The 45,609-nt window shown below is 73.0% G+C and carries 27 protein-coding genes; 17 read left to right on the top strand and 10 right to left on the bottom strand.

The window, feature by feature from the left end; translation table 11 throughout:
• Positions 1 to 1,207 (top strand): GAF domain-containing protein (locus ACSDR0_RS39215; protein WP_435294021.1); only part of this gene is annotated, 1,207 nt, incomplete at its 5' end.
• A 24-nt stretch (positions 1,208 to 1,231) separates the two neighbouring features.
• Here ACSDR0_RS39215 and ACSDR0_RS39210 read toward each other — a convergent pair.
• From ACSDR0_RS39210 to ACSDR0_RS39200, 3 genes are all read right to left on the bottom strand, one after another.
• Positions 1,232 to 1,873 carry a response regulator gene (locus ACSDR0_RS39210; protein ID WP_435294020.1) on the bottom strand — a complete coding sequence of 214 codons (642 nt, stop codon included), beginning with the start codon at positions 1,871 to 1,873 and terminating at the stop codon, positions 1,232 to 1,234.
• 94 nt (positions 1,874 to 1,967) lie between these two features.
• Positions 1,968 to 2,642: a pyridoxamine 5'-phosphate oxidase family protein gene (locus ACSDR0_RS39205; protein ID WP_435294019.1), complete on the bottom strand. Its 675-nt coding sequence runs from the start codon at positions 2,640 to 2,642 to the stop codon at positions 1,968 to 1,970.
• Positions 2,643 to 2,765: 123 nt separating this feature from the next.
• Positions 2,766 to 3,230 carry a DUF1348 family protein gene (locus tag ACSDR0_RS39200; RefSeq protein WP_435294018.1) on the bottom strand — a complete coding sequence of 155 codons (465 nt, stop codon included), beginning with the start codon at positions 3,228 to 3,230 and terminating at the stop codon, positions 2,766 to 2,768.
• 407 nt (positions 3,231 to 3,637) lie between these two features.
• On the opposite strand from ACSDR0_RS39200, the gene ACSDR0_RS39195 reads away from it, so the two are divergent.
• The 5 genes from ACSDR0_RS39195 to ACSDR0_RS39175 all read left to right on the top strand — a co-directional run bounded on the left by ACSDR0_RS39195 (position 3,638) and on the right by ACSDR0_RS39175 (position 15,929).
• Complete coding sequence (locus tag ACSDR0_RS39195) at positions 3,638 to 4,657, top strand: FecCD family ABC transporter permease (RefSeq protein WP_435294017.1); 1,020 nt, start codon at positions 3,638 to 3,640, stop codon at positions 4,655 to 4,657.
• Positions 4,658 to 4,659: 2 nt separating this feature from the next.
• On the top strand, positions 4,660 to 5,682 hold the full coding sequence (locus ACSDR0_RS39190) for a FecCD family ABC transporter permease (protein WP_435294022.1): 1,023 nt from the start codon (positions 4,660 to 4,662) through the stop codon (positions 5,680 to 5,682).
• 100 nt (positions 5,683 to 5,782) lie between these two features.
• Complete coding sequence (locus tag ACSDR0_RS39185; RefSeq protein ID WP_435294016.1) at positions 5,783 to 9,325, top strand: amino acid adenylation domain-containing protein; 3,543 nt, start codon at positions 5,783 to 5,785, stop codon at positions 9,323 to 9,325.
• 319 nt (positions 9,326 to 9,644) lie between these two features.
• Entirely contained in the window at positions 9,645 to 10,598 is a 954-nt protein-coding gene (locus tag ACSDR0_RS39180) for a hypothetical protein (RefSeq protein WP_435294015.1), read from the top strand.
• A 72-nt stretch (positions 10,599 to 10,670) separates the two neighbouring features.
• The gene (locus ACSDR0_RS39175) at positions 10,671 to 15,929 is read left to right on the top strand and encodes a DNRLRE domain-containing protein (RefSeq protein ID WP_435294014.1); all 5,259 of its coding nucleotides are present in this window, start codon (positions 10,671 to 10,673) and stop codon (positions 15,927 to 15,929) included.
• Between the two features lie 180 nt (positions 15,930 to 16,109).
• On the opposite strand, the gene ACSDR0_RS39170 is transcribed toward ACSDR0_RS39175, so the two are convergent.
• Both ACSDR0_RS39170 and entS read right to left on the bottom strand, forming a co-directional pair.
• Entirely contained in the window at positions 16,110 to 16,538 is a 429-nt protein-coding gene (locus ACSDR0_RS39170) for a hypothetical protein (RefSeq protein ID WP_435294013.1), read from the bottom strand.
• A gap of 206 nt (positions 16,539 to 16,744) precedes the next feature.
• Positions 16,745 to 18,001 (bottom strand): enterobactin transporter EntS, encoded by a 1,257-nt coding sequence (gene entS / locus ACSDR0_RS39165; protein ID WP_435294012.1) that lies wholly within the window; start codon positions 17,999 to 18,001, stop codon positions 16,745 to 16,747.
• A 78-nt stretch (positions 18,002 to 18,079) separates the two neighbouring features.
• Between entS and panD the strand changes: the two genes are divergently transcribed.
• Both panD and ACSDR0_RS39155 read left to right on the top strand, forming a co-directional pair.
• Positions 18,080 to 18,487 carry an aspartate 1-decarboxylase gene (gene panD, locus ACSDR0_RS39160; RefSeq protein WP_435294011.1) on the top strand — a complete coding sequence of 136 codons (408 nt, stop codon included), beginning with the start codon at positions 18,080 to 18,082 and terminating at the stop codon, positions 18,485 to 18,487.
• 3 nt (positions 18,488 to 18,490) lie between these two features.
• Positions 18,491 to 20,170 carry a (2,3-dihydroxybenzoyl)adenylate synthase gene (locus tag ACSDR0_RS39155; protein WP_435294010.1) on the top strand — a complete coding sequence of 560 codons (1,680 nt, stop codon included), beginning with the start codon at positions 18,491 to 18,493 and terminating at the stop codon, positions 20,168 to 20,170.
• Positions 20,171 to 20,429: 259 nt separating this feature from the next.
• Here the strand turns inward: ACSDR0_RS39155 and ACSDR0_RS39150 are convergent, their stop codons facing one another.
• Positions 20,430 to 21,812, bottom strand: coding sequence for a salicylate synthase (locus ACSDR0_RS39150; RefSeq protein WP_435294009.1), 1,383 nt, complete (start codon positions 21,810 to 21,812; stop codon positions 20,430 to 20,432).
• 167 nt (positions 21,813 to 21,979) lie between these two features.
• Between ACSDR0_RS39150 and ACSDR0_RS39145 the strand changes: the two genes are divergently transcribed.
• The 3 genes from ACSDR0_RS39145 to ACSDR0_RS39135 all read left to right on the top strand — a co-directional run bounded on the left by ACSDR0_RS39145 (position 21,980) and on the right by ACSDR0_RS39135 (position 36,704).
• Positions 21,980 to 34,219: an amino acid adenylation domain-containing protein gene (locus ACSDR0_RS39145; protein ID WP_435294008.1), complete on the top strand. Its 12,240-nt coding sequence runs from the start codon at positions 21,980 to 21,982 to the stop codon at positions 34,217 to 34,219.
• Positions 34,220 to 34,311: 92 nt separating this feature from the next.
• Positions 34,312 to 35,343, top strand: coding sequence for an iron-siderophore ABC transporter substrate-binding protein (locus tag ACSDR0_RS39140; RefSeq protein WP_435294007.1), 1,032 nt, complete (start codon positions 34,312 to 34,314; stop codon positions 35,341 to 35,343).
• Between the two features lie 86 nt (positions 35,344 to 35,429).
• Entirely contained in the window at positions 35,430 to 36,704 is a 1,275-nt protein-coding gene (locus ACSDR0_RS39135; protein ID WP_435294006.1) for a lysine N(6)-hydroxylase/L-ornithine N(5)-oxygenase family protein, read from the top strand.
• A 103-nt stretch (positions 36,705 to 36,807) separates the two neighbouring features.
• Here the strand turns inward: ACSDR0_RS39135 and trpA are convergent, their stop codons facing one another.
• From trpA to trpM, 3 genes are all read right to left on the bottom strand, one after another.
• Complete coding sequence (trpA, locus tag ACSDR0_RS39130) at positions 36,808 to 37,623, bottom strand: tryptophan synthase subunit alpha (protein ID WP_435294005.1); 816 nt, start codon at positions 37,621 to 37,623, stop codon at positions 36,808 to 36,810.
• A complete protein-coding gene (trpB, locus tag ACSDR0_RS39125) occupies positions 37,620 to 38,861 on the bottom strand; it encodes a tryptophan synthase subunit beta (RefSeq protein WP_435294004.1) in 1,242 nt (413 codons plus the stop codon). The genes trpA and trpB overlap by 4 nt, the downstream gene beginning before the upstream one ends.
• Positions 38,862 to 39,064: 203 nt before the next feature.
• Complete coding sequence (gene trpM, locus ACSDR0_RS39120) at positions 39,065 to 39,229, bottom strand: tryptophan biosynthesis modulator TrpM (protein ID WP_386324324.1); 165 nt, start codon at positions 39,227 to 39,229, stop codon at positions 39,065 to 39,067.
• Positions 39,230 to 39,536: 307 nt separating this feature from the next.
• Between trpM and ACSDR0_RS39115 the strand changes: the two genes are divergently transcribed.
• From ACSDR0_RS39115 to ACSDR0_RS39090, 6 genes are all read left to right on the top strand, one after another.
• Complete coding sequence (locus ACSDR0_RS39115) at positions 39,537 to 40,694, top strand: alkaline phosphatase PhoX (protein WP_435294003.1); 1,158 nt, start codon at positions 39,537 to 39,539, stop codon at positions 40,692 to 40,694.
• 83 nt (positions 40,695 to 40,777) lie between these two features.
• Positions 40,778 to 41,668, top strand: a complete 891-nt coding sequence (locus ACSDR0_RS39110) for a sulfotransferase family protein (RefSeq protein ID WP_435294002.1) — start codon at positions 40,778 to 40,780, stop codon at positions 41,666 to 41,668.
• Positions 41,669 to 41,824: 156 nt separating this feature from the next.
• Complete coding sequence (locus tag ACSDR0_RS39105; protein WP_435294001.1) at positions 41,825 to 42,979, top strand: anion permease; 1,155 nt, start codon at positions 41,825 to 41,827, stop codon at positions 42,977 to 42,979.
• Positions 42,976 to 43,179, top strand: coding sequence for a hypothetical protein (locus ACSDR0_RS39100; RefSeq protein ID WP_435294000.1), 204 nt, complete (start codon positions 42,976 to 42,978; stop codon positions 43,177 to 43,179). The genes ACSDR0_RS39105 and ACSDR0_RS39100 overlap by 4 nt, the downstream gene beginning before the upstream one ends.
• Before the next feature lie 53 nt (positions 43,180 to 43,232).
• Positions 43,233 to 44,018, top strand: coding sequence for an SDR family NAD(P)-dependent oxidoreductase (locus tag ACSDR0_RS39095; protein WP_435293999.1), 786 nt, complete (start codon positions 43,233 to 43,235; stop codon positions 44,016 to 44,018).
• A complete protein-coding gene (locus ACSDR0_RS39090) occupies positions 44,008 to 44,694 on the top strand; it encodes a TetR/AcrR family transcriptional regulator (RefSeq protein ID WP_435293998.1) in 687 nt (228 codons plus the stop codon). The genes ACSDR0_RS39095 and ACSDR0_RS39090 overlap by 11 nt, the downstream gene beginning before the upstream one ends.
• Positions 44,695 to 44,841: 147 nt before the next feature.
• Here ACSDR0_RS39090 and ACSDR0_RS39085 read toward each other — a convergent pair.
• The coding region (locus ACSDR0_RS39085; protein WP_435293997.1) for a fibronectin type III domain-containing protein at positions 44,842 to 45,609 on the bottom strand (768 nt) is incomplete at its 5' end.

Below are 45,609 nucleotides of genomic sequence, written 5' to 3'. Positions count from 1 at the left end.
CGAGGCGATCGTGACCGCGCTGGCCACCGCGGCCGGCGTCGCCATCGAGAACGCCCGCCTGTACGAGGAGACCCGCCACAGGGAGATGTGGCTGCAGGCCTCGGCGGAGGTCACCACCAGCCTGCTGTCGGGCGCCGAATCCGGCCGGGTGCTCAGGCTGATCGCGCGGCGGGCACGGCAGATGGCCGGGGCCGACATCGCCGCGGTCCTGCTGCCGGACGAGACCAGGCGGGTGCTGCGGGCGGTCGTCGCCGACGGGACGAGCCACGAGCGAGTGGTGGACGAGGAGGCCTCGATCACCGGGTCCCTGGCGGGCCTGGCGTTCACCGGCGGTGAGCCGCTCATGGTCACCGACGCGGCCGAGAGCGAGGTCCCGATCCTGATCGCCGAGTACGTCCCGCTCGGCCCGGTGGCCGCGGTGCCGATCGGCGCGGCGGGAGGCGTGCGGGGCGTGCTGTCGCTGGGCAAGCGCCAGGGCCGCGTCCCGTTCAACCAGGCGGAGCTGCGCACCCTGAACTCCTTCGCCGGGCAGGCCGCGATAGCCCTCGAGCTGGCGGAGAGGCGGATGGACGCCGAGCGGCTGGGACTGCTGGAAGACCGCGACCGGATCGCCAAGGACCTGCACGACGTGGTGATCCAGCGGCTGTTCGCGGTGGCCATGACGCTGATGAGCACGGTACGGCTCGTCGAGCGGCCCGAGGCCTCGGGCCGGCTGCGCAACGCGATCGACGAGCTGGACGGCACCATCCGGCAGATCCGCTCGACCATCTTCGCCCTGCAGACTCCGGACGAGGACGACGGCCTGCGTGCCCAGATCGTGGCCCTGGTGGAGGGAGCGCGCGGTCACCTCGGCTTCATGCCGGGCCTGACCATGGAGGGGCGGCTGGACACCGGGGTACCGCCGCGGATCGCCGAGCACCTGCCCGCGGTGCTGCGCGAGGCGCTGTCCAACGTGGTGCGACACGCCAGGGCCTCCAGGGCGGACGTGTCGGTGGAACTCGGCGAGGAGCGGCTCGTCCTCGCCGTCACGGACGACGGCGTCGGCCTCCCCGCCGACGGCAGGCGCAGCGGGCTGCGCAACCTCCAGGAGCGGGCCGAGGACCTCGGCGGTTCCTTCACCGCCGAGTCGCCGGAGCGGGGCGGCACCCGGCTGGTGTGGAGCGTCCCGCTCGACCGGGACGGTGACGGTTCGCGGGACGCGGGGTGACCCCGGCCGGGGACGGAGGTCCCGTCAGCCCCTCCGGTGGGCCTTCAACCGTGCGGACAGGGCGGCCGCCTGGGTGCGGCGCTCCATGCTGAGCTTGGACAGCAGGTTGGAGACGTAGTTCTTGACGGTCTTCTCGGCGAGGTGCATCCGCTCGCCGATCTGCCGGTTGGTCAGGCCCTCTCCGATCAGCTCCAGGATGTGCCGCTCCTGGTCCGTCAGCGTCTCCAGGGGATCCTTGCGGGTGGCCTGCTCGCGCAGCCGCGCCAGCATGGCCGAGGTCGTCTGCGGATCCAGCAGCGACTGGCCGCCCGCCACCGTACGCACGGCGCCGACCAGGTCCGAGCCGTGGATCTGCTTGAGCACGTAGCCGGACGCGCCCGCCATCACCGCGTTGAACAGGGCGTCGTCGTCGGCGAAGGAGGTCAGCATCAGGCAGGCCAGCTCCGGCATCCTGGAGCGGACCTCCCGGCACACGTCCACCCCGCTGCCGTCCGGCAGGCGTACGTCCAGGACTGCGACGTCCGGCCGCAGCGCCGGGATGCGGGCCACCGCCGACTCCGCGGTCCCCGCCTCGCCGACCACCTCGATGTCGCCTTCGGACTCCAGCAGCGCGGCCACGCCCCGCCGTACCACTTCGTGATCGTCGACCAGGAACACGCGAATCATGTCTCGAACGCTAGTCCCCTCACGGCCTCGCAGGTAGGGCCCAAGGTCCCTCGTGTCGCCTCCGTACGGCCGTAGGGCTGTAGGGCCGTCCGGGTCAAGGGGCGTGCCGGATGCGGCGGCCGGTGATCTCGGCGGGGGTGATCGTGACGAACAGCTCGCGATCGCCGCCCGCCCACGCCTGGACACCGGAGGCCTCCGCGGCGGCCTGCTCCTCGGGAGAGGAGACGTGGTGCGCGCCGCCCCTGACGAGCACGCTCCAGCCCTCGCGACCGGCCTCGTCGATCCGGTCCACCTCGAAGGCGACCTTGAACTCGACGCCCTCGACGCCCGTGCGCAGGGGGGCGTCGAGCGGCCCGCCGAAGGCGGTGCGGAAGATCACCGAACCCTCGCGCAGGACGTAGTTGACCGGCAGGATCAACGGTCCTCCGGGATCGTCGAAGGCCACCCGGCCCACCCCGCCGGGGGAGAGCAGCCGCAGGCACTCCTTCTCCGTCAGCTTCTCCAGCACGGCCCCGGCGGCGGGACGGCCACGGCCGGGCGGCAGGTCCGCCGTCGCGCCCAGCAGCTCCTCGACGCCGACCCCCAGGGCCGACGCCAGACGGCTCACGGTCTCCGCCGACGGCGAGGCCGCGCTCTCCTCCAGGTAGCCCACGTATCCGATGTCGATCCCGGCCCTGCCGGCCAGCCGCTCGCGGCTCAGGCCCAGGGACTCGCGCAGCCGGGCCACCCTTCTGCCCAGGTCACCGGGGGTCGCTATGCGTTCGTTCATGACATCTCCCAACGAGACGGTGAGGACGTTCCCACTCCATCGCGACGGCGGGCCCCCGGGCAGGGGCCGAGGTCCCTGGAGTGCGGGTCTTTCGTCCGCCATGAGGAGCGCGGAAGCGTTCCCTCACAAGCCCAGGTCGCTCAGTCCCGGATGGTCGTCCGGGCGGCGTCCCAGGGGCCAGTGATACCTGCGGTCCGCCTCCCGGATCGGCAGGTCGTTGATGGACGCGTGCCTCGCGCGCATCAGCCCCCGCTCGTCGAACTCCCAGTTCTCGTTGCCGTAGGAGCGGAACCAGTTGCCGGAGTCGTCGTGGCACTCGTAGGCGAAGCGCACGGCGATGCGGTTCCCGTCGAACGCCCACAGTTCCTTGATGAGCCGGTACTCCAGCTCCCTGGCCCATTTGCGCCGGAGGAACGCGATGATCGCGTCCCTCCCATCGAGGAACTCCGCGCGGTTCCTCCAGTGGGAGTCCTCCGTGTAGGCCCCGGCCACCTTTTCCGGGTCGCGGGTGTTCCAGCCGTCCTCCGCCAGCCGGACCTTCCGGACGGCGGTTTCCAGAGTGAAGGGCGGGACCGGCGGACGTGTCATGTCACCATCTCCGTGGTCGTGCTTCGCGCGATGGAGGCATGTGAGGAGACGCGTGCTTCCATCTCGGGGCAGGCCGCCACGCCGGGTCGTTCCGGACGCGGGTGTCGCCGTCCGGTCCGGCGTGGTCGACTCGGTGCACGGTACGGAACCGGCGGGCCGCGTACGGATTCCGGCGCGCGCGCCTGATGGTTTCCTGGTCTCGCGGTGCCCTTTCCCGGACCGTCGGGGGCCGGAGATGACCGCGCGTCGCGGGCCGGAGATGATCGTGGGTCGCGGGCCGGACGCGACCGCGTGCCCTGGCCGGACATGACCGCGTGCCCTGGCCGAAGAGGCCGCGGGAGGGGATTCGTCCGCGTCGTCCGGGCCGTCCGTCGCCACCTCGGTTAGGTTAGGCTAACTTGAAGCGCGTGCCACCTCCCGTAAAGAGCGCGTATCTCCCCAAACGGCTGGCCGGTCTGTGCCTGCTCGGCGGACTGCTGCTGCTCGCCGTGCTGGCGAGCGTCGTGATCGGTGCCAAGCAGATCCCGCTCGACCAGGCCCTCTCCGGAGTGTTCTCCCCGGACGGCTCGGAGAACGCGCTGATCATCCAGGAGCTGCGGCTGCCGCGCACGCTGCTGGGGGTGGCCGTCGGGGCGGCGCTCGGGCTGGCGGGCGCGCTCATGCAGGCGCTGACCCGCAACCCCCTGGCCGAACCCGGCCTGCTCGGCGTCAACGGCGGCGCCGCGGTGGCGGTCGTGACGGTGATCGGCCTGTTCCGGGTGGACGACGTCCTCGTCTACGTGTGGGCGGCCTTCCTCGGGGCCGCCGGGGCCGCGCTGCTGGTCTACCTGATCGGGTCGCGTGGCCGTTCCGGCGCCACCCCTGCGCGGCTGGTCCTGGCGGGCGCTGGGATCAACGCGGTGTTCAGCTCTCTGACGGCGGGGATGATGCTGCTCAGCCCGCGCAGTTTCAACAGCTTCCGTTTCTGGCAGGTGGGCTCGCTGTCCGGGCGCGACCTCGCCGTCTTCGTCCAGATCGGACCGTTCCTGCTGGCGGGGACGGTGCTGGCGCTCTGCCTGGCGCGCCCGCTCAACGCCCTGGCCCTGGGCGAGGACACGGGCAGGGCGCTGGGTGCCCGGCCAGGCCGGACCCGCGCGCTGGGGGCGCTGGCGGTCGTGGTGCTGTGCGGTGCCGCCACGGCGGCGGTGGGGCCGATCGCGTTCATCGGGCTGGCGGTGCCCTTCGTGGTCCGAGCGCTGGTCGGGCCTGACCAGCGCTGGGTGCTGCCGTACTCGCTGCTGCTGGCGCCGGTGCTGATGCTCGCCGCCGACGTGATGGGGCGTGTGGTCGCGGCGCCCGGCGAGCTGGAGACGGGCATCGTCACCGCGTTCCTGGGCGCTCCCCTCCTGGCACTGATGGTCCGTCGCGGAAGGGTTCCCCAGCTGTGAGCATGAGTCGTGTCCTGCGCGTCGGGACGATGTCCCTGCGCTGGGAGCCGCGCGTCGTCGCGGTGTGCGTCCTGCTGGTGGCCGTCACCCTGGGGGCGGCCGTGTCCGTGGTCGGCAGCGGCGACTTCCCCATCTCGGTCACCGAGGTGGTGGGGGCGCTGACCGGGCAGGGAGACCGGGCCACGGAGTTCATCGTGCTCACGTTGCGCCTGCCCAGGGCGCTCACCGGCCTGCTCGCCGGTGCGGCGCTGGGCCTGAGCGGGGCGATCTTCCAGAGCATCACGCGTAACCCGCTGGGCAGCCCCGACATCATCGGGTTCACCACGGGGTCGGCCACCGGCGCGCTGCTGCAGATCCTGGTCATCGGCGGCGGCACCGCCGCGATCGCGGCCAGTTCCGTCCTGGGCGCGGTGCTGACCGCGCTCGCGGTGTATCTGGTCGCCTACCGGGGCGGGGTGCACGGCTACCGGCTGGTCCTGGTCGGGGTCGCCGCGGCCGCGATGCTCGAGGCGTTCAACGCCTACCTCGTCACCCGCGCCGAGTTGCGCGAGGCGTACGAGGCGGCGTTCTGGCTCACCGGCAGCCTGAACGGCAGGGGGTGGCAGCACGCGTGGCCGCTGGCCCTGGCCATGGCCGTGCTCGTACCGGTCGCGCTGGCCTTCGGGGGGCGGCTGCGCATGGGGGAGCTCGGGGACGACGCGGCCCAGGCGCTCGGCGTGCCGGTCCAGCGGACGCGGGCCGCGCTCGTGGTGGTCGGGGTGGGGCTGGTGGCGGTGGCGACCGCGGCGGTGGGACCGGTCCCGTTCGTCGCGCTGGCCGCGCCGCAGCTGGCGCGCGGGCTCACCCGCAAGCCCGGTACGCAGCTCGTACCGGCCGCGCTGATGGGCGCGGCGCTGCTCGTGTTCAGTGACCTGGTGACGCTGCACCTGCCGGTCGCGGTGCCGGTCGGCGTGGTCACCGGGGTGCTCGGTGGCGTCTACCTGGTCTGGCTGCTGTCGACCGAGGGGATGAGAGGGCGGGCGTGAGGGATCGCGCATCCGGGATCGCGCGAGGTGTCACGAGACGCGCGTTGACGCGTGAACTCTCCTAAATTAGGTTAGCCTTACCTGACTTAAGGGGAGCTCTGTGCTGACCAGGGAAGAACTGCACCGTTCGCTGACAGAACTGCTTGGAGAGCAGGTAGAGGCGCACGACAACCTCATCGAGCTGGGCATGGACTCGATCCAGCTGATGGGACTGACCGGCCGCCTGCGCCGCCTCGGCGTCGAGATCGGCTTCGCCGAACTCGCGCGGCGGCCCACGCTGGCCGAGTGGTGGGATCTGCTCACCGAGCGCGGTGCCATCGCGCCACACCCGGAGCAGAGCCCGAGCACCGCCTCCGGCTCCGCTTTCGCCTCCGACACCGACTCCGCTCCCGTTCCCGCCCCCGACACCGGCCCCGTTCTCGGTGTCGGTGTCGACTCCGTCCCCGGCGCCGACCTCGGCCCGGAGCGGGAATCCGCGGAGCCGGACGGGCCGTTCCCTCTCGCGCTCATGCAGCACGCCTACTGGATCGGCCGTGACTCCGGTCAGTCGCTCGGCTCCGTCGCCGCGCACCTCTACGTGGAACTCGACGGCTGCGAGATCGACCCCGTCCGGCTGGAGGCGGCCGTCGTGGCGCTCGTCGAGCGGCATCCTATGCTGCGGGCCGCGATCTCCGACGACGGGACCCAGCGCATCCTGCCGGAGCGGCCCGGACCCGCCGTCACGGTGCACGACCTGCGTGCGGTGCCGGATCCCGACGAGGAGCTGGAACGGCTGCGCGCCGAGATGTCCACCCAGCGGCTCCCCATCGAGACGGGCCGGGTCTTCGACGCGAGGCTGAGCCTGCTGCCGTCCGGCGAGGCGCGGCTGCACCTGGACGTCGACATGGTCGCCGCCGACGCGATGAGCTACCGCACGATGCTGGCCGACCTTGCGGCGCTGTACGAGGGAGAGAGCCTGCCGCCGATCGGCTACAGCTACGCGCGCTACCTCGCCGCCGACCCGCGAGCCGAGGCCCGCGCCCGTGACCGGCGCTGGTGGGGCGAGCGGCTCGGCGAGCTCTCCGGGCCGCCCGAGCTGCCCGTCGTGCCGCAGCCGGGCGACCGGGTCGTCCGCAAACACCACTGGCTGCCTCCCGAGGACAGGCAGAGACTGATCGCCCGTGCCCACCGCGAGGGTGTCACTCCCGCGATGGCGCTCGCCGCCGTCTTCGCCGAGGTGATGGGCGCCTGGTCGGCGACCCCGCGCTTCCTGCTGAACCTGCCGCTGTTCCACCGCGAGCCGATCCACCCCGACGTGGACGCCCTGGTCGGCGACTTCACCGGCTCCATCCTGCTGGAGGCCGACCTGTCGCGGGAGCTGCCGTTCACCGAGCGCGCCCGCGAGCTGCAGACACTGCTGCACACGGCCGGTGAGCACAGCGACTACTCCGGCCTGGAGGTGCTGCGGGACCTGTCGCGGTCGCGGGGCGAGCAGGTGCTCGCGCCGATCGTCTACACCAGCGCGCTCAACCTCGGCGAGCTGTTCGGCGACCGGGCGCGGCGCAGCTTCGGAGAGCCGGAGTGGATCATCTCCCAGGGCCCGCAGGTGCTGCTCGACGCCCAGGTCACCGAGGTCTCCGGCGGGCTGCTGCTGAACTGGGACGTACGCGATCCCGCCTTCCCCGAAGGCGTCGCCGACGCGATGTTCGCCGCGTACACGGGCGCGATCACCCGCCTGGGCGCGCCGGACGCCGACTGGGGCGAGCCGCTGCGGATCGGCGCCTCGCCGCACCAGCTGCGCCTGCGGCACGAGCTCAACGCCCAGCCCCCGCTGCCCGCGCGGACGCTGCACGAGGAGTTCTTCGCGCGAGCGCGGCGCACCCCCGGCCTCCCGGCGCTCCACTGGGGCACCGGCGGCGCAGGCGGCACCGACAACACCGACGGCAGTGGCGGCACTGGCGGCACGCTCACGTACGGCGAGCTGGCCGACCGCGCCCTGCGCGTCGCCGCCCATCTCGCGGAGCGGGGGGTACGGCCGGGAGACCGGGTCTCGGTCGAGCTGCCCAAGGGGCCCGACCAGGCCGTGGCGGTGCTCGGCGTGCTGGCGGCCGGGGCCGTGTACGTGCCCGTCGGGGCGGGGCAGCCCGCCGCCCGGCGGGAGAGGATTCTCAAGACGGCCGGGGTCGCGGTCTCGCTCACCTCGGCCGTGACGCATCCCGCGCCGCTGGGCGGGCCGCTGCCCGTCCCGCCCGACCAGGTCGGCTACGTGCTGTTCACCTCGGGCTCCACCGGGGAGCCCAAGGGTGTCGAGGTCTCGCACCGGGCCGCGATGAACACGATCGGCGACCTGGTCGAGCGGTTCTCGATCGGTGAGACGGACGTGTCGCTCGCCGTGTCGGCCCTCGACTTCGACCTGTCGGTCTTCGACCTGTTCGCCCTCTGGTCCAGCGGGGGCGCCGTGGCGATCCCCCTGGAGGACGATCGCCGCGACGCCACCCGCTGGGCCGAGCTGGTCGAGCGGTGGTCGGTGACCGTGCTCAACTGCGTGCCGTCGGTGCTGGAGATGTTGTTGCAGACCGGCCCCGCGCCCGGCCTGCGGCTGGTCCTGCTCGGCGGCGACTGGGTCGGCACGCACCTGCCCGCGCTGCTGCGGGAACGCTCGCCGGGAGCCAGGTTCGTCGCGCTCGGCGGTACGACGGAGACCGCCATCCACTCGACCGTGATCGAGGTCGGCGGCGAGGTGCCCGCCGACTGGACGGCGGTCCCGTACGGCGTGCCGCTGCGCGGGGTGGCCTGCCGGGTCGTGGACGAGGCCGGGCGCGACCGCCCCGACTGGGCGCAGGGCGAGCTGTGGATCGGCGGCGCGGGTGTCGCGGACGGCTACAGCGGCGACGCCGAGCGCACCGCCGACCGTTTCGTCGTCCACGAGGGCACCCGCTGGTACCGGACCGGCGACATGGCCCGCTACCGGCCCGACGGCACGCTGGAGTTCCTCGGGCGGCGCGACCACCAGGTGAAGGTGCGCGGATTCCGGATCGAGCTCGGCGAGGTCGAGACCGCGCTGGAGAACCACCCCCGGGTGCGCCGCGCCGTCGGCCTGCTCGCCGACTCGCGGCTGGCCGCCGCGGTCGTGCCGGCCGATGATGCCGAGGAGATCGGGACGGAGGAGCTGCTCGCCCACGTACGGGAGCTGCTCCCCCCGCACATGGTCCCCGACCTGCTGGTTCCCCTGGCCGAGCTGCCGCTCACCGCGAACAACAAGGTGGACCGCAAGGCGCTCGCCGCGCTTGTCGCCGCGGCGGCGGGGGAGACGGGCACGCCCTACACCGCCCCGGGTTCGGCGCTGGAGCGGGTGCTCGCCCGGGTCATCGGCCAGGTGCTCGGCGTGCCGAGGGTCGGCGCGCACGACGACATCTTCGCGCTCGGCGGCGACTCGGTGCTGGCCACCACCGTCATCGCGCGGCTGCGCGAGGCGCTCGACGCCTCCTCGCTCCCGCTGCGGGCGCTGTTCACCGAGCGGACCGTGTCGCGCGTCGCCCACCGGTTCACCGAGGTGGAGGAGACCCCCGGCAGGCTGGAGGCGGTCGCCGAGATCTGGCTCATGGTCGAGGGCATGTCCGAGGACGAGCTCACCGAACGCCTGGGCGCCGGAGAGCCCGGTTAACGGCGCGCCGGGCGGCCCGTGACCGTCCGGCGGTCCTGGCGGGATGTGACCGCCGGGACGGCCGGACGGTCACGGTCACCGGCGCGGGTCGCCCGGGACCGCGAGCGCCTCCGGTCCGGGATCCCCCTCCGCCCCGCGGCCGGGTCGAGGTCCGGAGCGCAGGCCGGGAGCTGGAAACGCCCGTCGGTGGCACGTACGAAATCCTGGATGACGGTGAACGTTTACCGCCCGGCCATTCAAGATCATCCAGATGGCTGCGGGTGATCTTTACGTTTACGGAGTTTGTGCCATGCCCCCCACAGCACGTGGAAGGACATCCATGCGCATCTCCGCTCGGGCGTTTGTCGTCACCCTGGCGACGGCCGTGGCATTCAGTGGCGTGTACTCGGCCGGCACCCCGGCCTTCGCGGCGGAGGACCCCGCCCTGGCAGCCCTCACCCAGGTGGTCCCCGAGATCGTCGAAGAGGCCAGGACCGCCCCGCCCACCGAGATCCCCGACGGTGACGTCCAGCGGCCCTTCGCCATCGCGACGGATCCCGACCGCACCCTGGTCGCGACCGTCAGCGAGACCGACATCGGCATCGGCATGCCGGAGGCCGCGGGCAACGGCGACCAGCCACTGCCCGGCCTGGTCACCTACGCGGCCAAGCAGTCCAGCGTCGCGTACGCCCACCAGCGCACCGGCCAGATCGCCCGGGCGTTGACCATCATCAAAGACTCCTCGGCGCCGACCGAGTACCGATTCCCGATCTCCGCCCCCGAGGGCAGCATGCTGGAGGTCGAGGAGGACGACGGCACCGTCCTGATCTACAACAACGACTTCTACCTCGCCGAGATCGACCTGCCCTGGGCCAAGGACGCCAACGGCAACGCGGTGCCGACCTCGTACCGGGTGGAGGGCATGACGCTCATCCAGACGGTCGACCACGCGGGCGCCGCCTACCCCGTGGTCGCCGACCCCGCGCTCAAGCTGCAGTGCGAGTGGTGGAAGGCCATGTGCCGGCTCATCTTCTCGAAGAAGCTCACCAAGAAGATCTACGGCGTCTGGCTCGTCGCCGGCGTCGCCGGCGCCATCGAGGCGATGAAGAGCGCCTGCGACAAGCTCAAGGGCAAGGCCAAGCTGATCTGCAAGATCGCCTACACGGCGGGCGGCGCCTCGGCCATCTACAAGGTCAGGGAAGCCGCCAACAAGAACCAGTGCTTCGCGATCCGGTTCCAGGCTCCGGGCATCGTCTGGTACGAGGTCCGCAAGAAGAGCTGCCAGAGCAAGTAACCCCGCACCATCCCGACGCCCCCGCCGGCCCGGCGGGGGCGTCGCTCTACGCGCACACCCCCCGGAGCTCCCATGCCTGCCCTCACGCTACGGGCCCTCGCCGGTGGCCTCGCCCTCCTGCTTCTCCCGCTGGCCGCACCCCCGTCGTACGCCGCCGAACCGCCGGCACCCCCGTCGCCCGCCACCGAAGCGCCCGCCGCCGGGTCGGAGTCCCCGGCCGCCGTCCCCAACGCGCCGAAGCCGGGGGACGACCCCAGCGCCCCCGCCAGTCTCGCGGCCGAGCCGAGCGCGCCCGACGAGGCCTCCGCCCGGCTGTCCGCCCGGCTGACCGGCCGGCGGGTCGAGGCCGCGGACGCCCGTACCGAGACCACCACCACCTACGCCAATCCGGACGGCACGCTGACGGTCGACTCGTTCGCCGGCCCGGTCAGGTTCCGGCGCGACGGCGAGTGGGCCCCGGTGGACATCTCGCTGACCAAGGCGCCGTCGGGCGAGATCGTGACACGAGGCCACGGCCGCGCGCTCAAGCTCGGCGCCGGACGTACCGGCCTGACCGCCCGGCGGGCCGGCGCGTCCGGGCCGACCGATCTGATCACGATCGGCGAGGGTGCCGCCAAGGTGACCATGCAGTGGACAGGCGCGCTGCCCGTGCCGCGCCTGTCCGGCGAGACGGCCACGTACCCGGACGTCAGGCCGGGCGCCGACCTGGTCGTCACCGCCACCAGGACGGGTGCCGAGCAGTTCCTGCTGCTCAAGTCCCGCCCGGCCGCCCCGCTGACGTATACGCTGCGGCTGAAGGCGCCGGGCCTCGAACCGCGCCGGTCGGCCGACGGCGGCGTGGAGCTGGTCGATGCCAAGGGCAGGACCGCTGTCACCATTCCCGCGCCGGTCATGTGGGACGCCGGCACCCACCCGCTCTCCGGCGAGCACCTCCGCCGCGCCCCCGTGGACATGAAGATCTCCGGTCAGGACCTCGTCCTGACCCCGGATCCGGCTTTCCTGAACGACCCGGCCACGACGTATCCCGTCACCGTGGACCCGTCGCTCAACCTGGGCCAGGTCTTCGACACGTTCGTGCAGGAGGGCTACGGCACCGACCAGTCGGGCGCCACCGAACTCAAGCTCGGCAACAACGGCGGCGGCCAGGTCGCCCGGTCGTTCATCACGTGGAAGACCCCCGGCATCGCGGGCAAGAAGATCCTCTCGGCCACGCTGAAGCTCTGGAACCACCATTCGTGGTCCTGCGACGCCCGCTCGTGGGAGGTCTGGTCGGCCGATCGCGCGTCGACGTCGACGCGCTGGCCGGGCCCGCACTCGGCCGCCAGGTACGCCTCCTCCAGCGAGACGAAGGGCTACGGGAGCGGCTGCGCCGACGGCTGGGTCGCCGCCAACGTCACCTCGCTGGTGCAGCACTACGCCACCCAGGGCTGGAAGGAGTCCGGCATGGGCCTGCGAGCCGCCAACGAGTCGGATGAGTACGCCTGGAAGCGGTTCCACTCGGGCAACGCCTCGTCGAAGGTGCCGGTCATCTCGGTGACGTACAACTCCTACCCGAGCACCCCGGTATCGGCCTGGCTCTCGCCGCACAGTGCCTACGACGGCATCCACTGGACCAACACGCTGACCCCGCAGCTGCGCAACCACGTGCGCGACCCCGACGGCGGGAACGTGCGCGGCCTGTTCGACGTGTACGCGGACTCGACGCTGCTGATCGACAACCTCTACGGCGCGTACGTGGCCAGCAACGGCTTCTCCGGCGCGAACGTGCCCGCGGGCAAGCTCGCCCACGGCAAGACGTACACGACCCGGACGTGGGCCAACGACGGCTCCCTGACCTCGAAGGCGTACCTGGCGAGGACGTTCTCCGTCGACACGGCCAAGCCGTCCGCGCCCAAGGTGACCTCGGCGGACTACCCGAACAACGGCGGCTGGCACGGCGACGCCGGCGAGGCGGGCACGTTCACCCTCACTCCGGCGAGCACCGACACCGGCTGGATCGCCTACAAGCTCGGCAGCGGCGCCACCACGAAGGTGCTCACCACCGGCGCGGCCGTCACCGCCAAGCTGACGCCGGCCACGACCGGCGCGCACACGCTCAGCGTCCACACCATCGACAAGGCCGGCAACGCCTCGCCGGTCACCGCGTACACCTTCAACGTGGGGTCCGGCGCGGCCGTGGCCTCGCTCGCCGCTCCCGCGGACGGCCTGCGCAGCGCCGGCAAGGTGCCGCTCGCGGTGACGGGCACGGCCTTCACCCAGGCCAGGTTCCAGTACCGGCGGTCCGAGACCGACGCCTGGGCGGACCTGCCGGTGGCGAACGTCACGGGCGCGGACGGCAAACCGCTGACCGCCTGGCCCGTGGCGGCGCCCAACGGGGTGTCCGGCCTGACCTGGGACGCCGGGACACTTCTCGGCGACGCCGCGGTCCAGGTGCGTGCGCTCGTCTCGGGCTCGTCCGGGGCCACCGCGGAGTCCCACCCGGCCGAGGTCGTCGTGGACCGCCGGGCCACCCGGGCCGCCACCGGCCAGGTCGGCCCCGGCGTGCTGAACCTGCTCACCGGCGACTACCGCCTCCAGGCCGTGACGGGCGGCCCCTTCGGTCTGACGCTCACCCGTACGGCCTCCTCCCGCGACCCCGGCGCCGCGTGGTCGCCCGCGCTGGCGCTGCTCAAGGAGACCTCGCCCACCTCCGTCGAGCTGACCCGGGCCGACGGCACGCCGGTGCAGTTCACCAGGACCGACAACGGCTGGAAGCCGGAGCCCGGCGCCGAGGACCTGACCCTCACCGGCACGTACACGCTCACCGACGCCCGCGGCGAGGTCACCTCCTTCACCAAGCAGGGAGACGTTTATCTGCCGACCGGTCACACCTACGAGCAGGCCGGCGACCGGCTCCGTCCCAGGTCGGTCACCCGGTCGGGGCACACGCTGGAGTTCGGCTACGACGCCGCCGGTCGCCTGGCCACCGTCTCGCTGAAGGGAGCGACGATCGCCCAGTACGGCTACGACGGCGCCGGCCGGCTCGCCGAGGCGTGGGACCCGCGGATCGGCCCGCCGCTGAAGACGCTCTACGGGTACGACTCCGCCGGCCGCGTCGCCACGCTCACCCCGCCCGGCGAGCTGCCGTGGTCCTTCGGCTACGAGGCCGACGGCCGTCTGCGCTCCGTCACCCGCGCCACGCTCAAGCCCGGCACCGCCGACCAGGTCGCCGGCGAGGCGAGGACCACGGTGGTCTACGACGTGCCGCTCACCACGGCGGGCGGCGGCCCGGTGGACGTGACGGCCCCGCGCGTCGCCGCCTGGGGCCAGGCCGTGGCGCCCGTGACGGCCACGGCGGTCCACCCGCCGGGCTCCACCACCCGCCCCACCGTGACGTACCTGGACGGGTCGGGCCGGGCCACCAACGTGCTGACTCCGGGCGGGCACCTGTCCGCCACCGACTACGACCGGTTCGGCCACGCGGTGCGGGTGCTCACCGCCGCGAACAGGGAGCTGTCGCAGCGTCCTGGGACCGACTACCGGCTCGTCGAGCTGGCCATCACCGGCTACGGCCCGGACGAGCGCGCCGAGCTGCTGTCCACCCGCTCCGTCTACGACGCCTCCGGCCGCCGCAAGCTGGAGGAGCTGAGCCCCGTCCACATCATCAACCTCGAGTCCGACGTGGACGACCTGCCGGCCGGGTACGGCATCGGCGCCAGGACCCGCACGGTCAGCACGTACGACGAGGGACGGCCGGCCTCCGCCGTGGCCCGTGATCTGCCGACCACCGTCAAAACCGGCGCCGTGATCGTCGGCCGCGAGTCCAAGCCCGACGTGGACGTCAGGACCACGGCCATCGCCTACGACTGGGCCACCGGCCGGCAGCTCAGAACGGTCCGCGACCCCGGCGGCCGGACGGTCACCGCAGAGACCGCCGGGCCTGTCCTCTACGCGGCGACCGGCGGCGGCCCGTGCGACGGGCGACCCGAGTGGGCGGGCCTGGTGTGCCAGGACGGCGGGCGGACGTACACCTACACCGCCTCCGGCCTGCCGCACACGGTGACCGAGGCGGGCACGGTCACCACGATCAAGCACGACCAGGCCGGCCGGCCCATCACGACCCAGGTCGGTGGGGAGGCCGAGATCGGCATCGCCTACAGCCCGGTCACCGGCCGGCCCGCCGAGCGGTGGCGCGGCACGGAGAAGATCGTGACGGCCTACGACCGGCTGGGCCGGGTCGGCTCCCACACCGACGCGGACGGCGGCCAGACCCGCACCGAGTACGACGAGCTCGACCGCCCGGCCAAGGTCGTGGACTCGGCCCCGTCCACCAGGGTCTACGCCTACGACCACGTGGCCGAGCCGCGCGGCCTGCCTACCTCGGTCACCGACTCGGTCGCGGGCACCTTCACCGCCCGCTACGACGCCGACGGCCGCCAGATCGAGGGCGACCTGCCGGGCGGGCTGCACGTGCAGTCCCCGTACGACGAGCGTGGGCAGAACTACGCCCGGATCTACACCCGGGACGGGCTGGAGGGCCCGCTGATGATCGACCAGGTCGGCCGGAACGCGCACGGGCAGGAGCAGCTGCGCATGCGCACCGACACCATGTCCGAGTGGCAGTTCGGCTACGACAAGGCGGGGCAGCTCGCCTCGGTGCTGGAGATGGCGTTCCCGCTGTGCACGCTGCGCCGCCACGGCCACGACGGCGCGGGCAACCGGGTCCGGCTGGCCGTGCAGGCGTCGGACGAGGACTGCCCGGTGGCCGACGACTCCGCCGCGAGCGTCACGACGTACGCCTACACCTCCGACGGCAGGCTGACCGGCGACGGCTACGGCTACGACCCGGCGGGCCGCACCACCTCGCTGCCGGGAGGGCGGACCATCGGCTACTTCGCCGACGGCCTGCCGGCCAAGCAGACCTCCGGCCGGCGGAGCCTGACGTGGAAGCGCGACCCGGCGGGCCGGATCAGGTCGGAGACCACCGAGGCGGGCGCGGTCACCGTCCACCACTACGGCTCCGACGGCGACCGCCCCTCCTGGACGGCCGAGAACGGCGCGGTCGTCCGTCATGTGGCCGGCGCCGACGGAGACCTGGCCGCGCTCACGGGCGCGACCGGGTCGGTTCGCGTCCAGCTGCTCACTGTCGACGGGAACGTGGGGACCGAGCTGGAGCTCGACAGCGGCCTGGCCACCGTGATCGGGTACGACGAGTTCGGCGTGGCCTCCCAGCCGCGCCGCTTCGGCTGGCTGGGCGGCGCGCTCCACCCGACCACGCTGGACGGGACGGTCCTGGTGTCGGGCCGCCTGTACGACCCGTCGCTCGGCCGCTTCCTCCAGCGGCCGTACTGAGCCGGCGCGACCCCGCCTGGTTCTCCCAGGCGGGGTACGTCACGCCCGCTCCTGAGCTCCGGCCGGCGTCTTCGCCGAAGGCGACGTCTCGCACGCGATGCGACCGGGTCTCCACGCTCCAGCGCGAGCGGATGGTGCGGCGCCCGCCGCGGCCGCGGGCGGGAGCCCGCGCCGGGGGAGTCAGCGTATGGGGGAGAGCCTCAGCACCACCTTGCCTCGCGAGAGCGACACCACCCGCACGCCGATGCCGTTGACCGACCCCCTGGAGCGGGCGCCGAGCACCGCCTGCGAGGTCACACCGGGTCCGGTGGCCCGCACCCGCACGAAGTTCCGGCCGAAGGAGATGGACAGCCGGGTGACGCCGAACCGGGGGCTGACCCGGAACCGCACCGCCTTCGAGAGGGTGAGCTTGCACCTTCCGTCGTAGCACGCGCGGAGGTTCGGGCCGGCCGCCTTCTCCCGCGCGGCGGTGCTCGTCGCCGTCGCGGCGGCCGAAACCGGGGCGAGGGCGGCCGTCCGCGTTTCCGCCGGTGTCAGGCCGGACTGTGCCGGTGACGTGCCGCCGGTCAGGGCGGCGAGCAGCAGGAGGGCAACGGTCGTCTGGACCATGATCTTCCTCTCGTCGTTCCTCCGGACTCCTCCCGGGGCCGGGCGACGGTTCGCCGGCCGGGTGTCGTCGGTGGTCGTACGTCGGCATGGGACATGACGGGTTTGCTGTCACTCCTCACCATCTGACAAAGTCAGTCCTTTTTCCAGCCGTTCCGTCGCGCTGTCTCCGCCGGGGGTGCCCACAGGTGTGACCGGACATCCCGGGATCAGGCCTCCTGTGGCTCGGCGTCCCGCGGCTCGGCCTCCAGGGTGGCGCCGCGCAGGCCGGTGAGCGTGAGGGCCAGGGCCAGGGCCAGGGCGGCGCTGGCCGCGCCGTACACGACGATCGCGGTGCCGGGTGCCAGGTAGCGGCCGAGCGCGCCCGCGCCGAGCGCGCCGACGGCCTCGCCGCCGGTCTCCTGGGCGGCCCACAGGGCGTTCACCCGTCCGAGGTAGCCGTCGGGGGTGTGCGCCTGGATGAGGCCGTAGCGGAGGATCTCCTCGATGGACGCGACGAGGCCGTACCCGAAGAGGATCGCGACGGCGAGCGCGGGATGGCTCGCCAGCCCGAGGCAGGCGAGGAGCGTGAAGCCGCAGACCGACGCGACGAGCAGCGCCCTGCCCGGCGCGCGCGACCGACCGGCCCAGCCGCTGGTGACCGAGCCGAGCACCGCGCCGCAGGCGGGCGCGGCGTAGAGCAGGCCGATCGTGGCCGGGCCGCCGCCCAGCTGCAGGGTCGCGAACGCGGGCATGAGCACCGGGATGCCGCCCGCCACCATGAACAGCAGGCCGAGCAGCATGAGCGAGCCGACCACGCGGTGCGAGGCCACGAACCGCAGCCCCGAGCCGATCGCCCGCAGCGGGTTCTCGGTGACCTCGGCGGCCGGTTCCAGGGCGGGCAGTCTCGTCAGCAGGCCGAGGGTGGCCAGCGTTCCCACGGCGGCGGCCGCGTAGTTCCATCCGACACCGAACGCCGACACGGTCAGGCCGCCGAGCGCGGGGGAGAGCATCGAGCCGAGCCGTACGGTCAGCGCGTTGATCGCGCCCGCCGCGACCAGCTTGTCAGGGGGGACCAGGGCGGGGGTCGCGGCCAGCAGCGCGGTGACGCTGACGCCGGTCGCCAGCCCGTCCCAGGCGGCGAGCACGTAGATCGCCGCAAGCGAGGGGGAGGGCAGGAAGGCGTTCAGCGTCAGCAGCGCGAAGCCGATGCCGGCCGCGGTGCGCGCGACCAGCATCAACCGGCGCCGGTCGTGCCGGTCGGCCAGCACGCCGCCCCACAGGAATCCCGCGAGCAGCGCGAAGCCCTCGGCCGACGAGACCGCGCCGACGTGCACGGTCGATCCGGTCATCGCGTAGACCTGCACGGGCACCGCGACCATGAGCATGCCGATGCCGAAAACCGACACGGTGCGCGCCACGAACACGTCACGGAAGGCTCTGCTGGTCCGGAGCGGGCTGATGTCCATGGCCAGACGGCGCAGCATCTTCGGGGTTCTCCTTGACGAGCAGAGTGGATAAGGTGAGCCTAACCTTAGTTGACCTTAAGGAAAGAGGACAGACCAGTGCAGCGGGTCCTTATGAACGGAAAAATCCACCGTGCCACCGTGACCCAGGCGGATTTGCACTATGTGGGTTCCCTGACGATCGACGCCGAGCTGATGGCCGCCGCCGACATCGTCGAGGGCGAGCAGGTCCACGTCGTCGACATCGACAACGGCGCCCGCCTGGTCACCTACGCGATCACCGGCGAGGCCGGCAGCGGGGTCATCGGCGTCAACGGCGCGGCGGCTCACCTGATCCACCCCGGGCATCTGGTCATCATCATCTCGTACGGGAACTTCGACGACGCGGAGGTGGGGGCGCACCGGCCCAGTGTGGTCCACGTGGACGGTGCCAACCGTGTCGTCGCGCTCGGTGCCGACCCGGCCGAGCCGGTCGCGGGCGCGATGGCCCAGATCGCGGGGCGGTGACCCGTGGAGGGATTCACCCCCTGGCCCGACGAGTTCGCGGCGCGCTACCTGGCCGAGGGTTACTGGAGCGATCGGTTGCTCGGCGACGTGCTGAGCGGCGGCGACCCCGAGCGGACCGCTCTCGTGGCCGGGGACGAGCGGCTGACCTACGCCGAGCTGGACCGCCGCGCCGAGCGCACCGCCGCCGGTTTCGCGCGGCTGGGCATCCGGCGCGGTGACCGCGTCGTGGTGCAGCTGCCCAACACGACCTCCTTCGTCGTCGTCTTCCTCGCCCTGGTCCGGATCGGCGCCGCCCCGGTGCTCGCCCTGCCCGCGCACCGCAGCAGCGAGATCGGCTACCTGTGCGAGCTGAGCGAGGCCAGGGCGTACGTCATCCCCGACGTGCACGGCGGGTTCGACTACCGCGACCTGGCCCGCTCGCTGGCCGTCGAGCACGTCGTGGTGGACGGGGACGCCCAGGAGTTCCTCGCCCTGGCGGACCTCGACCCCGGCTCCGTCCCCGGCTCGGGCCTGACCCCTGTCTCCGGCGCCGGCGTGGCCTCTGCCCCCGGCTCCGGTCTCGGCCCCGCCTTCGGTTCCGGCCTCGGCCTCGGTGTCGACGCCGGTCCGGTGGCGTACGAGCGGCCCGATCCGGCCGATGTGGGGGTGTTCCTGCTCTCCGGAGGCACCACCGGGCTTCCGAAGCTGATCCCGCGCACCCACCGCGACTACGTCTACAACCTGGAGGCCAGCGCCGAGGTCTGCGGCTTCACCCGCGAGACCGTCTACCTCGTGGTGCTCCCGGTCGCGCACAACTTCGCGCTCGCCTGCCCGGGTGTGCTCGGGGTGTTCGCCAACGGCGGCACCGTCGTCCTGGCACCCTCCGGGTCGCCCGACGAGGCGTTCCCCCTCATCGAGCGGGAGCGGGCGACGGTGTGCGCGGTGGTGCCCCCCATCGCGCTGCTCTGGCTGGAGGCGGCGTCCTGGTCGACGGAGGACCTGTCGTCGCTCCAGCTGCTGCAGGTAGGCGGTGCCAAGTTCGCCGCCGAGCGGGCCGCGCAGGTTCCCGGCGTGCTGGGCTGCGCGGTGCAGCAGGTGCTGGGAATGGCCGAGGGGCTGCTCAACTACACCCGGCTGGACGATCCCCGCGAGCTGGTCGACACCACGCAGGGCAGGCCGCTGTCCCCGGCCGACGAGATCCTCGTGGTCGACTCCGACGGTGCCGAGGTCGCCCCCGGCGAGGTCGGCGAGCTGCTCACCCGCGGCCCGTACACCCTGCGCGGTTACTACCGCGCGCCGGAGCACAACGCGCGTTCCTTCACCTCCGACGGCTTCTACCGGACCGGAGACCTGGTGCGGGCGCTCCCCTCCGGCCACCTCGTCGTCGAGGGCCGTGACAAGGACCAGATCAACCGGGGCGGTGACAAGATCTCGGCCGAGGAGCTGGAGAACCACCTGCTGGCCCATCCGGCGGTGCACGACGCCGCCGTGGTCGGCACCCCGGACCCGGTGATGGGGGAGCGGACCTGCGCCTTCCTGATCGTGCGGGGCCAGGCCCCGACCCTCCGGGAGATCAAGCGGTTCCTGAAGGAGCGCGGCGTGGCGGGATACAAGTGGCCCGACCGCATCGAGCTGGTCGAGGCCTTCCCCCGCACCCCGGTCGGCAAGATCAGCAAGAAGGAACTCGCCGCGGGCCTGCGCTGAGCTCCGCCGCACGGGAGGCTCGTGGGGGCGACGGCGAAGTAACCGGGCGTCCCCACGAGAGAGGCCGCACGGGAGGTGCCGGTGGCGCCCGGCGCCCTCACGCGGGAGGCGCACGCGATCGCGGGTGCCGCGTGTCCTCCGCGAGCGGGGGTTGTGCGGATGGTGCCGGGCGCTCTCACGCGCGGAAGGCGCGCGGGGCGGCGCGGGATACCGGCGCCCTCACGCGCGGGGAAGGCGCGTGAGGGCGGGCGGTCTTTCCTCAGGCGCGCGGGACCACGTACGGGGCGATGCTGGAGAGCTTCTCGCAGGTCTCCTCGTACTCCCGCTCGGGCGTCGAACCGGACACGATGCCGGCGCCGGCCCGCAGCCAGGCCCGGCCGTTCTCGCTGTAGACGGCGCGCAGCACCAGGGCGGCATCCATCGCCCCGTCCTGGGAGACGGCCAGGACGGCTCCGGCGTAGAGACCCCGGGGCTCCTCCAGCCGGGCGATCGCGTCGATGGCCCCCGCCTTGGGGATGCCGGAGGCGGTCACGCCGGGAAACAGCACGTCGAGCGCGTCCCAGCCGGTGCGGCCGGGGGTCAGCTCGCCGCTGACGCTTGAGCCCAGGTGCTGCACGCTGCCGCGTTCCTTCACCGCCATGAAGTCGGTGACCCGGACCGTGCCGGGCGCGCACACCCGGTACAGCTCGTCCTGCGAGGCGCGTACGGAGACCGCGTGCTCGAAGATCTCCTTGGGGTCGTTCTCCAGCTCGCGACGGGTCTCGGAGTCCAGGTCCTCGCCCCGGCCGAAGGCCCGCGTGCCGGCCAGCGGCTGGGTCGTCACCGTGCCGTGCCCGTCGACGCCCACCAGCACCTCGGGACTGAACCCGGCGGCCTGGAAGCCGTCCAGGTCGAGGAGGAACGAGCGGGCCGGGGTGTTGGCGGCACGGCCGCACGCGTACGTCGCGACGACGTCGACGGGGAACGGGATCGGCAGCCGCCGGGAGACGATGACCTTCTCGTAGAGCCCGGCGTCGATCTCCGAGATCGCCCGGGCGACCCGCGACCGGTAGAGGTCGCCGCCGGGGCGCACGTCGACCGGTGACGGCGACGGCGTCCTGGGCGCGCCCTGGCCGGACAGCAGCGCGGCGACCCGCTCGGCCTCCTCGGCGTCCGCGCTCACCACCAGCGCGCGTCCCGCCTCGACGCGCACCTCGGTACGCGGCACGACCAGGTGGGCGAGCCTGCCCGCCGGGGTGAGGGCGGCGAACTCGAACGCGATCCAGCCGTAGGCGTTCCAGACCGGCCACGGGGCGGCCTGCAACGCCGCCTCCAGCGCCGCGGCCGGACGGCCGGACCACGGCTCGTCGACCCAGTCCACCGAGCCGACCGCGTCCAGAGAGTCGAGCGAGTTGAGCGAGTTGAGCGAGTTCAGTGAGTTCAGTGAGTTCAGCGAGGTCGCGGAGGCCGGGGAGGACCCGTCCAGCCAGCGGCTGCGCACGACTCCGGGTTCGAGGATCACCTCGCCCGCCACCCCGCCCGCGAAGGTCCACAGGCCCGGCCGCTCGTACACGGTGTAGTCGTCGAACAGCCCGGACCCGGCCAGGCGGGTGACCAGACGCAACGGGTCGGCTGCGCTCTCGACAACTACCTCTGTGCGCATCTCATCCGTGCGGACACCAAAGGACAACGAACCCACCCCTCTGCGAAACCGGACAACTACGATCAATTTAGGTAAGGCTAACCTTGTGTGGATTTAAGAGGCAAGGCTAACCTAAGTCTCGATGCGGGACAGCGTGCCCGACACCGGCCCCGAAGAAAGAGTTGAGCGTGCGGGAACAGCAGCAGGACGTTGCACGGCGGCGCGAACTGATGCGGCGGATGATGGCCGAGGCGGGGCTCGGCCCCGGCAAGGACCGGATCACTCCACGCCGCTCCGGCGGACCCGCCCCGCTGTCCTACGCGCAGCAGAGCATGTGGCTGCACCACCGGACGTTCCCCTCCAGCCCCGCCTACAACGTGTGCCTGCTGGTGCGCATGTCGGGCGCGCTCGACCCCGAGGCGCTCCGCGAGGCGCTGCGCGCACTCCTGCGCAGGCACGCGGTGCTGCGCACCGTCTACGACGAGAACGACGAGGGGACGCCGGTGCAGTACGTCGTCGCCGACGACTCCCTCGACCTGCCGGTGCGCGACTGCGCGGAGGACGACGCCGAGGCGTACGCCGCGCGGATCGCGGCGCTCCCCTTCGACCTGCGCGCCGACCGGCCGATCCGGCTCGAACTGCTCCGGCTCGGCACCGACGGGTACGCCCTGGTCCTGGTCGTGCACCACATCGCCTGGGACGGCATGACCTGGGGGTCGCTGTCGCACGACCTGTCGGCCCTGTACCGCGCCGCCGTCTCCGGTGAGCCGCACGGCCTGCCCACGCTGACCGTCCACTATCCCGACTTCGCCGTCTGGGAGCAGAACCGCCCGCACTCGGCGGAGGAGATGGACTACTGGCGGCGGCGCCTCGACCCGCCGCCCGCGCCCCTCGACCTGCCCGCCGACCGCCCGCGCGGCGCGACCGCGTCCGAGCGGGGCGGGCGCAGGGCCCGCCGCTTCGACGACGCCGTCATCGCCGGGATGCGGGAGCTGGCCGCCAGGGAGAACCTCACCCCGTACATGGTGATGCTCGCCGCCCACGCGGTGCTCCTGCACCGCTACACCGGCGCGACCGACATCGCGATCGGCTCGGCCGTCATGAACCGCGAGCACACCGAGATCGAGCGGCTGGCCGGAAACTTCGGCAACACCCTCGTGCTGCGCACCGACCTGTCCGGCGCGCCGACCTTCCGCGAGGTCCTGCACCGGGTCCGCGACACCTGCACCGAGGGGTTCGCGAACCGGACACTGCCCTACGACAAAATCGTGCAGGAGCTGCGGCCCGCCCGCAGGCGCGGCGGCTCGCCGTTCTTCGACACCATGCTGCTGTTCCTCGCCCAGGAGATCGGCGACCTGGACCTGCCCGGCGTCACCACGAGCTGGACGCACATCCACAACGGCACCACCCACTTCGACCTGTCGCTGGAGGCCTTCGTCCGGCCCCAGGGCATGACCGTCGAGGCCACCTTCCGGCGCGAGCTGTTCGACGACGAGCGCGTCGACGCCCTCCTCGCCCATCTGGAGACGCTGCTCGGCGACGCGGTGCGCCGCCCGGACCTGCGGATCGCCGACCTGGAGCTGCTCGGCGCGGCCGAGTCGGCCCTGCTGGCGGAGTGGAACGACACCTCGCGCCCCGTACCGGACACGACGGTGACCTCCCTGTTCGAGGAGCAGGCCGCGCGCACCCCCGGCGCGGTCGCCGTCGACGGCGACGGCGGGGCCACGCTCACCTACGCCGAGCTGGACATGCGGGCCTCGGCCCTCGCCCGTCTGCTGCGCGAGCGCGGCGCGGGCCCCGGCCAGGTCGTCGCGCTGGCCCTGCCCCGCACCCCCGATCTGGTGGTCGCGCTGCTGGCCGTGCTGAAGTCGGGCGCCGCCTACCTGCCGCTGGACCTGGACCACCCGGCCGACCGGCTGGCCTACATGATCCGGGACGCGGCCCCGCTCTGCGTGATCGCGACCCCGCGGACCGCCGCTCTCGTCCCGGCGGGGACCGAGACGCTCACGCTGGGCGACACGCTCCCCGAGCCGGACGCCGAGCGGGAGCCGTCGCGTCCGGTCCGGGGCGGCGACCTGGCGTACGTCATCTACACCTCCGGCTCGACCGGCCGCCCCAAGGGCGTGGCCGTCCCGCACGCCGCGCTCACCGCCTTCCTCCTCACCATGAGGGAGCGCCTGGCCCTGGGCGCCGGCGACCGGCTGGTCGCGGTCACCACGATCGCGTTCGACATCGCCGCGCTGGAGCTGTACGTGCCGCTGATCAGCGGCGCGACCGTCGTGCTGGCCGGGCGCGAGACCGTGCGCGACCCGGCTGCGCTGGGCGCGCTGCTCGCCGGGGCGACCATCGTCCAGGGCACCCCGTCGCTGCTGGGCTCGCTGGACCCGGCCGCGCTCCGCGGGCTGCGGGTGCTCGTCGGCGGCGAGGCCCTTCCTGCCGCGCTCGCCGAGACCCTCCACGCGGTGGCGGCGTCGGCCGTCAACGTGTACGGGCCGACCGAGGCGACGATCTGGGCGACCTCCGCCGAGCTGCCGTCGTCCGGGATCGGCGTGCCGTTCCCCAACACCCGCGCGTACGTCCTGGACGCCGCGCTGCGCCCCGCCCCGGTCGGCGTCCCCGGCGAGCTCTACCTCGCGGGGACGCAGCTGGCCCGCGGTTACACGGGCAGGCCGGGCCTGACCGCGGAACGCTTCGTCGCCGACCCCTTCGGCCCGCCGGGCGAGCGCATGTACCGCACCGGCGACCTGGCCCGGTGGGGCCGCGACGGAACGCTGGAATACCTGGGGCGCACCGACGACCAGGTGAAGATTCGCGGGTTCCGCATCGAGCCCGCCGAGGTGCAGGCCGTGCTCGCCGCCCACCCGGGCGTCGCCCAGGTCGCCGTCGTGGTCCGCGAGGACAGGCCGGACGAGAAGCGGCTCGTCGCCTACGTCGTGCCGAACGGCGATCTCGACGAGGCGGACCTGAGGGCGGCGGCGGCCGAGGCGCTGCCCGAGTACATGCTTCCCGCGGCGACGGTCCGGCTCGAGGCGCTGCCGCGTACCGTCAACGGCAAGCTCGACCGGGCCGCGCTGCCCGCGCCCGAGGTCCAGGTGTCGAGCCGGGGACCGCGCGACGACCGCGAGGCGGCGCTGTGCGCGGTCTTCGCCGAGACGCTCGGCCTGGACGCGGTGGGCATCGACGACGACTTCTTCGCCCTGGGCGGCCACTCCCTGCTGGCCACCCGCCTCGCCGGGCGGGTGCGCGCCGCGCTCGACGCCGAGCTCACCATCGCCGACGTCTTCGAGGCGCCCACGGTCGCCACGCTGGCGCCCAGGCTGGTTCGGGGCACCCGGCCGAGGGTCCGCGACGTGACCCGGCCCGAGATCGTCCCCGCCTCGCCCGCCCAGCGCGGCTTCTGGTTCGAGGAACGCCTGCGCGGCCCCTCGGCCGCCGACGCGCTGCCGCTCGGCCTGCGCCTGTACGGGCCGCTCGACGTCGACGCGCTGCGCTCCGCGTTCGGCGACGTCGTCGCCCGGCACGAGGCGCTGCGCACCCTGCTGGACGAGGGCCCCGACGGGCTGCCGGTCCAGCGTCTCCTCGACACCGGGGAGGTCGCCTTCGACGTGGTGGACGCGCGAGGCTGGTCCGAGGAGCGGTTGCGCGCGGCCGAGACGAGGGCCGCCTCGCACGTCTTCGACCTCGGGACCGACCTGCCCATCCGGGCGACCCTGCTGCGGGTCTCCGCCGAGGAGTCCGTGCTGGTCGTGCTCCAGCACCACGCCGCCGCCGACGAGTGGTCGTTCACCCCGCTGCTCGCCGACCTGTCGCGCGCCTACACCGCCCGCGGCGCGGGCACCGCGCCGGACTGGGCGCCGCTGCCCGTGCAGTACGCCGACTACGCCGTCTGGCAGAGCGAGTCCCCGGCCCCCGAGGACCAGCTCGCCTTCTGGGAGCGGACGCTGCGGGGGCTGCCCGAGGAGAGCGCGCCGCCGCCCGACCGGCCCCGTCCCGCCGAGGCGAGCCACCGGGGCGGGCTGGCGCCGTTCCGGCTGCCGCTGGCCGGGGCGCGACGGCTGGCCCTGGAGACCGGCACCAGCGTCTTCATGGTCCTGCACGCCGCCGTGGCCGCGCTCCTGCACCGGGCCGGCGCGGGCGACGACGTGGCGCTCGGCTCGCCCATCGCGGGCCGCGCCGACGAGGACCTCGCGGACCTGGTCGGCGTGTTCGTCAACCTCGTCGTGCTGCGCACCGACCTGACCGGCGACCCCACCTTCACCGAACTCCTGGAGCGGGTCCGCCACACCGACCTGGCCGCGTTCTCCAACGCGGACGTACCGTTCGAGCAGGTCGTGGAGCGGCTCGCCCCCGAGCGCTCGCTCGCCCGCAGCCCGCTGTTCCAGGTGATGATCGTCCACCAGCGGCTGGAGGACGTGCGGCTGCGGCTGCCCGGCGTGCGCGCCGAACCGTTCCTGCCCGAGACCGGCGGCGTCAAGTTCGACCTCGACATCTACTTCGCCGAGGGCGAGGAGCTGATCGAGGGTTTCGTCGCCTACGCCACGGACCTCTTCGACGCCGGGACCGTCACCGGCCTGCTCGCCGAACTCGGCGAGCTGCTCGGCCAGGCGACCGAGGACCCGGCGCGGCGCCTGTCGTCGCTCGGCACCCCGCTCCGGGGGATCGCGCGGCCCGACACCGCTCGCGAGTTCGCCCCGCTCACCGTCGCCCAGCGGATCGAGGCACAGGTGGCGCGCACGCCGCACGCCACGGCCGTCGTCTCCGGCGGCGTCTCCGGCGGGCTCACGCTCAGCTACGCCGAGCTGGACGAGCGCGCCGAGGCCCTCGCGGACCGGCTCGCCGCGGCGGGGGCGGGCCCCGAGGAGATCGTCGCGATCGCGCTGCCGCGCTCGGCCGAGTTCGTCGTGGCCCTGCTCGCCGTCCTCAAGACCGGCGCGGCCTACCTGCCGATCGACACGACCTACCCGCGCTCCAGGATCGACCTGATGCTCGACACCGCCAGGCCCCTGCTGGTCCTCGGCGCCGACGAGCCGCTCCCCGACGCCCCGCCCCGCGCCGGGGCCGAGATCCGCCCCGACCACCCCGCGTACGTGATCTTCACCTCGGGGTCCACCGGAACCCCCAAGGCCGTCGTCGGCACCCAGCGGGCGCTGGCCAACCGGCTCGCCTGGGGCGCGGACCTCGCCCCCACCGGCGTGCGGGTCGCCAAGAGCTCACCGGCCTTCATCGACGGCAGCACCGAGCTGCTCGGCGGCCTCGTCGCCGGTGACACCGTCGTCGTCGCGGACGACGACACCGCCACCGACGCGCTCGCCCTGGCCGAGCTGATCCGCCGCCACGGCGTGAACCTGGTGACGGTCGTGCCGAGCCTGCTGGCCGCGCTCATGGAGACCGGGGAACTCGGCTCGGTCACCACCTGGGTGAGCAGTGGCGAGGCTCTGCCCGCCGCCCTGGCCGAGCGGGTCCCCGCCCGGCTGGTCAACCTGTACGGCTGCTCGGAGGCGGCCGGGGACAGCCTGATCGCCGAGGGCGGCGGCGGGCTGGTCCCGATCGCCAACACCGTGGCGTACGTCCTGGACGCCGGGCTCCGCGAGGTCCCGGTCGGCGAGCTCTACCTCGCCGGTGACGGCCTGGCGCGCGGGTATCTCGGCGACCCGGCCCGCACCGCCGAGCGGTTCGTGGCCGATCCCTTCGGCCCGCCGGGATCGCGGCTGTACCGCACCGGCGACCGGGTGCGCCGCCGCCGCGACGGCGGCCTGGACTTCCTGGGCCGGGCCGACGACCAGGTCAAGATCCGCGGCTTCCGCATCGAGCCGGGGGAGGTCGAGGCGGTGCTCGCCGCGCAGCCCGGCGTGCGCCAGGCGGCCGTGGCGGCACGCTCGGGACCGCGCCTCGTCGGCTACGTCGTGGGCGAGGACGGTCTCGACCTCGACGCGCTGCGGGTCCGGCTCGGCGAGATCCTGCCCGACTACCTCGTCCCCTCCGTGCTCGTCGGCCTCGACCGGCTGCCGCGCACTCCCAACGGCAAGCTCGACCGCCGCGCGCTGCCCGAGCCCGCCGTCCGCGAGGGCAGGGCGCCGCGAACCGCCGCCGAGCACGCCATCGCCCGCCTCGTCGCCGAGATCCTCGGGCGGGACGGCCTCAACGCCGACGACGACTTCTTCCGCACCGGCGGCGACAGCATCAGCGCGGCCCTGCTCGTGGGCCGCGCCCGCCGCGCGGGCTTCCCCTTCGCCGTCCGCGACGTCTTCCGGCTGCGTACGGTCGAGGCCCTGGCCAGGGTCGCGGCCCTTTCCGGCGGCGCGCCCGTGGAAGGTGACGCGTCCGCGGAAGGTGACGCGTCCGCGGAAGGTGGCGCGTCCGCGGGAGGCGCGGCGGCCCCGGCCCCGGCTCCGGCCACGGTCCCGGTCACGGCGGAGGCGGCGATCCTGTCCGGCGAGGTCGTGACGGGCGGGCCTGTGGAGGCGCGGGCCGAGCTGCCGCTGTCGCCGCTGCAGGAAGGACTGCTGTTCCACCTGATGCTGGCCGGCGAGGACCGCGACATCTACGTCCAGCAGGCCGTGGTGACCCTGGCCGGGCCCGTCGACCCCGGCCGGCTGGCCGGGGCCGCGCGCGAGGTGCTGCTGAAGTTCCCCAACCTGCGGGCCGGGTTCCGCACCGACGGCGGCCGTACCGTGCAGTTCGTCCCCGAACACTTCGAGGTCGACTGGACCTACGCCGAGACCGGCGACCCGGAGGCGCTGGAGGCGTTCGTCGAGGCCCAGCGCGCCCGGCCGTTCGTCCCCGACGAGCCGCCGCTGATCCGCTTCGCGCTGGCCAGGGTGGGCGAGGACGACTTCCGGCTGGTGCTCACCTCCGAGCTGATCCTGCTGGACGGCTGGTCGGGAGGCCTGCTGGTCACCTCGCTGCTGGAGTTCTACACCGACGCGAGCACCGAGCGTGCCCGGCCCGTGGTCCCCTTCCACGCCTATCTCGACTGGGTGAACGGGCAGGACCGGCAGGCCACGATCAAGACGTGGGGCCGCAGCCTCGAAGGGCTCGACGAGCCGACCCTGCTCAAGCCGGAGCTGGCCGACCGTCCCGCCGACCTCGCCACCGCGGGGGAGATCCACCGCGCGCTGCCCGAGGACCTCGCCGCCCGGCTCGGCGCCCTCGCCCGCGAGTCCGGCCTTACCCTCGGCACCCTGTACGAGAGCGCGTGGGGGCTGCTCCTGGCGGGTCTCACCGGCCGTGACGACGTGGTCTTCGGCGTCTCGGTGTCCGGCCGCCACCCCGACGTCGACGGTGTCGAGTCCGTCGTCGGCCTGCTGTTCAACACCGTCCCCGTCCGGGTGCGCGCCTCGGCGGCCGACCCGCTGCGCACCGTCCTGGAGCGGGTGCAGACGTTCCAGTCGGAGCTGTTCGACCACTCCTACGTCGCGCTCGCCGACGTGCAGCGGGTGACGGGCCTCGGGACCCTGTTCGACACCCTCTTCGTGTTCCAGAACTTCCCCGGCATGCCCACCGGGCGCGGCTTCGGCCCCGGCGGCGACGTGCGGGTGACCGGCCGCCAGGTCCGCGACGCGACCCACTACCCGGTCACGATGGTCGTGGAGCCCGGCGCGGGCCTGCGCGTCATGTACCGGGGCGACGCCTTCACCGAGGCCGAGGCCGAACGTCTCACCGACCGGTACGTGCGCGTCCTGGAGACCCTCGCCACCACGCCCGACACCCCCTGCCACCGGCTCGACCTGCTCCTGCCCGACGAGCACGACCGGCTGCGCCGCGACTGGGCCGAGGCCGAACGGTTCGTCCCCGGCCTCACCATCGCCGAGCTGCTCGCCGAGCAGGCCGCGCGCACCCCGGACGAGCTCGCCCTGGTCTCCCAGCCCGACGTGCGGCTCACCTACGCCGAGCTGGACGCGGCGGCCAACCGCCTGGCCCGGCTGCTGAAGGCGCACGGCGCGGGACCGGAACGGGTGGTCGCCCTCGCCCTGCCCCGCTCCGCCGAGATGGTCGTCGCGCTGTTCGCGGTGCTCAAGACGGGCGCCGCCTACCTTCCCCTGGAGCTGGACTACCCGGCCGACCGGCTCGACTTCATGCTGGCCGACGCCGCCCCCGTCTGCCTGCTCTCGCACCGCGACATCGCCGCCGGGCTGGCGAACCCGGGCGCCTCGATCCTGCTCGACGACCCCGCCGTGCGCGAGACGCTGGCGGGCCTGTCCGGCGCCGTCCTGACGGCCGAGGAGCTGCCCGGCTTCGGCAGGGACGTGCCCGGACGGCTGGAGCACCCCGCGTACGTGATCTACACCTCCGGGTCGACCGGACGTCCCAAGGGCGTGGTCACCCCCTACCGGGGTCTGACCAACATGCAGTTCAACCACCGGGCCAACATCTTCGACCCGGTCGTGGCGTCCGCCGGGCGGCGGCTGCGGATCGCGCACACCGTGTCCTTCTCCTTCGACATGTCGTGGGAGGAGCTGCTCTGGCTCATCGAGGGCCACGAGGTGCACGTCTGCGACGAGGAGCTGCGGCGCGACGCCGAGGCGCTGACCGAGTACCTGCGGCGCCACCGGATCGACGTCATCAACGTGACGCCGACCTACGCGCAGCAGCTGCTGGAGGAGGGGCTGCTCGACGGCGAGCACCGCCCGCCGCTCGTGCTGCTGGGCGGCGAGGCCGTCCCGGCGGCGGTGTGGGACCGGCTCGCGGGGGCCGAGGGGGTGCTCGGCTACAACCTCTACGGCCCGACCGAGTACACCATCAACACGCTGGGCGGCGGCACCGAGGACAGCGCCACGCCCACGGTCGGCAAGCCGATCTGGAACACCCGGGGCTACGTGCTCGACGGCTGGCTGCGGCCGGTCCCGCCCGGCGCGCCGGGGGAGCTCTACATCGCCGGAGCCGGTCTGGCCCGGGGCTACCTCGACCGGCCGGGCCTGACCGCCGAACGGTTCGTCGCCGACCCGTTCGGCGGCGGCCGGATGTACCGGACCGGCGACCTCGTACGGGTGCGCCAGGACGGCAACATCGACTTCCTCGGCCGTACCGACGAGCAGGTGAAGATCCGCGGCTACCGGGTCGAGCTGGAGGAGGTCGAGACCGCGCTGGCCGCGGAACCGGGCGTCGGGCAGGCGGCCGTCATCGCCGTCGGCACCGAGGTGCCCGGCGTGAAGCGCCTCATCGGCTACGTGGTGCCCGACGGCGCCGCGCGGCCCGACGCCGAGCGCGAGCACCTGGCGGAGTGGCGGCAGATCTACGACGCCGAGTACACCGAGATCGGCACGGCCGTCCACACCGAGGACTTCGCGGGCTGGGACAGCAGCTACGACGGGTCGCCCATCCCGCTGGAGCACATGCGCGAGTGGCGCGACACCACCGTGGCCCGCATCGAGGACCTCGGGCCCCGGCGGGTGCTGGAGATCGGTGTCGGCACCGGCCTGCTGCTGTCACGGCTGGCCCCCGGCCGCGAGGAGTACTGGGGCACCGACTTCGCGGCCCCCGTCATCGCCAAGCTCGAAGCCGACCTCGGCCCCGGCTCGCCGGTGCGCCTGAGCTGCCAGGCCGCGCACGACACCACCGGCCTGCCCGCCGGCCACTTCGACACGATCGTCGTCAACTCCGTGGTCCAGTACTTCCCGAGCGCCGGATACCTCGCCGACGTGATCACCGCCGCGATGGACCTGCTCGCCCCCGGCGGCGCGCTGTTCGTCGGCGACGTGCGCGACCTGCGGTCGGTGCGCTGCCTGCACGCGGCGATCCAGCTCGGCCGGGGCGGGGGCGAGGCCGACGACGGCGCCGGTACGGCGGCGATCGACCGGGCCGTGCGGATGGAGAAGGAGCTCCTCCTCGACCCCGCCTTCTTCGCCGCCCTCGGCCTGGCCGCGCGGGTGGAGGTCCGTACCAAGCGGGGCGTCCACCACAACGAGCTCAGCAGGCACCGCTACGACGTGACCCTCTGGAAGTCACCCGCCACGGAACTCACGACGGAGCCCGCCACGGAACTCACGACGGGACTCGCGACGGGACTCGCGACGGGGCCCGCCGCGCGGCCCGCCGAGACCCCGGTCGTGGACTGGGCCGGACCCGACGACCTGGCGGCCCGCCTGTCCGGCCGCTCCGGGCCGCTTCGGGTGCGCGCCATCCCCGACCCCAGGCTGTCGGCCGAGCTCGCCGCGCTGCGCGCGCTGGAGGGCGGCGCCTCCCACCGGGAGGCGCGCGAGCTGCTGCAGGCGCCCCCGGCGGGAATCGAGCCCGAGCTGCTGTACGCGCTCGACCCCGGCGTGGTGACCACCCCCTCGGACGAGATCGGCCACTACGACGCCGTCTTCGGCGGCGGGGCCGCCTTCCTCCCCGCGGACCCGGACCGCAGGCCCGTGTCGTACGCGAACAACCCGGCGGCGGCCCGCGACCACGGGGCGCTCGCCGCGCGGGTACGCGAGGGGCTCAAGAAGCGGCTGCCCGGCTACATGGTGCCGAGCGCGGTCGTCACGCTGGACGCGCTGCCGCTGACCGTCAACGGCAAGCTGGACCGGCGGGCGCTGCCCGCCCCCGACCGGCAGGGCCCGCGCGGGTCGGGACGTGCCGCCAGGACCGCCGTGGAACACCTGCTGTGCACCCTGTTCGGCGAGGTGCTCGACGTCTCGGGCGTCGGCATCGACGACAACTTCTTCGACCTGGGCGGGCACTCGCTGCTGGCGACCCGGCTGGTCGGCAGGGTCCGCGCGGTGCTGCGCACCGAGCTCGCGATCCGCGACCTGTTCGAGGCGCCGAACGTCGCCGAGCTGGCCACCCGGCTGCACGACAGGGCCGGTGTCACACTCAGGCCCCCGCTGGCGCCCAGGGAACGGCCCGAGCGCGTCCCGCTGTCGTACGCGCAGCGCAGGCTCTGGCTGCTCGACCAGATCCTGCGCGAGGACGACGGACCCCGCGAGGCGTACCACCTGCCGCTGGCCGTGCACCTGCGCGGCGAGCTGGACGTGGACGCGCTGCGGGCCGCGATCTGCGACGTGACGGCCAGGCACGAGAGCCTGCGTACCGTCTTCGCCGAGCACGAGGGCGTGCCCTACCAGCGGATCCTGCCGCCGGAGCAGGCGCGCCCGGTCCTGGAGATCACCACCTGTTCGCCCGAGGAGGTGATCGCGCGGCCGTTCGACCTCGCCACCCAGATCCCGCTGCGGGTCGCGCTCATTCCGGAGGGAGAGGACGAGCACCTGCTGCTCGCCGTGTTCCACCACATCGCGTTCGACGAGTGGTCCTTCGGGCCGTTCGCCGGGGACGTGGCGCGCGCCTACGCCGCGCGGCTGGACGGGACGGCGCCCGACGGCACGCCGGGGTGGAAGCCGCCCGCCGTGCAGTACGCCGACTACACGCTCTGGCAGCGCGAGCTGCTGGGCGACCCCGTCGACCCGGGCAGCCTGCACGCCCGCCAGCTCGCCTACTGGGCCAAGGCGCTGTCGGGCATGCCGGAGGAGATCCCGCTGCCGGTGGACCGGCCCAGGCCCGCCACCGTCGGCCAGCGCGGCGGGACCACGACCAGGGAACTGCCCGCTCCGCTGGTCGGGCGGCTCCGCGGGCTGGCGCGCGGCGCCCAGGCCAGCATGTTCATGGTCTGCCAGAGCGCGGTCGCCGCGCTGCTGCACGGCACGGGCGCGGGGGAGGACATCCCGCTGGGCAGTCCCGTCGCGGGCCGTACCGACGAGGCGGCCGGCGACCTGGTCGGCTTCTTCGTCAACACGCTCGTGCTGCGCGCCGACACCTCGGGGGACCCCTCCTTCGCCGAGCTGCTCGCCCGCGTCCGCGACACCGACCTGGCCGGTCTGGCCAATCAGGACCTGCCGTTCGAGGCGCTCGTCGAGGCGCTGCGGCCGTCCCGCGTTCCCGGCCGCAACCCGCTGTTCCAGGTGATGGTCGGCTACGAGAACCAGGCCATGGGCGACGTCCGCTTCCCCGGGCTGCGGCAGCGGGAGGCGCTCTTCAGCCCGCCCGCGGCGAAGTTCGACCTCGACTTCATCTTCCGGGAGAGGGGGGAGGAGCTCCACCTCATCGTCGACTACTCGGCCGACCTGTTCGACCCGGCCACGATCGACACGATGATCGGGGCGCTCGTCGGCGTACTGGAGGCCGTCGCTGCCGATCCCGAGGCGCGCCTGAACGACCTGCCCGTGACCCTCACGGCCCGGACCGTGACCGGGACCGGCACCGGACGCGGTGACGGCGGCGTGACCCGGCGCGACGACGACCGCGAGGCGATGCTGTGCCGGGCGTTCGCCGAGGTCCTGGAGGTGGACGCGGTCGGCCCGCACGACAACTTCTTCGATCTGGGCGGGCATTCGCTGCTCGTCATGCAGCTGGTACGCCGCATCCGGCGGGAGCCGGGCTGCTCCGGAGTGAAGGTCGCGACGCTCATGACAGCCCAAACCGTTGCGGAACTGATGAACCGCCTGGAATGAGGCGCTTCACACAACCGTCAAAGATTGTTAGGTTAGGTGAGCCTAACCTAAAACTGAAAGCCCTCCCGGGCTTTGGAAGGACACCCATACTCATGCGCGACACGATGCGCCGCCTGGCCGCGACCGGAACGCTGCTGCTGGGCCTCGGCCTGGTGGGCGCGTGCGCCGGTGAGGGCGGCGGAGCCGAACAGCCCGCCGCGAGCGCCCCCGCCACCCAGGCCGCCCCCGGATTCCCGGTCACCATCACGCACAAGCTCGGCACCACCACGATCGAATCCGCGCCCCAGCGCATCGTCGCCCTCGGCGAGATCGACCAGGACACCCTGCTCGCCCTGGGCGTGCAGCCGGTCGCCATGGCGGAACTGACCGGAATCCAGGCCGACGGGCTCACCCCCTGGACGGCCCCCAAGATCTCCGGGACCAAGCCGACGCTGCTCAAGGCCGGGGAGGCCGGCTTCTCGCTGGAGCAGATCGCCGCGCTCAAGCCCGATCTGATCCTCGCGGGCGGCGACTACTACATCGACAAGGAGTACGCCAACCTCTCCCAGCTCGCGCCGACCACCGCCTACGAGACCGGCCCCGCGGAGGACTCGTGGCAGGTGGTGGCCCGCCAGGTCGCCAAGGCGGTCGGCAAGGCGGACGAGGGGGAGAAGCTCGTCGCCGACGTCGAGGCGAAGGTCGCCTCGGTCAAGACCACCTATCCCGAGCTGACCGGTAAGACGTTCGCGCTGACCAGCGTCTTCCCCTCGGGCAACATCGGCGTGATGAAGTCCGACGCCGACATCAGCGTCAAGCTCTTCGGCCAGTTCGGGCTCGCGCTGCCCGAGGAGATCAAGGCGCTTCCCGGCGAGGGCTTCGCGGCCGAGCTGAGCATGGAGAAGGTCAAGGTCCTCGACGTCGACCTGCTGCTCAGCCACTACAACGACGACGCCGCCACGCAGAAGAAGATCGAGGCCAACAAGCTGTTCGCCGGTCTCGACGTGGTCAAGCGCGGCTCCTACGTGCCGCTGGACCTCAAGGCGTTCTGGCCGCTGCGCACGCCCACGCCGCTGGCGGTCCCCTACGTGGTCGACCAGGTCGTGCCCCAGGTCGCCAAGGCGGCCAAGGCCGCCGGCGCGGCCTGAACCACCCCGCCCAACCCTGTTCCATGCTGCCCCCCGCCGCCACCCGGCCGCGGGGGGACCATCCATTCAGTACGTGAGAGGCGAACATGTCGAGCCCGGTCTATGACGTCGTGGGCATCGGTTTCGGCCCCTCCAACCTCGCGCTCGCGGTGGCCCTGGAGGAAGAGTACGGCTCCAGCGTGAACGCGGTCTTCTTCGAGAGGCAACCGAGGTTCGGCTGGCACCGCAACATGCTCATCGAGGGCGCCACGATGCAGGTTCACTTCCTCAAGGACCTGGTCACCCTGCGCAATCCCACCAGCCCGTACTCCTTCCTGTCCTACCTCCAGGAGAAGGGGAGGCTGGTCGACTTCATCAACCACAAGACCATGTTCCCCACCCGGCTGGAGTTCCACGACTACCTGGAATGGGTCGCCGCCTCCTTTACCGACCTGGTGCGCTACGACTCCGAGGTCGTCGCGGTGCGCCCGTACGACGACGACACCCTCGAGGTCGTCGTGCAGCACGGCGACGAGCTGCACACCTGCCTGACCCGCAACCTCGTGATCGCGGTCGGCCTCGACCCCGTGCTCCCCGACGGCGTGCGGCAGGGCGAGCGGATCTGGCACACCGAGGAGTTGCTGGGCCGGCTCGAAACCCTCGGCGGGCGCGAGCCCAGGCGGTTCGTCGTGGTCGGCGCCGGGCAGAGCGCGGCCGAGGCCGTCGAGCACCTGCACCGCACCTACTCGTCCGCGGAGGTCTGCGCCGTCTTCACCCGGTACGGCTACTCGCCGGCCGACGACAGCCCCTTCGCCAACCGCATCTTCGACCCGGAGGCCGTCGACCACTTCTTCACCGCCCCCGAGGAGGTGAAGCGCATGCTGTTCGCCTACTCCCGCAACACCAACTACTCGGTGGTGGACCTCGACCTCATCGACGAGCTCTACCGGCGCTCCTACGCCGAGAAGGTCGCCGGTGTCCAGCGGCTGCGCATGCTGAACGCCTCCCGGCTGCTCGACGTGCACGACGACGGCGACACCGCCCGCGTCCGGATGTGCTTCCTGCCCACGGGCGAGGTGAGCACGATCGAGGCCGACGCGGTCATCTGCGCGACCGGCTACCGCGAGCGCAACCCCCTCGACCTGCTCGGCGAGGCGCGCAGACACTGCCGTACGGGGGAGGCGGGCGAGCTGCTGGTGGAGCGCGACTATCGGGTCGCCACCGATCCCGGGCAGACCTGGGGCGTCTACCTCCAGGGGGCCACCGAGGACAGCCACGGGATCGCCTCGTCGCTGCTGTCCATGACCGCCGTCCGCACCGGCGAGATCGTGCGCTCCATCGCCCGGCGCTCGGTGTCGGTCCCCCAGGTCGCGGAGATGTGACCGGCGCGCCCGGCAGGCTCTCCCGCCGGGCGCGCCGTTCGGGCGCGGAACGTCTCCGCGCCTCCCGCCCGGCCCGCGAGGCGGTCGTCGACAGCGCCCGGCGCTACCTTTCCCCGCGGACGCCCCGGGCCAGTGCGGTGGTGAGGGCGCGCAGGGACGCCAGGCCGGTGGTCTCGTCGGGGGCGTCGAGGAGGGTTTTGACGAAAGCGGTGCCGACGACCACGCCGTCGGCGAAGCCCGCCACCTCGGCGGCCTGGCCGGGGGTGGACACGCCGATGCCGACGCAGACCGGCAGATCGGTCGTCGCCCTGGTCCGCCGCACGAGATCGGCGGCCGAAGCGCCGACGGTCTCACGGACACCGGTGACGCCCATGGTCGAGGCGGCGTAGACGAAACCGGAACCGGCGGCGGTGATCCGTCTCAGCCGTTCGTCCCTGGTGCTGGGCGCGACGACAAAGACGGTCGCCAGGCCCTGCTCGTCGGCGTGGTCGCGCCACGTCGCGGATTCCTGGACGGGCAGGTCGGACAGGATGCAGCCCGCCCCGCCCGCGTCGGCGAGTTCGGTGGTGAAGCGCTCGACGCCGTAGCGGGCGATCGGGTTCCAGTACGACATGACCAGGACGGGCTTGCCCGTGGCGGCGTGGGCCTCGCGGACGGTGCGGATGACGTCGGCGATCCTGAGGCCGCCGCGCAGGGCGACGTCGTCGGCGGTCTGGATGACGGGGCCGTCCAGGACCGGGTCGCTGTGCGGCAGCCCGATCTCGATGATGTCGGCGCCGGAGTCCAGGACCGTCTTGATCGCCGCGATGCCGCCGTCAACGGTCGGGAAACCGGCCGGGAGGTAGGCGAGGAGCGCGGCCCGGCCCTCGCTCCTGATGCCGGCGAAGGTGTCGTTCAACAGCTGGAGGTTGCCGCTCACTTGGACTCCCCGTCGGTGTCGTACAGCCCGAAGTAGCGGGCGGCGGTGTCCATGTCCTTGTCGCCGCGGCCGGACAGGTTGACCAGGATCAGGCCGTCCCGGCCGAGTTCCCCGCCGACTTCGAGGGCTCCGGCGAGGGCATGGGCGCTCTCGATCGCCGGGATGATCCCCTCGGTGCGCGACAGGAGCCGGAACGCCCGCATCGCCTGGTCGTCGGTGACCGGGACGTATTCGGCGCGCCCCAGATCGTTGAGGTGGGCGTGCTCGGGGCCGATGCCCGGGTAGTCCAGGCCGGCGGAGATCGAGTGCGGCTCGGTGATCTGGCCCTCCTCGTCCTGGAGCACGTAGGAGCGCGAGCCGTGCAGGATGCCGGGCTCGCCCGCCGACAGCGTCGCCGCGTGCTTGCCGGATTCGACGCCGTGCCCGGCGGCCTCGCAGCCGACCAGGCGCACACCGGCGTCGGGCAGGAAGGCGTGGAACAGGCCGAGGGCGTTGGATCCGCCGCCGACGCACGCGATCGCCGCGTCGGGCAGGCGTCCGGTGCGGTCCAGGAGCTGGCCGCGGGCCTCGACGCCGATGACGCGCTGGAAGTCGCGGACCATGGCCGGGAACGGATGCGGACCCGCCGCGGTGCCGAACAGGTAGTGCGTGGACTCGACGTTGGCGACCCAGTCCCGGAACGCCTCGTTGATGGCGTCCTTCAGGGTGCGGGATCCGGACGTCACCGGGACGACCTTCGTGCCGAGCATCCGCATCCGGGCGACGTTCAGTGCCTGGCGCTCCATGTCGACCTCGCCCATGTAGACGACGCATTCGAGGCCGAACAGGGCGCAGGCGGTGGCCGTCGCCACGCCGTGCGACCCGGCGCCCGTTTCGGCGATCACCCGCGGCTTGCCCATCCGCCGGGCGAGCAGGGCCTGCCCGAGGACGTTCGTGATCTTGTGGGAGCCGGTGTGGTTCAGATCCTCGCGTTTGAGGAACATCCGGACGCCGCCGGCGTGCTCGGCGAACCGCGGCACCTCGGTCAGGGCGCTCGGCCGCCCGGTGTAGTCGACGAGCAGTGCCCCGAACTCGGCGGTGAACCGCGGATCGGCCTTGGCCTTCTCGTACTCGTCGGCGACCTCGTCCACCGCGGCGACGAGCGCCTCCGGGATGAACTTGCCGCCGAACGCGCCGAAGTAGCCCTCGGCGTCCGGGGCGCGGCCCGCGGGGGCCGGGATGAAGAACGTGCTGGACATGCGACAGCTCCTCCGCCGGGACGCGTGCCCCGGCCGTCAGGTCAACGGTGATCACCGATCGCGTCTCCACGCAGAGGGGCAGGGCTCCCGCCCTCTCGCCACCCCGGCGGCGCCCGCGAGCCCGGACGCGCTGGAAGCGTCGAAGACCTGGCAGGGGGCGGCGAATCAGGGACGAAGGCAGTGGGCGGGCGGAGGAGAACTCCTCAGACGCCCTGCGTCATGCGCGGCGCGCGAAGCCATCGCATGCCGTTGACCTGACCGGGATCGGAGCCGATCGCGTACCGGACCCGCCGGCCGTGCACCCGCCGCGCGGGCGCCCGGCAACCGCGAGGGCGGCAACCAGGAGCGAGACGGGCGGCGACGGACATGTCGGCAGCCTACCGGAGCCGGCGGTTGCCCTTGATCCGGTCCCGGTGGCGGGTGGGGGCGAGACGGGCGCGGTGGGGATGTTAGGCCGCGTCGCCACGCCGGCCGGGAGCGTGTCATTTCCGTCCGCCCCGTCGGAAACGTCGCCTGACGCAGGACATTAGGGACGTCTATCTCTATCTCATCGCAATCAGCACATACGGGCCATACGCCGTTAACCGTATTAACTGGCGGGTGTTCACCGGCGCTCCTACCGTTGAGGTCGCTCAGGAAAGTGGTTCTGCTGATCCTCGTCTTGGAGGTTCGTCGATGGAACGCCGCACATTCCTTCGTGCCTCGGTGCTCGGTACGAGCACCCTGGCCCTCACCGGAAGCCTCTGGCAGGATGCCGCCCTCGCGGCCCCGGCCCAGAACGCCCCAGGCCCCTACGGCCCCCTGCTGGCCGCCGACGCCAACGGCATCCAGCTCCCGGCGGGGTTCACCAGCCGGGTGGTCGCCCGATCGGGCCAGGCGGTTCCGGGCACCTCCTACACCTGGCACAGCGCCCCCGACGGCGGTGCCTGCTTCGCCGACGGCAGCGGCTGGATCTACGTGTCCAACTCGGAGATCAACCCCGGCGGCGGCGCCTCGGCGATCCGCTTCGACTCCGCGGGCAACGTGGTCTCCGCCTCCTCGATCCTGTCGGGCACCCGGCAGAACTGCGCGGGCGGCGCGACGCCGTGGAACACCTGGCTGTCGTGCGAGGAGGTCGACCGCGGCTTCGTCTACGAGACCCGCCCCTTCGGGGGCGCGGCGACACAGCGCCCGGCCATGGGCCGCTTCAAGCACGAGGCGGCGGCGGCCGACCCGGTCCGCCAGGTCATCTATCTCACCGAGGACGAGACCAACGGGCGGTTCTACCGGTTCGTCCCCACCACCTGGGGCGACCTGTCCTCCGGCACGCTGCAGGTGCTGCGCGCGGGCTCCGCCACCTCGGGGACCTTCACCTGGGCGAACGTCCCCGATCCCGACGGCTCCCCGACCGCGACCCGCAGCCAGGTCGCCGGGGCGAAGTCCTTCAACGGCGGCGAGGGGTGCTACTACGCCAACGACACGGTGTGGTTCACCACCAAGGGCGACAACCGGGTCTGGCAGGTCAACATCGCCGCCGGCACCTACGAGCTCGCCTACGACGACAGCCTCGTCAGCCCCGGCAGCGCCCCGCTGACCGGCGTGGACAACGTCACCGGCTCGACCTTCGGCGACCTCTACGTCGCCGAGGACGGCGGCAACATGGAGATCTGCCTGATCACCGCCAACGACACCGTCTCCACGTTCCTGCGCGTCGGCGGCCAGGGATCCTCGGAGATCACCGGCCCGGCCTTCACCCCGGCAGGCAACCGCCTGTACTTCTCCTCCCAGCGCGGCACGTCCGGTTCCTCCTCCGGGGGCATCACCTACTGCGTGACCGGCCCGTTCCGTACCTGATCCGCGGCCGGAGGGGTGCCGGTCCGCGCGGCGGCGGCCGCGCGGACCGGCACCCCAACACACAGGTCGCGTTCACTCTCCCGATGCCTGGGCTCCCTACGGTGCTGGTCATGGCGTGGAAGACCCGAGTCAATACGGCTCTCGAAGGGATGACGGGCTACAACATCACCCGGGTGCGGCGTAAGGTCGCGCCCCCGCCGCCCGCACCCCCTCCCGCGGACGTTCCCCGGCCACCGGCCGATCCGGAGGTCGACCGGCTGCTGCGCGAACCGGTGTTCGTGCTGTCGCCGGTGAGGTCCGGCTCCACCCTTCTGCGCGTCATGCTGAACAGCCACTCCCAGATCCACGCGCCGCACGAGCTGCACGTGCGGCGCCTGGCGGTCACGATGACCACCGACCCGCTGCGGCAGGCGATGGAGGCGCTCGGCCTCTCCACCAGCGACATCGAGCACATCCTGTGGGACCGCATGCTCCACCGCGAGCTGGCCGGGAGCGGCAAGCGGATCATCGTCGACAAGACGCCCAGCAACGTCTTCGCCCACCGGCGCCTCGCGACCTGCTGGCCGGACGCGCGCTACGTCTTCCTGATGCGCCACCCCGCCTCGATCGCCCTGTCGTGGCACGAGGCCGCCCCGATGGAGCGTCCCTGGGCGGAGGCGATCCGGCACACCCTGCAGTACATGCGCTACCTCACCGAGGCCAGGCGGCTGCTCGACGGGCTCACCCTGACGTACGAGGCACTCGTCGCCCATCCGGAGGAGGAGATGCGCCGGGTCTGCGCCTATCTCGGGGTCGGCTACGAGCCAGGCATGGTCACGTACGGCGACCACGGGCACGGGGAGTTCGTGAAGGGCATCGGAGACTGGCGCGACAAGATCAGAAGCGGCAGGGTCCAGCCGGGCAGGCCGCTGCCCGCCTCGGAGGAGGTCCCGGAGGAACTGCGCGAGATCTGCGCCGAGTGGGGGTATCTCTGATGGATCGTTCCACGATCTCCCAGGGCGGCCGAGGGCTTTCCGGGAGGTCGCGATTTCCGCCGCCCGGGGTGGCCCACGGTCGGCGGGAGGATGAATTCTTCGTATGGAATTCCCTGATCTGCATAGACGCCCCCTGCAGGTGTCATATCTGCGGGCATGGATGCGAACTCCGTGTTGCTCGCCATCGTGATAGTCACCGCGCTGTCCTTCGACTTCACCAACGGCTTCCACGACACCGCCAACGCGATGGCGACCTCGATCGCCACCGGCGCGCTGCGCCCTAAGGTCGCGGTCGCGCTGTCGGCGGTGCTCAACTTCGCCGGGGCGTTCCTGTCGCTGAAGGTCGCGGCCACCATCGCGACCGGCATCGTCGAGTCCGGTGCCATCACCTTGACGGTCGTCTTCGCCGGACTGATCGGCGGCCTGGCCTGGAACCTGCTGACCTGGTACTTCGGTATCCCCTCCAGTTCCTCGCACGCGCTGATCGGCGGCGTGGTCGGGGCCACGCTGATCGCGGCGGGCTCCTCGGCCGTCAAGGGCACGGAGATCGTGTCCAAGGTGCTGGTCCCGGCCGTGCTGGCGCCGCTGACGGCGATCCTGGTGGCCACCATCGGCACCTACCTGGTCTACGTCATCACCAGGAACGTCCCCGAAGGCACCAGGGGCCGCGGGTTCAGGTACGGCCAGATCGGCTCGGCCTCGCTGGTCTCCCTGGCCCACGGCACCAACGACGCGCAGAAGACGATGGGCATCATCACCCTCGCGATGATCACCGCCGGTGCCGTCGGCAAGGACGAGGGAACCCCCACGTGGGTGATCGTGGCCAGTGCGACCGCGATCGCGCTGGGCACCTACCTGGGCGGCTGGCGGGTGATCCGTACCCTCGGCAAGGGGCTGACCGAGATCGAGGCCCCGCAGGGTTTCGCGGCCGAGAGCTCCTCGGCGGCCGTCATCTTCGCCTCCTCCCACTTCGGCTTCCCGCTGTCGACCACGCACGTGTGCGCGGGCTCGGTGATCGGCTCCGGCCTCGGCAAGCACCTGTCGGAGGTCCGCTGGAGCCTCGCGGCCAGGATGGGAGCCGCGTGGCTGATCACCCTCCCGGCCGCCGCCGTGGTCGGCGCGCTGGCCTGGGCGGGGGCCGACGTGATCGGCGGCGCGCTGGGCGTCGCCGTCGTCTTCGGCGTCGCCCTGGTGCTGTCGGGGGCGCTGTACCTGGCCTCGCGGCGCCGGCCCGTCAACGCCGGGAACGTCAACGACGAATGGACCGGGCGGCTCGTCCCGGCCGCGAAGGTGAGGGAGCACGCCGCATGAACGAGTACATCGATCTGGACGCGCTGTGGAAGGTCCTGCTCGCCTCCCTGCTGGCGGGTGCCGGCCTGGTCGCGGTCTTCTCCCTGGCCCTGGTCGGCCTGGTCGGCGGGCGGGCGGCCGGCCGCGCGGGAGCCGGGCTCTGCTTCCTGGTCGTGGCCGCCGGGATCGCCCTCGGCCTGCACGTCATGCTCGCCAAGTAACCGCCCGCCCGGGGATTCTAGAGAGTCTCTCTAGAATCGGCTACGCTTCCGGCATGAGAGCCACTGTCGTCATCACCGGAGGCAACCGCGGGATCGGCCTGGCCACGGCCGAGGAGTTCGCCCGCCGCGGCGACCGGGTGGTGCTCGTGGCCAGGAATCCCGCCGCGGCGGGCGAGGCCGCCCGGCTGGGCGCGGACCTGGTCACCGGGGATCTGTCGACCCTGAAGGGGATCCGGGCCGCGGCCGAGGCGCTGGCCGGCACCTGCCCGCGGCTCGACGTGCTGGTCCACAACGCCGGGATCTGGCCGTCGGCGCGGCGGCTCACCGAGGACGGGTTCGAGGAGTCCTTCGCCGTCAACCACCTGGCGCCCTTCCTGCTCAACCACCTGCTGGAGGACCGCCTGGACAGGGTCGTCCAGGTCACCGCGGGCCTGTACGTCAAGGGCAGGGCCGACCCCGCGCGCACCCCGGCGGGCGCGGACTTCTCTCCCGTGCGCACCTACGCCGACACCAAGCTCTGCAACCTGGCGCTGATGCCGCTGTGGGCCGAACGCTGGAGGCGGCGGGGCGTCACGATCGACGCCGTGCACCCCGGGGTGATCAGGACCGGCCTCGGCGACCGGGGCGGCCCGGTGGGACTGCTGCTGAAGGCCGCGAAGCTGTTCTGGAAGGCGCCGGCCGACGGCGCGGCCCCCGTCGTACGGCTGGCGCTCGACCGCACCGGCACCGGGCGTTACCTCGACGTCGACCGCGAGATGCCCCTCGCCCCCGTGGCCGCGGACCCGGCGCGGGCGGGGAGGCTGTGGGCGCAGGCCGCGGAGCTGACCGGTGTCGCCTAGGCACCGGCGCGGCGAGGAGACCAGGGAGCGGCTGCTGGCCGCGGCGCTCGACCTCTACGAGCGGGAGGGCGCCGACGGGTTCACGATGACGGCGGTGACCGGTGCGAGCGGTGTCAGCGTCGGCAGCCTGTACCACCATTTCGGCAGCTTCGACGGGCTGGCGGCGGCACTCTACGCCCGCTGCCTGTCCGGCCTGCTCGACGCCGTCATCGCCGCGCTCGACGCGGTGCCGGGGGAGGGCGCGGGGGCCGGCGAGGGCGGCGATGACGGCAAGGACGACAAGGACGGCAAGGACGGCAAGGACGCTGAGGCGCGGGCCGCCGCCGGGATCCGGGCCGTGGTCACCGGATACCTGGGGTTCACCCGCGAGCACAGGACCGCCGCGCACTTCGTCCACGCCTCCGCCTACGCCGCCTTCCTCCCCGCGCACGCCGCCCTGGTCGCGAAGGAGAAGGAGCCCAGGCTGGCCGGGATCCTGGGCTGGCTGCGGCCGTACGCCGAGGCGGGGCTGGTCGTGGAGCTGCCGGACGCGCTGACGGAGACGCTGGTCGTCGGCCCCGTGGCGGAGACGGCCCGCCGGTGGCTGGCCGGTGCTCCGGGCATCGACCTGGACGAGGCGTGCCACCTGCTCCCCGAGCGGATCTGGCACTCCTTGCGGACCGGCGTCTCGCGGTGAAGCGGTGAAGCGGTGGAGCCGTGAAGCGGTGACGGCGTAACGCTGTAACCGCGTGACGCCGTCTCGTCGTCCGGCCGTGTGCCGTCTCGCCGTGACGGGACGGCGGCGCCGGGCGGGCACGGCGGCCCGCCCGACGCGGACGAGGTCTCAGCCGGCCACGAGGTCGAACTGCTCCCACGGGCCGATCGCGTCGCGGTTGGCGATGAGCGGCTGCGCCCCGGCGCCCTCGGCGCACACGTACTTGCCGTTGACCTGCGCCCGGAGGCTGACCGACCCGTTGGGGTTGGTGACCAGCTGGAAGGTCTCCCACGCCCCGGCCGAGGGGCGGTTGGCGATGAGCGGCTGCGCCCCGGCGCCCTCGGCGCACACGAACTGGTTGTTGACCCTCGCCCGCAGCCCCACGTTGCCGTTGCCCAGGTCGACGCGCTCGAACTGCTGCGCGGCCCCGGCGGACGTCCCGTTCGCGACCAGCGGCGAGCCGCCGGCGGCGCTGACGTAGCGGTCGTTGGCCCTGGAGCGCAGGACGATCACCGGGGTCGACGACGCCGACGTGGTCACGTTCACGGCGTTCGACGCGCCGGAGGTGTTGCCGGCCGCGTCGCGCGCGACGACGGTGAAGCTGTACGCCGTGGCCGGGGTCAGGCCGGTCACGGTGTACGGCGTGTTCGGGGCGGTGGCCACGACCGTGCCGCCGCGGAGCACCTGGTAGCCGGCCACTCCCACGTTGTCGGTGGAGGCCGACCACGAGAGCGTCACGGTGGTGGCCGTCTTCGCCGTCACGGCGAGGTTGCCCGGCACGGTCGGCGCCTGCCCGTCACCCCCGCCGGAGGCCACGGGCCGGGTGGGGCGGGTGGCGGTGAGGGCGATCTGGCCCTTGAGCATCCTGCCGCCGTCGCCGGTCAGGCGCAGGTAGTA

The sequence above is a fragment of the Streptosporangium sp. G11 genome (genome assembly GCF_051192615.1).
GTDB lineage: Bacteria > Actinomycetota > Actinomycetes > Streptosporangiales > Streptosporangiaceae > Streptosporangium.
This window is presented reverse-complemented; position numbering and strand designations above follow the sequence as displayed.

Coding starts and splice junctions, on each gene's coding strand:
- ACSDR0_RS39210 (WP_435294020.1), bottom strand. CDS start 1,873: ATGATTCGCGTGTTCCTGGTCGACGATCACGAAGTGGTACGGCGGGGC.
- ACSDR0_RS39205 (WP_435294019.1), bottom strand. CDS start 2,642: ATGAACGAACGCATAGCGACCCCCGGTGACCTGGGCAGAAGGGTGGCC.
- ACSDR0_RS39200 (WP_435294018.1), bottom strand. CDS start 3,230: ATGACACGTCCGCCGGTCCCGCCCTTCACTCTGGAAACCGCCGTCCGG.
- ACSDR0_RS39190 (WP_435294022.1), top strand. CDS start 4,660: ATGAGTCGTGTCCTGCGCGTCGGGACGATGTCCCTGCGCTGGGAGCCG.
- ACSDR0_RS39180 (WP_435294015.1), top strand. CDS start 9,645: ATGCGCATCTCCGCTCGGGCGTTTGTCGTCACCCTGGCGACGGCCGTG.
- ACSDR0_RS39175 (WP_435294014.1), top strand. CDS start 10,671: ATGCCTGCCCTCACGCTACGGGCCCTCGCCGGTGGCCTCGCCCTCCTG.
- ACSDR0_RS39170 (WP_435294013.1), bottom strand. CDS start 16,538: ATGGTCCAGACGACCGTTGCCCTCCTGCTGCTCGCCGCCCTGACCGGC.
- entS (WP_435294012.1), bottom strand. CDS start 18,001: ATGCTGCGCCGTCTGGCCATGGACATCAGCCCGCTCCGGACCAGCAGA.
- ACSDR0_RS39150 (WP_435294009.1), bottom strand. CDS start 21,812: ATGCGCACAGAGGTAGTTGTCGAGAGCGCAGCCGACCCGTTGCGTCTG.
- ACSDR0_RS39140 (WP_435294007.1), top strand. CDS start 34,312: ATGCGCGACACGATGCGCCGCCTGGCCGCGACCGGAACGCTGCTGCTG.
- ACSDR0_RS39135 (WP_435294006.1), top strand. CDS start 35,430: ATGTCGAGCCCGGTCTATGACGTCGTGGGCATCGGTTTCGGCCCCTCC.
- trpB (WP_435294004.1), bottom strand. CDS start 38,861: ATGTCCAGCACGTTCTTCATCCCGGCCCCCGCGGGCCGCGCCCCGGAC.
- trpM (WP_386324324.1), bottom strand. CDS start 39,229: ATGTCCGTCGCCGCCCGTCTCGCTCCTGGTTGCCGCCCTCGCGGTTGC.
- ACSDR0_RS39115 (WP_435294003.1), top strand. CDS start 39,537: ATGGAACGCCGCACATTCCTTCGTGCCTCGGTGCTCGGTACGAGCACC.
- ACSDR0_RS39110 (WP_435294002.1), top strand. CDS start 40,778: ATGCCTGGGCTCCCTACGGTGCTGGTCATGGCGTGGAAGACCCGAGTC.
- ACSDR0_RS39105 (WP_435294001.1), top strand. CDS start 41,825: ATGGATGCGAACTCCGTGTTGCTCGCCATCGTGATAGTCACCGCGCTG.
- ACSDR0_RS39100 (WP_435294000.1), top strand. CDS start 42,976: ATGAACGAGTACATCGATCTGGACGCGCTGTGGAAGGTCCTGCTCGCC.
- ACSDR0_RS39095 (WP_435293999.1), top strand. CDS start 43,233: ATGAGAGCCACTGTCGTCATCACCGGAGGCAACCGCGGGATCGGCCTG.